Source organism: Acidovorax sp. SRB_24, assembly GCF_012931925.1.
This window is the reverse complement of the sequence record NZ_MWOM01000008.1, coordinates 42315-99583: the sequence shown is the minus strand read 5'-3', so window position 1 is coordinate 99583 and position 57269 is coordinate 42315. Positions and strand designations below refer to the sequence as shown.

The 57269-nt window shown below is 68.2% G+C and carries 48 protein-coding genes, 1 pseudogene and 1 riboswitch (1 of these 50 only partly in view); of the genes and pseudogenes, 15 read left to right on the top strand and 34 right to left on the bottom strand.

Annotated elements, in window-relative coordinates; genetic code table 11:
- From B2J89_RS04625 to B2J89_RS04605, 5 genes are all read left to right on the top strand, one after another.
- A protein-coding gene (locus tag B2J89_RS04625; RefSeq protein ID WP_169168055.1) for an ATP-binding protein crosses the window boundary here: on the top strand, positions 1-1321 show its 3' portion. Its footprint begins 395 nt before the window's first position; only the last 1321 of its 1716 coding nucleotides appear in the window; its start codon lies off the left edge, out of view; its stop codon occupies positions 1319-1321.
- Positions 1322-1335: 14 nt separating this feature from the next.
- Complete coding sequence (locus tag B2J89_RS04620) at positions 1336-2817, top strand: sigma-54 dependent transcriptional regulator (protein WP_169168054.1); 1482 nt, start codon at positions 1336-1338, stop codon at positions 2815-2817.
- A complete protein-coding gene (ampD, locus tag B2J89_RS04615; protein ID WP_169168053.1) occupies positions 2792-3409 on the top strand; it encodes a 1,6-anhydro-N-acetylmuramyl-L-alanine amidase AmpD in 618 nt (205 codons plus the stop codon). Before B2J89_RS04620 ends, ampD begins: the two co-directional genes overlap by 26 nt.
- A gap of 383 nt (positions 3410-3792) precedes the next feature.
- The gene (locus tag B2J89_RS04610) at positions 3793-6702 is read left to right on the top strand and encodes a ribonucleoside-diphosphate reductase subunit alpha (protein WP_169168052.1); all 2910 of its coding nucleotides are present in this window, start codon (positions 3793-3795) and stop codon (positions 6700-6702) included.
- Positions 6703-6830: 128 nt separating this feature from the next.
- Positions 6831-8030, top strand: a complete 1200-nt coding sequence (locus tag B2J89_RS04605) for a ribonucleotide-diphosphate reductase subunit beta (RefSeq protein ID WP_169168051.1) — start codon at positions 6831-6833, stop codon at positions 8028-8030.
- Between the two features lie 163 nt (positions 8031-8193).
- Here B2J89_RS04605 and B2J89_RS23190 read toward each other — a convergent pair whose 3' ends face one another.
- Positions 8194-8424 (bottom strand): hypothetical protein, encoded by a 231-nt coding sequence (locus tag B2J89_RS23190; RefSeq protein ID WP_371809033.1) that lies wholly within the window; start codon positions 8422-8424, stop codon positions 8194-8196.
- Here B2J89_RS23190 and B2J89_RS04600 point away from each other — a divergent pair.
- Positions 8330-8992: a histone gene (locus B2J89_RS04600; protein WP_371809032.1), complete on the top strand. Its 663-nt coding sequence runs from the start codon at positions 8330-8332 to the stop codon at positions 8990-8992. The two genes, B2J89_RS23190 and B2J89_RS04600, sit on opposite strands and share 95 nt — an antisense overlap.
- Positions 8993-9049: 57 nt before the next feature.
- On the opposite strand, the gene B2J89_RS04595 is transcribed toward B2J89_RS04600, so the two are convergent.
- From B2J89_RS04595 to B2J89_RS04565, 7 genes are all read right to left on the bottom strand, one after another.
- Positions 9050-9949, bottom strand: a complete 900-nt coding sequence (locus tag B2J89_RS04595) for a carbohydrate kinase family protein (protein WP_169168049.1) — start codon at positions 9947-9949, stop codon at positions 9050-9052.
- A gap of 30 nt (positions 9950-9979) precedes the next feature.
- Entirely contained in the window at positions 9980-11218 is a 1239-nt protein-coding gene (locus B2J89_RS04590; protein ID WP_169168048.1) for a zinc-ribbon and DUF3426 domain-containing protein, read from the bottom strand.
- A gap of 46 nt (positions 11219-11264) precedes the next feature.
- The gene (prmA, locus tag B2J89_RS04585; protein WP_169168047.1) at positions 11265-12155 is read right to left on the bottom strand and encodes a 50S ribosomal protein L11 methyltransferase; all 891 of its coding nucleotides are present in this window, start codon (positions 12153-12155) and stop codon (positions 11265-11267) included.
- A gap of 85 nt (positions 12156-12240) precedes the next feature.
- On the bottom strand, positions 12241-13590 hold the full coding sequence (accC, locus tag B2J89_RS04580; RefSeq protein WP_169168046.1) for an acetyl-CoA carboxylase biotin carboxylase subunit: 1350 nt from the start codon (positions 13588-13590) through the stop codon (positions 12241-12243).
- Between the two features lie 116 nt (positions 13591-13706).
- A complete protein-coding gene (gene accB, locus B2J89_RS04575; RefSeq protein WP_169168045.1) occupies positions 13707-14156 on the bottom strand; it encodes an acetyl-CoA carboxylase biotin carboxyl carrier protein in 450 nt (149 codons plus the stop codon).
- Positions 14157-14291: 135 nt separating this feature from the next.
- Entirely contained in the window at positions 14292-14813 is a 522-nt protein-coding gene (locus tag B2J89_RS04570) for a TlpA disulfide reductase family protein (RefSeq protein WP_169168066.1), read from the bottom strand.
- 56 nt (positions 14814-14869) lie between these two features.
- Entirely contained in the window at positions 14870-15466 is a 597-nt protein-coding gene (locus B2J89_RS04565; protein ID WP_169168044.1) for a hypothetical protein, read from the bottom strand.
- Positions 15467-15656: 190 nt separating this feature from the next.
- Between B2J89_RS04565 and mpl the strand changes: the two genes are divergently transcribed.
- Positions 15657-17081, top strand: coding sequence for a UDP-N-acetylmuramate:L-alanyl-gamma-D-glutamyl-meso-diaminopimelate ligase (gene mpl, locus B2J89_RS04560; protein ID WP_169168043.1), 1425 nt, complete (start codon positions 15657-15659; stop codon positions 17079-17081).
- 124 nt (positions 17082-17205) lie between these two features.
- Here the strand turns inward: mpl and B2J89_RS04555 are convergent, their stop codons facing one another.
- The 6 genes from B2J89_RS04555 to rodA all read right to left on the bottom strand — a co-directional run bounded on the left by B2J89_RS04555 (position 17206) and on the right by rodA (position 22686).
- Entirely contained in the window at positions 17206-17517 is a 312-nt protein-coding gene (locus B2J89_RS04555) for a hypothetical protein (RefSeq protein WP_169168042.1), read from the bottom strand.
- Between the two features lie 38 nt (positions 17518-17555).
- Positions 17556-18692: a 3-deoxy-7-phosphoheptulonate synthase gene (locus B2J89_RS04550; RefSeq protein WP_169168041.1), complete on the bottom strand. Its 1137-nt coding sequence runs from the start codon at positions 18690-18692 to the stop codon at positions 17556-17558.
- 249 nt (positions 18693-18941) lie between these two features.
- Entirely contained in the window at positions 18942-19484 is a 543-nt protein-coding gene (locus B2J89_RS04545) for a hypothetical protein (protein ID WP_169168040.1), read from the bottom strand.
- Positions 19485-19523: 39 nt separating this feature from the next.
- Positions 19524-21008 carry a metalloprotease TldD gene (gene tldD / locus B2J89_RS04540; RefSeq protein WP_169168039.1) on the bottom strand — a complete coding sequence of 495 codons (1485 nt, stop codon included), beginning with the start codon at positions 21006-21008 and terminating at the stop codon, positions 19524-19526.
- 81 nt (positions 21009-21089) lie between these two features.
- Positions 21090-21425: a YegP family protein gene (locus B2J89_RS04535; protein WP_169168038.1), complete on the bottom strand. Its 336-nt coding sequence runs from the start codon at positions 21423-21425 to the stop codon at positions 21090-21092.
- A gap of 88 nt (positions 21426-21513) precedes the next feature.
- Complete coding sequence (gene rodA / locus B2J89_RS04530; RefSeq protein WP_169168037.1) at positions 21514-22686, bottom strand: rod shape-determining protein RodA; 1173 nt, start codon at positions 22684-22686, stop codon at positions 21514-21516.
- Positions 22687-22721: 35 nt separating this feature from the next.
- Between rodA and B2J89_RS04525 the strand changes: the two genes are divergently transcribed.
- Positions 22722-23318, top strand: a complete 597-nt coding sequence (locus B2J89_RS04525; RefSeq protein ID WP_169168036.1) for a YqiA/YcfP family alpha/beta fold hydrolase — start codon at positions 22722-22724, stop codon at positions 23316-23318.
- Between the two features lie 49 nt (positions 23319-23367).
- Here B2J89_RS04525 and B2J89_RS04520 read toward each other — a convergent pair whose 3' ends face one another.
- Complete coding sequence (locus B2J89_RS04520; protein WP_169168035.1) at positions 23368-24654, bottom strand: c-type cytochrome; 1287 nt, start codon at positions 24652-24654, stop codon at positions 23368-23370.
- 184 nt (positions 24655-24838) lie between these two features.
- Here B2J89_RS04520 and B2J89_RS04515 point away from each other — a divergent pair, with 184 nt between their 5' ends.
- The 6 genes from B2J89_RS04515 to ruvC all read left to right on the top strand — a co-directional run bounded on the left by B2J89_RS04515 (position 24839) and on the right by ruvC (position 30941).
- Positions 24839-26914 carry a ribonuclease catalytic domain-containing protein gene (locus tag B2J89_RS04515; protein ID WP_169168034.1) on the top strand — a complete coding sequence of 692 codons (2076 nt, stop codon included), beginning with the start codon at positions 24839-24841 and terminating at the stop codon, positions 26912-26914.
- Entirely contained in the window at positions 26911-27771 is an 861-nt protein-coding gene (locus B2J89_RS04510; protein ID WP_169168033.1) for a TonB family protein, read from the top strand. Before B2J89_RS04515 ends, B2J89_RS04510 begins: the two co-directional genes overlap by 4 nt.
- Positions 27768-28667 (top strand): shikimate dehydrogenase, encoded by a 900-nt coding sequence (aroE, locus tag B2J89_RS04505; RefSeq protein WP_169168032.1) that lies wholly within the window; start codon positions 27768-27770, stop codon positions 28665-28667. Before B2J89_RS04510 ends, aroE begins: the two co-directional genes overlap by 4 nt.
- Before the next feature lie 14 nt (positions 28668-28681).
- Entirely contained in the window at positions 28682-29443 is a 762-nt protein-coding gene (locus B2J89_RS04500; RefSeq protein WP_169168031.1) for a transglycosylase domain-containing protein, read from the top strand.
- Positions 29444-29628: 185 nt separating this feature from the next.
- Positions 29629-30183: a PEP-CTERM sorting domain-containing protein gene (locus tag B2J89_RS04495; protein ID WP_205763696.1), complete on the top strand. Its 555-nt coding sequence runs from the start codon at positions 29629-29631 to the stop codon at positions 30181-30183.
- A gap of 209 nt (positions 30184-30392) precedes the next feature.
- Positions 30393-30941 carry a crossover junction endodeoxyribonuclease RuvC gene (gene ruvC / locus B2J89_RS04490; protein ID WP_169168029.1) on the top strand — a complete coding sequence of 183 codons (549 nt, stop codon included), beginning with the start codon at positions 30393-30395 and terminating at the stop codon, positions 30939-30941.
- Between the two features lie 639 nt (positions 30942-31580).
- Here ruvC and B2J89_RS23185 read toward each other — a convergent pair.
- A pseudogene (locus B2J89_RS23185) lies at positions 31581-32654 on the bottom strand (methyl-accepting chemotaxis protein); the annotation flags it as partial.
- A gap of 226 nt (positions 32655-32880) precedes the next feature.
- Between B2J89_RS23185 and B2J89_RS04480 the strand changes: the two are divergent.
- Positions 32881-34560, top strand: a complete 1680-nt coding sequence (locus tag B2J89_RS04480) for a methyl-accepting chemotaxis protein (RefSeq protein WP_169168028.1) — start codon at positions 32881-32883, stop codon at positions 34558-34560.
- A 2-nt stretch (positions 34561-34562) separates the two neighbouring features.
- On the opposite strand, the gene thiC is transcribed toward B2J89_RS04480, so the two are convergent.
- From thiC to hslU, 18 genes are all read right to left on the bottom strand, one after another.
- Positions 34563-36425 (bottom strand): phosphomethylpyrimidine synthase ThiC, encoded by a 1863-nt coding sequence (thiC, locus tag B2J89_RS04475; RefSeq protein WP_169168027.1) that lies wholly within the window; start codon positions 36423-36425, stop codon positions 34563-34565.
- Between the two features lie 105 nt (positions 36426-36530).
- Positions 36531-36651: riboswitch (TPP riboswitch) on the bottom strand.
- A 30-nt stretch (positions 36652-36681) separates the two neighbouring features.
- On the bottom strand, positions 36682-36858 hold the full coding sequence (locus tag B2J89_RS04470) for a hypothetical protein (protein ID WP_169168026.1): 177 nt from the start codon (positions 36856-36858) through the stop codon (positions 36682-36684).
- Positions 36859-36877: 19 nt separating this feature from the next.
- Entirely contained in the window at positions 36878-37801 is a 924-nt protein-coding gene (lpxC, locus tag B2J89_RS04465) for a UDP-3-O-acyl-N-acetylglucosamine deacetylase (RefSeq protein WP_169168025.1), read from the bottom strand.
- Between the two features lie 116 nt (positions 37802-37917).
- Positions 37918-39150: a cell division protein FtsZ gene (gene ftsZ, locus B2J89_RS04460; protein WP_169168024.1), complete on the bottom strand. Its 1233-nt coding sequence runs from the start codon at positions 39148-39150 to the stop codon at positions 37918-37920.
- Between the two features lie 145 nt (positions 39151-39295).
- Positions 39296-40525 (bottom strand): cell division protein FtsA, encoded by a 1230-nt coding sequence (ftsA, locus tag B2J89_RS04455; protein WP_169168023.1) that lies wholly within the window; start codon positions 40523-40525, stop codon positions 39296-39298.
- A 33-nt stretch (positions 40526-40558) separates the two neighbouring features.
- Complete coding sequence (locus B2J89_RS04450) at positions 40559-41350, bottom strand: cell division protein FtsQ/DivIB (protein ID WP_169168022.1); 792 nt, start codon at positions 41348-41350, stop codon at positions 40559-40561.
- Positions 41347-42345 carry a D-alanine--D-alanine ligase gene (locus B2J89_RS04445; RefSeq protein ID WP_169168021.1) on the bottom strand — a complete coding sequence of 333 codons (999 nt, stop codon included), beginning with the start codon at positions 42343-42345 and terminating at the stop codon, positions 41347-41349. The genes B2J89_RS04450 and B2J89_RS04445 overlap by 4 nt, the downstream gene beginning before the upstream one ends.
- Entirely contained in the window at positions 42342-43775 is a 1434-nt protein-coding gene (gene murC / locus B2J89_RS04440) for a UDP-N-acetylmuramate--L-alanine ligase (RefSeq protein ID WP_169168020.1), read from the bottom strand. Before murC ends, B2J89_RS04445 begins: the two co-directional genes overlap by 4 nt.
- Positions 43776-43854: 79 nt before the next feature.
- On the bottom strand, positions 43855-44919 hold the full coding sequence (murG, locus tag B2J89_RS04435) for an undecaprenyldiphospho-muramoylpentapeptide beta-N-acetylglucosaminyltransferase (RefSeq protein ID WP_169168019.1): 1065 nt from the start codon (positions 44917-44919) through the stop codon (positions 43855-43857).
- Entirely contained in the window at positions 44916-46151 is a 1236-nt protein-coding gene (gene ftsW, locus B2J89_RS04430) for a putative lipid II flippase FtsW (RefSeq protein ID WP_169168064.1), read from the bottom strand. The genes murG and ftsW overlap by 4 nt, the downstream gene beginning before the upstream one ends.
- 26 nt (positions 46152-46177) lie before the next feature.
- Positions 46178-48040 carry a UDP-N-acetylmuramoyl-L-alanine--D-glutamate ligase gene (gene murD / locus B2J89_RS04425; RefSeq protein ID WP_169168018.1) on the bottom strand — a complete coding sequence of 621 codons (1863 nt, stop codon included), beginning with the start codon at positions 48038-48040 and terminating at the stop codon, positions 46178-46180.
- Positions 48037-49215, bottom strand: coding sequence for a phospho-N-acetylmuramoyl-pentapeptide-transferase (gene mraY, locus B2J89_RS04420; RefSeq protein ID WP_169168017.1), 1179 nt, complete (start codon positions 49213-49215; stop codon positions 48037-48039). The genes murD and mraY overlap by 4 nt, the downstream gene beginning before the upstream one ends.
- A gap of 30 nt (positions 49216-49245) precedes the next feature.
- Positions 49246-52170, bottom strand: a complete 2925-nt coding sequence (gene murF, locus B2J89_RS04415) for a bifunctional UDP-N-acetylmuramoyl-L-alanyl-D-glutamate--2,6-diaminopimelate ligase MurE/UDP-N-acetylmuramoyl-tripeptide--D-alanyl-D-alanine ligase MurF (protein WP_169168016.1) — start codon at positions 52168-52170, stop codon at positions 49246-49248.
- A complete protein-coding gene (locus B2J89_RS04410) occupies positions 52170-53915 on the bottom strand; it encodes a penicillin-binding protein 2 (protein ID WP_169168015.1) in 1746 nt (581 codons plus the stop codon). The genes murF and B2J89_RS04410 overlap by 1 nt, the downstream gene beginning before the upstream one ends.
- Positions 53912-54223 (bottom strand): cell division protein FtsL, encoded by a 312-nt coding sequence (gene ftsL, locus B2J89_RS04405; protein WP_169168014.1) that lies wholly within the window; start codon positions 54221-54223, stop codon positions 53912-53914. The genes B2J89_RS04410 and ftsL overlap by 4 nt, the downstream gene beginning before the upstream one ends.
- 82 nt (positions 54224-54305) lie before the next feature.
- The gene (gene rsmH, locus B2J89_RS04400; RefSeq protein WP_169168013.1) at positions 54306-55235 is read right to left on the bottom strand and encodes a 16S rRNA (cytosine(1402)-N(4))-methyltransferase RsmH; all 930 of its coding nucleotides are present in this window, start codon (positions 55233-55235) and stop codon (positions 54306-54308) included.
- Between the two features lie 8 nt (positions 55236-55243).
- Entirely contained in the window at positions 55244-55672 is a 429-nt protein-coding gene (gene mraZ, locus B2J89_RS04395) for a division/cell wall cluster transcriptional repressor MraZ (RefSeq protein WP_169168012.1), read from the bottom strand.
- A gap of 331 nt (positions 55673-56003) precedes the next feature.
- A partial coding sequence (hslU, locus tag B2J89_RS04390; RefSeq protein ID WP_205763695.1) for an ATP-dependent protease ATPase subunit HslU occupies positions 56004-57269 on the bottom strand: 1266 nt, incomplete at its 5' end.

Sequence of the window (57269 nt, the reverse complement as noted above, 5' to 3'; positions counted from 1 at the left end):
GGCACTGGGCACCACGGCGGCTGCCACGCTGCTGCTGTTGGCCTGGGCCTGGTGGCTGGGTGACCATGGCGGCGGCGATGCCGCGCAGCGCTACCTGCAGGCGGCCCTGACCGGCACCGGCTATTTCATCGTCGCCTTTCTCGTGCACCAGCTGTCCGTGCGCCTCGTGCGCGCGCAGCAGGCGGCCCAGCACAGCCAGCTGGCCGCGCGCGTGCAAAGCCAGGTGAGCGCCCTGGTCATCCAACACCTGGCCGATGGCGTGCTGGTGGTCGACGCGGAGCACACGGTGCGCATTGCCAACCCGGCGGGCCTGCACCTGCTGGGCGATCCGGCGGCAGTGGCTCCGTTCACGCTCGCGCGCGACGCGCTCTGGCGCCCCCTGCTCGAGCTGGCGCGCCGCAGTTTTCTCCAGGAGGCACCGCAAGTCGCCGACGTCACCTTGCTCGCGCCGGGCCAAAGCCCCATCGGCCTGCATGTGCGCACCTGGCTGACGGCACCGCGCGAGGCCGCGGGCGAAGCGGCCGGTGAGCGCTTGTGCGTGATGTTCCTGCACGATCTGCGCGAGCTGGAGGCGCGGCTGCGCACCGAAAAACTCGCCGCCATGGGGCGCATGTCGGCCGCGGTGGCCCACGAGATCCGCAACCCGCTGGCCGCCATCGTCCAGGCCAACGCCTTGCTCGACGAAGACCTGCACGATCCCGCACACAAGCGCCTGGCGAACATGGTGCAGCAGAACGCCGACCGGCTGGCCCGCATTGCCGAGGAAATCCTCGACATTGCGCGCGTGCAGCACCAGATCGGCCACAGCCCGCCGAGCGTGCTCGCACTGGACGCGGTGGTGGCCGGTATCTGGCGCGAGTGGCGCGAGCACGAGCCGGTGCGCCGCCATGGCTCGGTGACTTTGGGCGCAGACCAGGCCCACGTCGAATTCGATGCCGAACACCTGCGTCGGGTGCTGTTCAACCTGCTGGACAACGCACTGCGCTTCATGGGCCACGAAGCAGACTCGCTGCAGCTGCACACACTCGTCAGCCCCCTGGGCCACGCCAGCGTGCAGGTCTGGAGCGACGGCGAACCGATGGACCGGTCGGTGGAGCGCCACCTGTTCGAGCCCTTCTTTTCGTCCGCCAGCCGCTCCAGCGGCCTGGGCCTGTACATCTGCCGGGAGCTGTGCGAGCGCCACGGCGCCTCGATCGGCTACCAGCGCCTGGCGCGGCATACGCAGCGCGGCGACGTGGGCGGCAACGCTTTCACGGTGCACTTCCGCAAGGCAGGCCGCCTGCAGAAAGCGACCTCCCTGTTTGACACAATCGTGGTTTGACTGCCCGCACCGCCATGCACGCACCTGCTGCCTCCATCCTGGTCGTTGACGACGAGCCCGACCTGCGCACGCTGTACGAACTGACGTTGCTGCGCGAAGGCTACCGTGTGGAAACCGCCGCGACGCTGGGCGAAGCACGCGACCAGCTGCAGGCGCAGCGTTTTGATGTGGTCATCAGCGACATGCGCCTGCCTGACGGGTTTGGCATGGAGCTGCTGCAGGAGCTGCGCACGGCGCAGCGGCGTGAACGCTGCGTGGTCATGACCGCCTATGGCTCGGCCGAAAACGCCGTCGAGGCACTGCGCTCGGGCGCTTTCGACTACCTGACCAAACCGGTCGACCTCAAGCAGTTCCGCTCGGTCGTGGCCTCGGCCGTGCAGGGCACGGACGGTGTGCCTGCGCCGCGCAGCGGCACCCGCACGCCGCCAGCGCGCCCCGCGGCAGCGGGCGACTTCGGCGACAGCGACAGCACCGCGCTCGACCGGCTGGTGGGCGATTCCGAGCCGATGCGCAACGTCAAGCAGCGCGTGGCCAAGGTGGCGCGCAGCATGGCCCCGGTGCTCGTGCGTGGCGAGTCGGGCACGGGCAAGGAGCTGGTGGCGCAAGCCCTGCACGCCAGCAGCCACCGCGCCGCCGGGCCCATGGTGGCCGTCAACTGCGGCGCCATCCCCGAAAACCTGCTCGAAGCCGAGTTCTTCGGTGCGCGCAAGGGCTCGTACACCGGCGCGGTGCAAGACCGCCAGGGCTACTTTCAGGCGGCCCAGGGCGGCACGCTGTTCCTCGATGAAATCGGCGACCTGCCACTGGCCATGCAATCCAAGCTGCTGCGCGCCATCCAGGAGCGCGGCGTGCGCCCGCTGGGATCGACCCAGGAAGAGGCGGTGGACGTGCGCATCGTCAGCGCCACGCACCGCGACCTGGCGGGCGACGTGCAGGCAGGCCGTTTCCGGCAAGACCTGTACTACCGGCTGAACGTCATCGAAATCACCATCCCGCCGCTGCGCGAGCGCCGCGAGGACCTGCCTGCGCTATGCCGGGCCCTCTTGGCCCGCATCGCACAGGAGTCGGGCGTGGCCTCTCCGCCCCTCAGCGATGCAGCCCTGGCCGCCATTGCCCGCCACCCCCTCAAGGGCAACGTGCGCGAGCTGGAGAACCTGCTGCACCGCGCCGTGGCGTTGAGCGACGGCGACAGCCTGCATGTGGAAGAAAGCGCCCCCGGCATGCAGCCCGACCTGCCTCCCCGCCAGCAGACCCTGCCCGCCCCTGGCACCGCGGCGCCCAACGCCGGCGACCTGCCCAGCGACCTGCAGGCCTGGCTGGACCAGCAAGAGCGCGACATTCTGGTGCGCGCCCTGCGCGAAGCCGGGTTCAACCGCACGGCCACCGCAGCGCGGCTGGGCATCAGCCTGCGGCAGATCCGCTACCGGATCGCCCGCCTGAACATCGCTGCGCCGCACGACCCCGAGCCCCATGCCGACGCCGACGCCGAAAGCTGAAGCGCACAGCGCCGCACCCGACACCGCCTCGCCCTGGTCGGGCGGCTGGCACAGCGGCGCCGTGCACCTGCCCTCGCCCAACTTCGGACCACGCCCCGCGGGCGCGGTCACAGACCTCGTGGTGGTGCACTCGATCAGCCTGCCCCCGGGCGCATACGGCGGCACAGCGGTGCAGGAGCTGTTCACCAACGCCCTCGACTGGGATGCGCACCCTTACTACCAGAGCATTCGCGGCCTGCAGGTCTCGGCCCATTTCTTTGTGCGGCGCGATGGCACGGTCTGGCAGTTCGTCGACTGCGACCAGCGCGCCTGGCATGCCGGGGCATCGTGGTACCGGGGCCGCCCGCAGTGCAATGACGACTCGATCGGCATCGAGCTGGAAGGACTGGAAGGCGGAACTTTCGAGCCTGCGCAGTACGCCGCCCTGGCCAGGCTGTGCACCGACCTGGCAAAGCGCTACCCCCTGGCCCACGTGGCCGGCCACGAGCACATCGCCCCCGATCGCAAGGCAGATCCGGGCTGCGGCTTTGACTGGGTGCGGCTGCAAAAAATACTGGGTTGGGATGCCAGCCGCTTCCCGCCCATCCCCTAGAATGGCGCCCCTTCCCGCGGAATTTTTCAGTCTCTGTGCGGGCAAGGGTTTTCGATAGGCACTGCGTCCACAGACCCGCACCGCCAGGCACCACGCCGCTCCCGACGCCAAAGTGGCCGCCGGAGCGCGCCGACAGACCTTCCTGCCCCCACAAGCTCCGCCAGCCGGGGCTGTGCGCCGTCCGAAGACGGACGCCAGGCGGCTTTGCCATGACCCCATGCACCACGAAAGCCCGGGGCGCTATACACTACCGGTAGTGTATTGAAGCCACCCCACACACCACCTATAGTGTGATCGGGGTGTGCACCCGGCACATTACGTTTTGCGCGGCGCAGACCCATCCGCCGCGCCACTTCACCCTGCCAGCCCAACGAGAGGACGCCATGCAAGCTGCTACGAACCATTTCCCCCTGCCCCCTGCGGACGCTGCTGTGGCCGCTCCAGCCTCTGCTGCTGCGCCGGGCGCCGGCGCCACGCTGCCCCACTACCAGATCCTGCGCCGCAACGGCGCCGTCGTGCATTTCGAGCCTCCAAAGATCGCCATCGCCATGATGAAGGCTTTCCTGGCGGTGCACGGCTCCCAGGGTGCAGCGTCTGCCAGCGTGCGCGAAGTGGTCGATCACCTGACGCAGAACGTCGTGCGCGCACTCATGCGCTCGCGCCCGGGCGGCGGCACCTTCCACATCGAGGACGTGCAGGACCAGGTGGAGCTGGGCCTGATGCGCGGGGGCCACCACGAGGTGGCGCGCGCCTATGTGCTCTACCGCGAAAGCCATGCGCAAGACCGCGCGCGCCAGCAGGTGCAGGCAGCGCCGGCCACGCCGGTGCTGAACGTGGTCGATGGCGACCGCCGCTACGCGCTCGACCTGCCGCGCCTGCGCTCGCTGATCGAAGACGCCTGCTCGGGCCTGGGCGCCGACGTGAAGGCCGAACCCATCGTCACCGAGACCATGCGCAACCTGTACGACGGCGTGCCCGTCGACGAGGTGTACAAGGCATCCATCCTGGCGGCGCGCACGCTGATTGAAAAAGACCCGGACTACACCTACGCCACGGCCCGCCTGCTGCTGCACACCATCGCCAAGGAAGTCCTGGGCAAGGACGTGACCCAAGCCGAACTGGCCACCGAGTACGCCAGCTACTTCCCGGCCTTCATCCAGAAGGGTGTGGACGCCGAGCTGCTCGACCCCCAGCTGCTGACCTACGACCTGCCGCGCCTGGCCGCTGCCCTGCAGCCTTCGCGCGACCTGCAATTCGACTACCTGGGCCTGCAGACCCTGTTCGATCGCTATTTCCTGCATGTGCAGAAGTCCCGCATCGAATTGCCACAGGCCTTCTTCATGCGCGTGGCCATGGGCCTGGCGCTGAAGGAATCGGACCGCGAGGCACGCGCCATCGAGTTCTACGAGGTGCTGTCCTCGTTCGACTTCATGTCCAGCACGCCCACGCTGTTCAACAGCGGCACGCTGCGCTCGCAGCTGTCGTCTTGCTATCTGACCACGGTGCCCGACGATCTGGATGGCATCTATGAGTCGATCAAGGAAAACGCCCTGCTGTCGAAGTTTGCCGGTGGCCTGGGCAACGACTGGACGCGCGTGCGCGCCCTGGGCTCGCACATCAAGGGCACCAATGGCGAATCGCAAGGCGTGGTGCCTTTCCTCAAGGTGGTCAACGACACCGCCGTGGCGGTGAACCAGGGCGGCAAGCGCAAGGGCGCGGTCTGCACCTACCTCGAAACCTGGCACCTCGACATCGAAGAGTTCCTGGAGCTGCGCAAGAACACCGGCGACGACCGCCGCCGCACGCACGACATGAACACGGCCAACTGGATCCCCGACCTGTTCATGCGCCGCGTCATGGAAAAGGGCTCGTGGACGCTGTTCTCGCCCAACAACGTGCCCGACCTGCACGACCTCTTCGGCGCCGATTTTGAGAAGGCCTACGTGGCCTATGAAGCCAAGGCCGCTCGCGGGGAGATCAAGCCGGCACGCACCATCCAGGCCACCGACCTGTGGCGCAAGATGTTGACCATGCTGTTCGAGACCGGCCACCCCTGGATCACGTTCAAGGACGCCTGCAACGTGCGCTCGCCCCAGCAGCACGCCGGCGTGGTGCACTCCAGCAACCTGTGCACCGAGATCACGCTCAACACCAGCGACACCGAAACGGCCGTCTGCAACCTCGGCTCCGTCAACCTGCTGCAGCACCTCAAGGATGGCGCCATCGACCACGCCAAGCTGCAAAAGACCATCAAGACGGCGATGCGCATGCTCGACAACGTGATCGACATCAACTACTACGCCGTGCAAAAAGCCAAGGACTCGAACCTGCGCCACCGCCCGGTGGGCCTGGGCCTGATGGGCTTCCAGGACAGCCTGTACGAACTGCGCATCCCCTACGCATCGCAGCAGGCCGTCGAGTTTGCCGACACATCGATGGAAGCCATCTGCTACTACGCCTACTGGGCCTCGTCGGAACTGGCACGTGAACGCGGCCAGTACCAGACCTACCAGGGCTCGCTGTGGAGCCAGGGCATCCTGCCTTACGACACCATCGACATGCTCCAAAAAGCGCGTGGCGGCTACGTCGAAGTGGACCGGTCGTCCACGCTGGACTGGGAAGCGCTGCGCAAGAAGATCGCCCAGGACGGAATGCGCAACTCCAACTGCACGGCCATTGCACCCACGGCCACCATCTCCAACATCGTGGGCGTGGACGCATCGATCGAGCCCTGCTTTGGCAACCTGTCGGTCAAGTCTAACCTCTCGGGGGAGTTCACCATCATCAACGGCTACCTGGTGCGCGACCTGAAGCGCCTCGGTCTGTGGGACGACGTGATGGTCATGGACCTCAAGCATTTCGACGGATCCCTGCGCCCCATCGACCGTGTGCCGCACAACATCAAGTCGCTCTATGCGACCGCATTTGAAGTCGAGACCACCTGGCTGGTGGAGGCTGCGGCACGGCGCCAGAAGTGGATCGACCAGGCCCAGTCGCTGAACATCTACATGGCGGGCGCATCGGGCAAAAAGCTCGACGAGACCTACAAGCTGGCATGGCTGCGCGGCCTCAAGACCACCTACTACCTGCGCACCACCAGCGCCACCCAGGCCGAGAAGTCCACGGTGCAAAGCGGTCGGCTCAACGCCGTGTCGTCGGGCAGCGAAGCCGCTGGCAACGCCGGCGCACTCGAAGCCGCAGCCGCCACAGCACAAGCGCACATGGGCGCGGCGCCAGCGACCGATGTGAAGTTCTGCGCCATCGACGACCCGACCTGCGAAGCCTGCCAATAAATCCACGTGCGAAGCCGCGAAAAAGCTCGGCTTCGCATGTGCTACCAAGCAACAAAACAGCGCCGCGCCATGCACCAACGCTTTGCATTTCGCGGCGCTGCTTTCATAATCCGAGCACTGGAAAATCTATGCTGACCTGGGACGAAGAAGTCACTCCCTCATTGCCAACACAACTGGACAGCGGTCTCCCCACAAACCGCCTGGTGGATCAACCGCCCGCGCCATTCCAGACATCCACCTTGCAAACCATCCCGGCCACAGCGCCCGCCGCCATTGCGCCAGCAGCTCCCGCATCTGTAGCGCCGCAAAGCCGCCGCGTGAACGCCGCCGACAAGCGCATCATCAATGGCCAGACCGACGTCAACCAGCTGGTGCCTTTCAAATACAAATGGGCCTGGGAAAAATACCTGGCCACCTGCGCCAACCACTGGATGCCGCAAGAGGTGAACATGACGCGCGACATCGCGTTGTGGAAAGACCCCAACGGCCTGACCGAAGACGAGCGCCGCATCATCAAGCGCAACCTCGGTTTTTTCGTGACCGCCGACTCGCTGGCCGCCAACAACATCGTGCTGGGCACCTACCGCCACATCACCGCGCCCGAGTGCCGACAGTTCCTGCTGCGCCAGGCCTTTGAAGAGGCCATCCACACCCACGCCTACCAGTACATCGTCGAGTCGCTGGGCCTGGACGAGGGCGAGATCTTCAACGCCTACAACGAAGTGCAGTCGATCCGCGACAAGGACGAATTCCTGATCCCGTTCATCGAGGCCATCAGCGATCCGCACTTCCACACCGGCACGCATGAAAACGACCAGACCCTGCTCAAGTCGCTGATCGTTTTCGCCTGCCTCATGGAAGGCCTGTTCTTCTATGTCGGCTTCACGCAGATCCTCGCGCTGGGCCGGCAGAACAAGATGACGGGCGCCGCCGAGCAGTACCAGTACATCCTGCGCGACGAGTCCATGCACTGCAACTTCGGCATCGACCTGATCAACCAGCTCAAGCTCGAAAATCCGCACCTCTGGACCGCCGAGTTCAAGGACGAGATCAAGGCCTTGTTCATGAAGGCCGTGGAGCTGGAATACCGATACGCGGAAGACACCATGCCCCGCGGCGTGCTGGGCATGAACGCCTCGATGTTCAAGGGCTACCTGCGCTACATCGCCAACCGCCGAGCCACGCAGATTGGCCTGGAAACCCTCTTCCCCAACGAAGAAAACCCGTTCCCCTGGATGAGCGAGATGATCGACCTGAAGAAGGAACGCAACTTCTTCGAAACCCGCGTCATCGAGTACCAGACGGGCGGCGCCCTGTCCTGGGACTGAGTGCAGCGCACCGCATACCGCCCATGGCTTTCCTTTTTACGCCCCGCACCCGCCACAGCACTCCGTGCTGGCGCGCGCGGCGTCCCCGTGTTCATGGCGATGGACGCTTGCTCCATCGCCATGGATCGCTTCGTGCCCACAGCAGGCAGGAAGTGCTCTTTGCTCATTGACCGAAGGAGAACATGATGGCAACTGCAAAAAAACCGGCCGCCAAGAAGGCCGCACCCGCAAAGAAAACCGCATCCGCCACCAAGGCCACGGCATCCGCCACCAAGACTGCAGCCGCCAAGTCCGCCGCAGTGAAAACGGCCACGCCGTCAGCCAAGACAGCCGCGAAAAAGACGGCTCCAGCCAAGAGCGCAACCCCCGCCAAGAAGGCAGCGGCTCCGGCCAAGGCTGCACCTGCCAAGAAGGCCGCTGCGGCCCAAAAGTCCGTGGCCGCCAAGAAGTCAGCACCGGCGAAAAAGGCGACAAGCCCTGCGAAGAAGGCTGCGGCTCCTGCCAAGAAGGCTGCGGCTCCTGCGAAGAAGACTGCGGCTCCTGCCAAAAAGGCCGCGGCTCCTGCCAAAAAGGCCGCGGCTCCTGCCAAGAAGGCCGCTGCGCCGGCGAAAAAGACCGCCACCGCGAAGAAGGCTGCAGCGCCCGGTAAGGCAGCACCCGCTGCCAAGAAGGCCCCGGCCGCCAAGAAAGCTGCAGTGCCTGCCAAGAAGGCTGCTCCCGCCAAGAAAGTGACGGCAGCCAAGGCCGCGGCCCCGGCCAAAAAGGCAGCAGCCACCTCCTCCGCCGCGCCGGCCAAGAAGGCTGCAGCAGCGCCGAAGGCAGCAGCAGCGCAGGCGAAGCCTGCGATGAAAAAGGCGGTCGCAGCCAAGAAGCCGGCCAAGACCCCCGTCGCCGCTCCTGCGGCGCAGACCACGCTCAACCCCCAGGCAGCATGGCCCTTCCCTACGGGTACCAAACCCTGAGAGAGCGCGCTCCACGCAAAAACCCGGTGTTCTGGCACCGGGGTTTTTTGTGCCTGCTCACCACATCGCAGCGTTTAACACATAGTTTTGGGGACCGCGCCGGGCAATCTTGAGTGCGCCCAGGCGGTTGCCCAGCGCGGCACAGCGCGCCAAGGGCCAGCCTTGCTCCAGGCCAAACAGCAGCGCTCCCCGCCACGCATCGCCGCAGCCCGTGGGGTCGACGACGCGCTCGGGCACCGCCGCGGTGACATGCTCCTTTTCGCCATCGATCCACACGTCGCACCCCTCGCCTCCCAATGTGACGACCAGACCGCGGATCTTGCGCGAAATGTCCGCCAAGCTCCAGCCGGTGCGCTCGCACAGCATCTTGCCTTCGTAGTCGTTCACCGTCACCCAGCTGGCCTGCTCGACAAACCACGTCAGCTCCTCGGCATTGAACATGGGCAGGCCCTGGCCCGGGTCGAACACGAACGGGATGCCCGCGGCCACGAACTGCGCCGCATGTTGCAGCATGGCATCGCGCCCGTCGGGCGCGATGATGCCCAGGCGCACGCCGGTCAGGCCGGCATCGATGCGGTTGGCGTGGGCCTGCATCATCGCGCCGGGATGGAACGCGGTGATTTGGTTGTTGTCGCGGTCGGTCATGATCATCGCCTGCGCGGTATAGGTGTCTTCCACCTGCCGCACATGGGCTGTGCTGATGCCCAGGGATTGCAGGCGCTCCAGGTATTCCGCACCATCGCTGCCCAGCGCCGCCATCGGCAAGGGCTCTCCGCCCAGCAACTTGAGGCTGTAGGCAATGTTGCCCGCACAGCCGCCAAAGTCCCGCCGCAGCGACGGCACCAGAAACGACACGTTCAGGATGTGCAGCTGATCGGGCAGGATCTGCTCGGCAAAGCGCCCCTCGAAGGTCATGATGGTGTCAAACGCCAGGGAACCGCAAATCAGGACTGCCATATCAAAAGTTCTTTTCAGGCCAAAGCCGTTTCAGGGATAAAAAGCCAGCACCCGGTAGCCGGCGATGCGCGCATTGCCCAGGGCCACATGCACCTGCAGACTCGCACTCCAGTCGCCCAGGGCGAGCAATATGGGCGGCGCGCCCAAGTCCTGGGGCAGCAGCACCCGCCGCAGCACTGGCTGGTCTTGTGCATCGGTGAGCGTCAGCTCCACGGCCGGCATGGCGAGCACCAGATGGGAACGGTTCTTGAGCGCCAGCGAAAACTGGTAGCTTTCGCCGCGCAGTCTGTTGAAGGACGAGCTGTCGACCACCACGGACGCTATCTGCCGATGCGCCTCGACGCGGCACCGCAGTGGTGCGCACAAGCCCTGCAGGAACGGACGCCACTGGGGCCGGGCCGCAGCGATGGCATCGCGCTGCTGCACCACCACCTGCAGCACCAGCGCGCACAGCAGGGCCACGCCCGCCAGGCCCAGTGCCACACGCACAGCGGGCCGGCGCCAGAAGGCCTTGCGGCGCGCCATGCGCACAAAGGATGGCTCGGCGCTCGCGCTCGCGCCCTCGGTGGGCATGGGTTCGGCTGCGCCGGGCACCTCATCGCCAGCGGCCAGCGGTTCGTCCTCCGGCGCGTGCAGGGCCTGTGGCGCATCGTGCAGGGCCGCCGGCTCCCGGAGCGAGTCCAGCCGCGTCTCCGCTTCCGGCAGCCCATCCCCAAGGCCTCCGACCTCTGGCTCTCGCTCTAAGACGGGTTCGGCATCGCCCCGCAGCGATGGGATATCGGGCTCCTCCAGCGGCGCCGTCGGAAGTTCGTACCCTGCCGGTGGCAAGGGCTCCGGTGCGCACTCCGCGCTGTCCTCCGGTCGCATGTCCCCTGCCCCGGCTGCCGGGAGAGGCAAGGCGCTGGCCGGCGCCGGCGGCATGGTCCACGCAAACGGGGTGGCCCATGCCGCCGGCGCATTCCCTCCCGGGGGTACAGCGGCAGCGGCAGGAGCGGCCGCGAAAGCAGGCACCTCGGGCCCAGGCCCCCGTGCAGAACCCCACACGCGTGGCGGCTCGACGGAGGGCGCCGCGGGCTGCGGCGGCGGTGGCTGGCGGTCCAGTGGCACATCGGGCATCAGTGCCGGGGCAGGCACCGGCTGCAGATGCTCAGACGCATCGAACACCTGCTGGCAATGCCCACAGCGCACCCACCCGTCGGAAATGCGGAGCTGGTCCGCGACGACCTTGAAAAGGGTCGCGCAGGACGGACAACGGGTGATCTGGCTCATCGGCTGGGGATTGTAGGGGGCCGCGGTGCACGCCCCTCGCTGCGCATCAGCGCGAAGCCACCATGAGGATCCAGCCGTCCTCGCTGTCTGCCACGGAGAGCGCGAGCCAAGGGGCATAGGCATCTTGGAGTTCCTGTGCCTGTCGCTCCAGAATGCCGGCCAGCACCAGACTGCCGCCCGGTGCGACATGGGCACACAGCAGCGGCGCCAACACCTTGAGCGGTGTCGCCAGGATGTTGGCCAGCACGGTCTGGTAGGTGCCGGAGGCCTGGTCCGGCAGGCCCGCACGCAACTGGACGCCATTGGCCTGTGCGTTGTAGGCGGTGGACTCGACGGCCGCAGGATCGATATCGACGGCATCGATGTCGGTGGCGCCAAACTTGGCAGCGCCAATGGCCAAAATGCCCGAGCCGCAGCCGTAGTCAAGCACGCGGCCCAGTCCTGGCGTCGCCACCCCCTGGCGCGCGATCCAACGCAGGCACATGCGTGTCGTCGGGTGCGTCCCGGTCCCAAACGCCAGTCCCGGGTCCAACCGGATCGTGCGTGTGGCCTGCGCGGGCGGCTCATGCCAGGTTGGCACAATCCAGAAATCGGGCGTGATGTCCACGGGCGCGAACTGCGACTGCGTCAGCCGCACCCAGTCCTGGTCGGGCACCGCCGCCACGCCCAGCGCATGGCAGCCGGCAAAAAAATCCTGCGCCACCAACAATGCCAGCGCCTCGCGCGCCGCCGCCTCCTGCGCGAACAGGGCCACCACGCGGCTGCGCTGCCATCCATCCTTGGGCGGCGGCATGCCGGGCTCGCCAAACAGCGCTTGCTCGGCGTCGGTCTGCGCATCGGCATCTTCCACTGAAACGCTCAGGGCATCGAGGGCGTCGAGCGCCTCGCTCACCGTTTCGACCCGGTCTTCCGGGCACATCAGGCTCAATTCATACATGGCATCGCGCCTCCTCTGCGGCAAAGAAAAAGCGGACCCGCACCGCTGAAGAGGGCGTGGGTCCGCGGGCAAGAGCTGGCGGAAATCAGCGCTGGCGCTGCGACAGCCACTCTTCCAGGTAGTGGATGTTGGTGCCACCGGCCATGAACTTGGCGTCCACCATCAGCTCGCGGTGCAGCGGCACGTTGGTGTTGATGCCTTCGATCACGGTCTCGGACAGCGCGGTGCGCATGCGCGCAAGGGCCTGCTCGCGCGTGTCGCCGTGCACGATGAGCTTACCGATCATGGAGTCGTAGTTCGGCGGCACGTAGTAGTTCGTGTAGACATGCGAGTCCACGCGCACACCGGGCCCGCCGGGCGCGTGCCAGGCGGTGATGCGCCCTGGCGAAGGAATGAACTTGTAGGGGTCTTCGGCGTTGATGCGGCACTCGATGGCATGGCCGCGCACCTCGATCTGGCGCTGCGTGAAAGGCAGCTTCTCACCAGCGGCCACCATGATCTGCGTGCGCACCACGTCCACGCCCGTGATCCACTCGGTCACCGGGTGCTCGACCTGCACGCGCGTGTTCATCTCGATGAAATAGAACTCGCCGTTCTCGTAGAGGAACTCGAAGGTGCCCGCACCGCGGTAGCCGATCTTCTTGCAGGCCGTGACGCAGCGCTCGCCGATGCGCTCGATGAGCTTGCGCGGAATGCCGGGCGCCGGCGCTTCCTCGATCACCTTCTGGTGGCGCCGCTGCATGGAGCAGTCGCGCTCGCCGAGGTAGACCGCGTTGCGGTGCTTGTCGGCCAGGATCTGGATTTCAATGTGGCGCGGGTTCTGCAGGAATTTTTCCATGTAGACCGCCGGATTGCCAAACGCGGCACCGGCCTCGGCCTTGGTCATCTGCACGGCATTGACCAGGGCGGCCTCGGTGTGCACCACGCGCATACCACGGCCGCCACCGCCGCCGGCCGCCTTGATGATGACCGGGTAGCCCACGGCTTTGGCGATGCGGCGGATCTGCACCGGATCGTCTGGCAGTTCGCCGTCCGACCCCGGCACGCAGGGCACGCCCGCGCGGATCATGGCCTGCTTGGCCGACACCTTGTCGCCCATCATGCGGATGTTTTCGGGCGTGGGGCCGATAAACTGGAAGCCGCTCTTTTCCACCCGCTCGGCAAAGTCCGCGTTCTCGCTCAAGAAGCCGTATCCAGGGTGGATGGCCTCGGCATCGGTCACCTCGGCGGCCGAGATGATGGCCGGCATGTTGAGGTACGACAGCGGCGACGGCGCAGGACCGATGCACACGGCTTCTTCAGCCAGCTTGATGTATTTGGCATCGCGGTCCGCCTCGGAATAGACCATCACCGCCTTGATTCCCAGTTCATGGCAGGCGCGCTGGATCCGCAGGGCGATTTCGCCGCGGTTGGCAACAAGTATCTTTTTAAACATGGGCTGTCCCGCGGCTCATCGCCCGCACGCTGGCACGTGCCAGTGCAATCTGCTTCGCCTTGCCTGCGGCAAGAACACCGCGGTTCGCAACAAGAATCTTCGTGAACATACCGTGCTTACTCGATCACAAACAGCGGCTGGCCGTATTCGACGGCTTGGCCGTTTTCGCCGAGGATGCGCGTGATGGTGCCCGACTTGTCGGCCTCGATCTCGTTGAGGATCTTCATCGCCTCGATGATGCAGATGGTCTCGCCTTCCTTGACCACACTGCCCACTTCCACGAACGATTTAGCGCCTGGGCTCGACGCACGGTAGAACGTGCCCACCATGGGCGACTTGACCACATGGCCTGTGGGCGCAGCGGCCGCGGGGGCGGGCAATTCGGCGACTGGCGCGGCGGCGGGCGCGGAAGCTGGTGCCACCACAGGTGCGGGCACATACTGCTGCACCACCGTGCCGCCGCTCTTGACAATGCGCACCTTGCCCTCTGCCTCGGTGATTTCGAGTTCGGACACATTCGACTCGGATACGAGGTCAATGAGGGTTTTGAGTTTTCGCAAATCCATGGGGACTCCAACGGCTAAAAATCTGAACAGGGCGCGAATTTACTCCAAATTCGCCCTATTACAGCCTTCTCAACACATTTTTGATTAAAAGAGGCGATTGCCCAATCGCATTCGGACTCGGCAGATGGCACAGCCTCAACGCACGGCAGCCCACTGCTTCAGGTCTTGCGGCGTTACCTGGCCCATTTTACGGTGCAGCACCTGCCCGCCAGCGCTGAACACGACGGTGAATGGCAGGCCGCCCGTCAGGTTGCCCAGCGCGCGCGACAGGTCGGTGCCGCCCAGGCCCGCCATTCCTACCGGAAAATCGAGCGGCAAGCGGCCCAGAAACGTGCGCACCGCCGAAGGCTGGTCCACGGCCAGCCCGAGCACCTGCCAGCCGCGGACGGCGTTGTCCCGGAAAAATGCGTTCAGCATCGGCAGCTCGGCAATGCACGGCGGGCACCAGGTGGCCCAGAAGTTCAGCAGCAAAGGCTTGCCGCGGAACGACTGCATAGCCAGTGCTGCACCATCGGGGGTGGTGAAAGCCTCGCCCCACAGCGCCTGCTGCGCACCGGGGTCGACCGCATGGGGCTGGAATTTCCACCACGCCCCACCGGCGCCCCCCAGGCCTGCGGCGGCGGCCACACCGGCATACAGCAGCCGGCGACGCCGCACGCCGACCACATCTTGGTCGGACGGAGGTCCGGAAAGGGAGGGAAAAGGGGTTTCGCTCACAAGTTGGGCTCCAATAAAAGCCGGCGCACCGCGGCCAGGTCGCCGCGCGGCGTGCGCCCGCGCGCGTCGGGCCGCAAGGCCCCGCGCAGGTCGTCCAGGTCGTAGATGAGCAGGTGCACCCCGACCACCGTTTTCAGTTCGGGAACGGGGCAGCCCACACTCAATGCTTCCACGGATTTGCCGTGCAAGCCGGACAGGGTTTGCGGCTCGTAGTCGATGCCGTGGTCAATCAGCGCAATCTCGGCCGATTTGCAGTCATCGCAGAACAACTGCAGATAAATATCTGACAAACGCGTGGCGGTGCCGTACCAGACCGCCCCGCCCAGGTGCGGGCGAAACGCAGCCATGCGCTCCATCCAGACCAGCGCCAGGCGCCGCAGCGCGAGCAGCTCGCTGGGCTGGGTGTCGGCACAGAACAGCGCGATGTGCTCGCGCACCGCATCTTCCACCTGCTCGTTGTCGGGCAGCGCCGTGCGGGCGGGCAGCGCGAGCTGCTTGAGGGCGCGCCGCTTGGCGGGGCCGTATTCGAGGCCCTCCTCGACCACCAGGCTGGCGGCCGCACGGGCGATTTCGGAGGCGATGGACGTGTTCATGGCAAGGCTTTCAGCACCGCATTGTGCCGCCCAGCCTCCCCACATCCTGCCCCAAGCGCCCAACGGCCCTGCGCCGTGCAGGCCCTTGGCCCGACGGGCGGCGGCGGCATTACTCCCGTTTTCATAGCTGCCAACGCTGGCCAGAAGAGCGCTGGAGGCCATTTTTGCCAAAACCTTAGAATCGGCACCCATGCATATACACATCCTGGGCATTTGCGGTACGTTCATGGGGGGCTTGGCGGCGCTGGCGCGCGAGGCTGGGCACAAGGTCACGGGCTGCGACGCCGGGGTGTACCCGCCGATGAGCGACCAGCTGCGCGCCCTCGGCATCGACCTGGTCGAGGGCTTTGGCGCCGAACAGATGGCGCTGGCCCCCGACATGTTCGTCATTGGCAACGTCGTCAGCCGCGCGCGCCTGCCCGATGGCAGCGCCAAATTCCCGCTCATGGATGCCATCCTCGACGCGGGCGTCCCCTACACCAGCGGACCGCAGTGGCTGGCCGAACACGTGCTGCAGGGTCGCCATGTGCTGGCCGTGGCCGGCACGCACGGCAAGACCACGACGACCTCCATGCTGGCCTGGATCCTCGAATCCGCCGGACTGCAGCCGGGCTTCCTGGTGGGCGGCGTGCCGCTGAACTTCGGCCTGTCGGCGCGCCTGGGTGCGCCAGTGCGCCCGGTGGCGGGCGCCGGGCCGGACGCCACGGCCCCGCTGTTCGTGATCGAGGCCGACGAATACGACACGGCGTTTTTCGACAAGCGCAGCAAGTTCGTGCACTACCGCCCGCGCACCGCGGTGTTGAACAACCTCGAGTTCGACCACGCCGACATCTTTGACGATCTTGCCGCCATCGAGCGCCAATTTCACCATTTGGTGCGCACCGTGCCGCCCACGGGCTGCGTCGTGGTCAATGGCCACGAAGAGAGCCTGGCGCGCGTGCTGCACGCGGGCTGCTGGAGCAGCGTGCGCAGTTTTGGCGCGGCGGTGAGCGACTTCAGCGCGCAAGGCGAACCCCACGCCTTCGATGTGCTGCTGCGTGGCGAGCGCGTGGCACACGTCGAGTGGGCGCTGACCGGCGTGCACAACCAGCTCAACGCGCTGGCGGCCATCGCCGCGGCCCACCATGTGGGCGTGGCGCCGGCCCAGGCGGCAGCTGCGCTGGCCACGTTCCAGAACGTGCGCCGGCGCATGGAGCTGCGCGGCACGGTGCAGGGCACCACGGTCTACGACGATTTCGCGCACCACCCCACGGCCATCCGCACCACACTCGACGGCCTGCGCCGCAGCCTGGGCCCCGCGGCGCGCATCCTCGCGGTGTTCGAACCGCGCAGCAACACCATGAAGCTGGGCGCGGTGAAGGCGCAGCTGCCCTGGGCCCTGGAGGCGGCGGACCTGGCGTTCTGCCACACGGCGGGCCTGGACTGGGACGCGGGCGAAGCGCTGCAAGCGCTGGGCGTGGGCCCCGGCCAGCGCGCCCAGGTCGCGCCCGACATGGACCAGCTGCTGCGCCAGGTCCTCGCGGCGGCGCAGCCGGGCGACCACATCGTGTGCATGAGCAATGGCGCGTTTGGCGGCATCCATGCGCGCCTGCTGGACGCACTGCAGTCGCGCTGAAGCGTGCTGTGCGGCGCGGCGGAAGCGCCCCAGGCGGCGCTGCCCCGCTTCCCGGCAGCCTCTTTGCTGCTATGGAAAATAGAGCTGTCAGCGCAATCAGGGAAAGCCCCAGAGCCCTATTCGATCAATAACTGATGGCCATGGACGGCACGTCCACCCGCACGATGGGTTTGGCCAGGGCGGCCGTGGTGGCGCGCGCGAAGTCGGCCGACCACACCGGATCGGCCAGCAAGGGCGCACCGGCAGCGCGCGCCACGGTGAGCACCTTGTCGGCCAGCAGCACCTTGCCGCTGGCGCGCAGCGGCTCGCAATCGAGGCGCATGAACTGCTCGTCGAGCCAGCGGCGCCCTTCTTCGTTGGCCATGGGGGCCTTGCCCGACAGGTCGACCCGGAACTCTTCGCGGGGCGACAGGGTGACAGAGACTTCGCTGTGCATGGTGCATCCTTGTTGGTGGGTGGGCTGGGTTTTTGAGCTTACACCGGCGCCGCGGCGCCCTCGCGCCGCGCCTGCACGGCGGCGGAGAGTTCGCCGAGCGTGTGCAGCGAATCCTCCCAGCCCAGGCAGGCGTCGGTGATGCTTTTGCCATAGGCCAGGGTGGCGGGCAGGTCCTTGCCGGGGGTGAACTTCTGCGCGCCTGCTCTCAGGTGGCTTTCGATCATCACGCCGAACACGCTGCGCGAACCGCCGGCGATCTGTGCAGCGATGTCGCGCGCCACCTCCTGCTGCTTTTCGTGCTGCTTGCTGCTGTTGGCGTGGCTGCAGTCGACCATCAGCGTGGCCGGCAGGTGGGCGGCGCCCAGGTCCTGGCAGGCAGCGGCGACACTGGCGGCGTCGTAGTTGGGCGCCTTGCCGCCGCGCAGGATGACGTGGCAGTCGGGGTTGCCATTGGTGTCCACGATGGCGACCTGGCCGTTCTTGTGCACCGACAGAAAGTGGTGGCTGCGGCTGGCCGACTGGATGGCATCGGTGGCGATGCGGATGTTGCCATCGGTGCCGTTCTTGAAGCCGATCGGCGCCGACAGGCCCGAGGCCAGTTCGCGGTGCACCTGGCTTTCGGTGGTGCGCGCGCCGATGGCGCCCCAGCTGATGAGGTCGCCGATGTACTGGGGCGAGATCACGTCGAGGAACTCGCTGCCCGCGGGCACGCCCAGGCGGTTGATGTCGATGAGCAGCTGGCGCGCGATGCGCAGCCCCTCGTCGATGCGGTAGCTCTCGTCGAGGTAGGGGTCGTTGATGAGGCCCTTCCAGCCCACCGTCGTGCGGGGCTTCTCGAAGTACACGCGCATCACGATTTCCAGCGTGTCGGCATATTGCGCACGCGCGGCCTGCAGGCGGCGCGCATAGTCCAGCGCGGCGGCAGGGTCGTGGATGGAGCAGGGGCCGATAACGACGAGCAGGCGGTCGTCGCTGCCCGCCATGATGTCGTGGATGCTCTTGCGGGTCTGGGTGATCAGCGTTTCCACCGGGGTCCCGCAGATGGGGAAAAAGCGGATCAGATGCTCGGGAGGAGGCAACACAGTGATGTCCTTGATACGTTCGTCGTCGGTCTGGCTGGTTTTTTCGACGCTGCGGTACCAGGCATCGCTGGCGGGGGTGGCTTGGGTCGTCATGACACGCTTCCTCTCGAGGGGGTAAAAAAAACAGAAGGTAAAAACAGAGGGTGAAAAACAAAAAAACCGCCGGGCTTTGCAGCGTCGGCGGTTTATGGGAAGGGTTCAGGTGCTTGCGCGCTGTGGCCTCTCATCCGCCAGGGACCGAGAAGTAAAACCAAAAATAAAAAGCGCTGTGCAGTGGCATGGCGGTCAATGTAGCACAGTCTTGCCGCAGTGCAGGAGCTGCAAATTGGCCGCGTCAGGTGTTCAGCGGCGCGGGCGCTGGCCCCGCCTCCACCACCCACGCAGCCGCGTCCAGGCCGACGGCGTGCGCACCGGTGACGCTGCGGGCACCTCGCTCACGGGCCCCGCGCCCTGCCCGTACATGTCGATCAGCAGCAAGCCCTCGCCCAGCGTGCGCCAGGCCAGCAGTTCCATGCGATCGAACCGCGCGCCCTCGCGGCGGCTGCGGCGGTCCAACGCCTGTTGCCAGGCCTGGACCGCATCCAGCAGTTCGCGCAGCGCGCTTTGGTAGGCGCCCAGTGCGTGCATCGCGTGCCAGGCCGACCCCAGCCCCGTGAGAAACAGCTGGTGCTGCTGCACACCCTGGGCGAGCGCCAGGGCGGCGCGGCTGATGGCGGCGGGGTCGCGGCGCGCACGGCGCGCCCGCACGGCCGCATCGACGCGCTCGGCCAGCGCGCCCACGCTCTCACGCAGCGGATGCGTCTCCTCATCCGCGGGGCCATGGCGCAGCCATTGGCTGATGCCGTCCCACGACTGCAGGCTGGGGCCGGAACGCAACACGGTCATGGCCGCAACGCAGCGCCGCAGGCCCGCAGCGCCCTGCGCTCAGGCGGTGCCGCCCACGGTCAGGGCGTCGATGCGCAGCGTGGGCTGGCCCACGCCCACGGGCACGCTCTGGCCTTCCTTGCCGCAGGTGCCGACACCGCTGTCCAGGCGCATGTCGTTGCCGATCATGCTGATCTTCTTGAGCGACTCCGGGCCGCTGCCGACGATGGTGGCGCCCTTGACCGGGTAGAGGATCTTGCCGTTTTCGACCCAGTACGCTTCGCTGGCCGAGAACACGAACTTGCCCGAGGTGATGTCGACCTGGCCGCCGCCGAAATTGGTGGCGTACAGGCCCTTCTTGATGCTGGCGATGATCTCCTGCGGGTCCTTGTCGCCACCCAGCATGTAGGTGTTGGTCATGCGCGGCATGGGGATGTGCGCATAGCTCTCGCGCCGGCCGTTGCCGGTGGGCGCCACGCCCATCAGGCGGGCGTTCATCGAGTCCTGGATGTAGCCCTTCAAGATCCCGTCCTCGATCAGCACATTGCGCTGGCTGGCATGGCCCTCGTCGTCCACGTTGAGCGAGCCGCGCCGATCGGCGATGGTGCCGTCGTCGAGCACCGTCACCCCCTTGGCCGCCACGCGCTGGCCGATGCGGCCGCTGAACGCGCTCGAACCCTTGCGGTTGAAGTCGCCCTCCAGCCCATGGCCCACGGCCTCGTGCAGCAGCACGCCGGGCCAGCCCGGGCCCAGCACCACGGTCATCTCGCCGGCCGGTGCCGGGCGCGATTCGAGGTTGACCAGGGCGGCATTGACGGCCTCATCGACGTACTGCGCGATCTGCGCGTCGTCAAAATACGCCAGTCCAAAGCGTCCGCCACCGCCGGCCGAGCCGACCTCGCGGCGCCCGCCCTGCTCGGCGATCACCGTGACCGACAGGCGCACCAGCGGGCGCACATCGGCCGCCAGCGTGCCGTCGGCACGCGCCACCAGCACCACGTCGTATTCGCTGGCCAGGCCGGCCATGACCTGCGCCACGCGCGGGTCCTTCGCGCGGGCGAGCTGCTCCACCCTCCCCAACAGCGCCACCTTGGCCGTGCTGTCGAGCGTGGAGATCGGGTCCACGCCGGGGTAGAGGCTGCGGCTGGGCGCTACCTTTTTGCCCGCTACCCGTACCCGCCCTTTCTGCGCTGTGGCCGAAATCGAGCGCACCGTGCGGGCCGCATCGAGCAGCGAGGCCTCGGAGATGTCGTCGGAATAGGCAAAAGCCGTCTTCTCGCCGCTCACGGCGCGCACGCCCACGCCCTGGTCGATGGAAAACGAGCCGGTCTTGACGATGCCCTCTTCGAGGCTCCAGCCTTCGCTGCGCGTGTACTGGAAGTAAAGGTCGGCGTCGTCCACCTGGTGGGCGCGGATGTCTGTCAGCGCACGCGCCAGGTGGCTTTCGTCCAGCCCGAACGGCGTCAGCAGCAACTGGCGGGCGATGTCGATGCGCTGGGTGGTGGGTGCGCGCTGCGGCGCGCCAGAGGAAGAGCGGGAGGTCATCGGGCCATTTTAGGGGCGCACTGAAATCCCGCGCGGCACGCAGGCCGCCCCGGCTGCCCGGCCGAGGACGGTTCCACGATCTCAGGCGGTGGTGTCGTTGAGCACCGCAGCGGGCGCATGGTGCTTGACCGATTCGATGCCCGCATCGCGCGCCCTCTCGCCCGAATACATCTGGCTCTGGCCGACCACCTGCCCGTTGGCGGCCTTGAGAGTGAAATAGGGCGAGCCATCCTTCGCACTCAGGCGGCCATAGCGCGCATCGTCGGGCGCGTTCTTGCGGACCGACTCCACGCCCCCCAGGGCCCTTGCCCGGGACTCGTACATCTCGCTCGTCAGGATGACCTGGCCATTGGTGGCCAGGAGGTTGAAGACAAACTTGTCGTTCTTGGACTTCTTGAGCTCGAACTTTGCCGCCATGGGTAACCTCCAGGTGATGCCAAAGCACGGTTGGCCCGTGCTTTGTACCCGCAAGGGCCTCCGACGTCCAACCGCGGCGCCTGGCCGGTCACAGCACCGGCGGCGGCGGCTGGGCGGGCTGGCGCTGCGTGCGCGCAATCGACATCAGCACGCCCAGCGCCAGCCCCAGCGTGACCATGGCCGTGCCGCCATAGCTGATGAAGGGCAGCGGCACGCCCACCACCGGCAGCATGCCGCTGACCATGCCCATGTTCACAAAGGCATAGGTGAAGAAGATCATGGACACAGCGCCCGCCATGAGGCGGCTGAACAGCGTGGTCGCCCCGGCCGCGATCGCCAGGCCGCGCCAGACCAGGAGCACGAAGCACACGATCAAAAACAGGTTGCCGGCCAGGCCGAACTCTTCCGAAAATGCGGCAAAGATGAAGTCGGTGGTGCGCTCGGGGATGAACTCCAGGTGGGTTTGCGTGCCGGCCATGAAGCCCTTGCCAAACACGCCGCCCGAGCCGATGGCGATCATGCCCTGGATGATATGAAAGCCCTTGCCCAGCGGATCGCGCGTGGGATCGAGCAGGGTGCAGATGCGCTGCTGCTGGTAGTCGCGCAGCACCGACCAGCGCACCCCGTCGGCACACAGCTGCGGTTCGAACATCACCACCAGCACCACGGCCACGGCGCCCAGCACCACCGGCGGCACCACCAGCTTCCACGGCAGGCCGGCAAAAAAGATCACCGACAGCCCCGCCGCCAGCACCAGCAGCGAGGTGCCCAGGTCGGGCTGCTTCATGATCAGCCCCACCGGCACCACCAGCAGCGCCACAGCCACGGCAAAGTCGAACGGGCGCAGGTGCCCCTCGCGCTTCTGGAACCACCAGGCCAGCATCAGCGGCATGGAGATCTTGAGCAGCTCGCTGGGCTGGACCACCACGCCGACGTCGATCCAGCGCTGCGCGCCCTTCTTGGTGATGCCAAACAGTGCCACCGCCGCCAGCAGCGCCAAGCCCGCGACATACAAAGGCACGGCCATGGCCATGATGCGCTGGGGCGGCACCTGCGCCACGGCAAACATCAGCGCCGCGGCAATCAGCATGTTGCGGCCATGGTCGACAAAGCGCGTGCCATGGTCAAAGCCCGACGAGTACATGGCCAGCAGGCCCGCGGCCGCCAAGGCCAGCACCACGGCCAGCAGCGGCCCATCGAACCAGCGGAACAGGGGCAGGATGCGCTGGAGCGCGGAAGGCTTGGCAAAAGCGTCGGACATGGCAGCGATTATCGGGCCGCCTATGATTCCCGGCCATGGCCACCACCCATCTGCTCTACCTCCACGGCTTTCGCTCCTCCCCCCAATCGGCCAAGGCCCGGCTGATGGCCGCGCATGTGGCCCGGCACCACCCGGGCGTGCAGTTCTGGTGCCCGCATCTGCCGCCCTCGCCGCGTGCGGCCATGGACCTCGTGAGCGCGGGCATCGCTGGCTGGCCGCACGCCCACATGGCCGTGGTCGGCTCGTCCCTGGGCGGTTTCTACGCCAGCTGGGTGGCACAGCAAACGGGCTGCCCTTCGGTGCTGCTGAACCCCGCGGTGGACCCCGCGCGCGACCTCGCGCGCCACATCGGCGACCAGACGGCCTGGCACGACCCGGCCGAGCGCTTCTACTTCGACCCGGCCTTCATCGGCGAGCTGCGTGCCCTCGACGTGCGCGACCAGGCCGCCACCGGGCCGCAACTGGCGGTGGTGGCCAAGGGCGACGAACTGCTGGACTGGCGCGAGATGGTCGCGCGCTACCCGCAGGCGCAGTTGCTGCTGCTCGAAGGCGGGGACCATGCGCTGAGCGACTTTGCCGAACACATCGCGCGGGTGGCGCAGTTCCTGCAGCTGGCTCCGGCCAGCGCTTGAGCGCCGCCGTCCCGCCCGCGCCACGGCGTGCCGGTCCCGCGGCGCCCGGCTACAGCGACTTCAGGTACTGCGCCAGGTCGGCCACATCCTGGGCGCTGAGACCGAGGGCCTGCCGGGTGTTGTAGGTCTGCGCCACCTCCTCGAGCGTGGCGGCCGAGCCGTCGTGGAAATAGGGGGCGTGCTGCCAGACGCCTTTGAGCGGCGACGTGCGGTACATCTTGGTCGCCGAACGGGAGACGTAGCTCGGGCTTTCGGGCTCCGCCATCGAATCGCCCGGCGGGTGCAGCCGGGCATTGGCGTCCGTGAAGCTGCCCCCGCTGTGGCAGGCCACGCACTTGCCTGCGCCTTCGAACACCATGCGACCGCGCGCCGCGGCGGCCGGGTCGAAACTCCCCGCCGGCGCGGGCGGCGCGCCCAGCGACAGCTGGTACGCCTGCAGGGCGGGCAGCTGGGCCGAGACCCGGTCCTCGGTGCCGTGGGTGATGCGCAGGTTCAGGCGCGGCTCGACCACCGTGCCCAGCCCGCCCATCTCGGCCACGGCCACGTAGCGGTTCCAGTAGGCGATGTCCTCGCCGTCGCCCGTGAAAGTGATGCGGTGGATGCCGGCCAGCCCATAGGCGGGCGGAATCACGACCGGCTTGCTCAGGCCGTCCACGTTGTTGCGGGGGTCGAACTTGCCAGGCCCCCAGCTGTTGAGGGTGGCCTTCACCGCCGCGTCCAGCGCCGGCGACAGGGCGATGATCGCTCCCGGGTTGAGGTCGCGGTTGGGCCAGCCGTCCAGGCGCTTGCCGATGCCTTTCGCGAACGAGTTGTCGACCGTCGAATGGCACAGCGCGCAGGTGATGCCCACCCGCATGAGCCGGTCCACGCCGTTGACCGTTTCCACCACGCCCTGGACGCCGACGACCGCGTTGAGCTTGAGCAGCGCCACGGTGGTGGCCGGGCTCTTGAGGTCGACGCTGCCGTCCTGGATGCCCGCCACCACGGCCGCCGGCAGCGCCTCGGCATCGACCTTGAGCCCCACGGACAGTGCCGTCACCGGGTCGACCGCAGCGCTGATGACCTCGTGCATCTTCAGGGTGTCGGTCCATTGCACCTCGTCGCCAAAGGTGTCGAAGCGGAAGATCTGTTTTCCCTGCTCGACCAGCGCCGCCTGGGCCGGGTCCGGGACACCGGAAGACGAATCACCGCCACTGCCACCGCCACCGCCACTGCCACCGCCACTGCCACCGCCGCCGCCACAGGCCACGGCCACTGCCGCTACCAAGCCCAGGGGCGCGGCCAGGCGCAGGGTGCGCACGGCCTGGGAAGGGACGAAAAATGGAGGGAGCGTCATGGTTTTCTCCTGCACAAGGGCACACAAGGGATTCGGCACAGCGCATCCGGGGCGGCGCCTGTGCCGCGTTGGGGTGCGGCGTGCCGGCTTCTTCCGGCCTTTTTCCGTTAGATGCGGGCTGGCGTGAAAACGTGACAACCGCCGGCGGCTTTCGCGCCCCAGCGGCCATGGGACAATCTTGTCCATGCACGCATTGTTTGAAGAATCCGGCAAGTTCCTGGCCGGCCGCATCCTCTCGGAGGCCGACACTTCGGCCCAGATCGAGCTCGATTCGGGCAAACGGGTCAAGGTCAAGTCCGCCCACATCCTGCTGAAATTCGAAAAACCCGCGCCCGCCGAACTCGTGGCGCAGGCGCAGGCCGTGGCGCAGACCATCGAACTCGACCTGGCCTGGGAATTCGCCTCCGAGGACGAGTTCGGCTTTGCCGACCTGGCGCGCGACTATTTCTCGGACCACGCCACGCTGGCCCAGCAGGCGGGCGCGCTGTTCGCGCTCTACGAGGCGCCGCACTACTTCCGCCGCGCCGGCAAGGGCCGCTTCAAGAAGGCCCCGGCCGAGATCCTGCAGCAGGCGCTGGCCGCCATCGAGAAGAAAAAGCGCGTGCTGGCCCAGATCGCCGAGTGGGCCCAGTCCCTGGCCCAGGGCGACTGTCCGCAGCCGATCCGCGAGCAGCTCTACAAGATTCTGTTCCGCCCCGACAAGAACGCGCCCGAGTACAAGGCCGTGGTCGAGGCCAGCCGCGCCACGCACACCGCGCCGCTCCCGCTGCTGCAAAAGGCCGGCGCCATCGATTCGAGCTACCAGTTCCACTGGAAGCGCTTCTTGTTCGACAACTTCCCCAAGGGCACGGACTTCCCGCCGCTGGCCGCGCCCCAGCCGCCCGCCGACCTGCCGCTGGCGCCGGTGCAGGCGTACTCCATCGATGACTCGGCCACCACCGAGATCGACGACGCGCTGTCGCTGCAAGGCCTGGGCAGCGGCACCGTGGTGCTGGGCATCCACATCGCCGCGCCGGGCCTGGCAATGGCACCGGGCGACGCGCTCGACCAGCTCGGGCGCCAGCGCCTGTCCACGGTCTACATGCCCGGCTACAAGATCACCATGCTGCCCGACGAGGTGGTGCAGATCTACACGCTCGACGCAGGCCGCGCCAACCCGGCCGTGTCGCTGTACGTGACCATCGACGAGGCCACGCTGGCCGTCACCGGCACCGAAACCAAGCTCGAGCGCGTGCCCGTCAGCGTCAACCTGCGCCACGACCAGCTCGACCACATCGTCACCGAAGAATGGCTGGTCGACCCCTCGATTCACACTGAAAATACGCCCCAGCCCTTGCTGGAACTGCGCGAGCAGCTCTCATTTTTGCACCGCTTTGCCAAGAGCTTGAAGGCCCAGCGCGAGGTGGTGCGCGGCAAGCCCGAAGCCTTCAACCGCCCCGACTACAGCTTCCGCCTGGTCGGCAACGACGGCGCCGAGCCCGATGGCACGGAGCAGGTGCAGATCGGCACGCGCAAGCGCGGCGCGCCGCTCGACCTGATCGTGGCCGAAGCCGCCATCGTCGCCAACAGCACCTGGGGCAGCTGGATGGCCGATCTCGGCGTGCCCGGCATCTACCGCAGCCAGGCGAGCCTGGCGCCGGGCGTGAAGGTGCGCATGGGCACCAAGGCGCTGCCGCACGCCGGCATCGGCGTCAAGAGCTACGCCTGGGCGACCTCGCCGCTGCGCCGCTACACCGACCTGGTCAACCAGTGGCAGATCATTGCCTGCGCGCGCCACGGCAAGACCGCCGCGCTGGCCGCGCCGTTCAAGCCCAAGGACGCCGACCTGTTCTCGATCATCAGCAGCTTTGACGCCGCCTACAGCGCCTACAACGGCTACCAGGCCGGCATGGAGCGCTTCTGGACGCTCCAGTACCTGGCGCAAAACCGCATCACCGAACTCACGGCGACGGTGTTCAAGGAAGGCCCGGGCGGCAGCTTCCTGGTGCGCGCCGACGAGCTGCCGCTGGTGTTCCCGGTGCTGGGCGCGCAGCACCTGCCGCGCGGTGCGCGCCTGCGCGTGCGGCTCGGCGAGATCGACGACATCACGCTCGACCTGCACGGCACCGTCCTGGAACGCCTGGACGACCCCGCCGACGCCAGCGACGATGGCCCGGTGGACGATGCCGACGACGAAGAGGCCGTGGCCGGCCCGATCGCCATTGCCGTCGATGTGAGCGAAAGCGACGCCGCGGCGAGCGCCGATCCCCCTGCGCCGTGACACGGGCCGCCTTCCTTCGCAAGCTCAGCACGCTGCAGCTGACCCTGCTGGTGTCGGCGCTGCTGCACGCCGCCGTGCTGTCGGTGCGCTTCGTCGATCCGGAGGGCTTCAACCGCGTGTTCCAGGACACGCCGCTCGAAGTGATCCTGGTCAACGCCAAGTCCAGCGAGCGCCCCGACAAGGCGCAGGCCATCGCGCAGGCGGCGCTGGCCGGCGGCGGCGACGCTGCCCAGGGCCGCGCCACCAGCCCGCTGCCCTATTCGGCCCTCACCCACATCGGCAACGATTTCGAGGAGGCCCAGCGCAAGCTCGACACACTGCAGGAACAGCAAACCCAGCTGCTCGCCCAGTTGCGCAAGCAGATTGCCGCCCTGCCCGCCCCCGACCCGCGCAAGCCCAGCCCCGACCCCGCCAAGGCCGCCCAGGAAGAAAAGCGCCGCCAGCTCGTCAAGCTGCTGGCCGAGATCGAACGCCGCATCCACGAAGAGAACGCGCGCCCCAAGAAGCGCTATATCAGCCCCGCCACGCGCGAGGAGGTGTACGCGGTTTACTACGACGCGCTGCGACGCAAGGTCGAAGACAAGGGCACCGAGAACTTCCCCGAGCTGGGGGGCAGAAAGCTATACGGCGAGCTGACCATGATCGTCACCGTCAACCACGATGGGCGCGTGCTCGCCACCGAAATCGTGCAGGGCTCGGGCACGCCCCTGCTCGACAGCCGTGCCGAGGCCATTGCGCGCGCGGCGGGCCCGTTCGGCGCCTTCAATGCCGAGATGCGCCGCAAGGCCGACCAGATTGCCGTGGTCTCGCGCTTCAAGTTCACGCGCGAGCAAACCCTGGAGACCAGCGTGCGATGAACGCCAGCGCCCCCCCGCCCGATCTTTACTGCGTCATGGGCCATCCGGTCGAACACAGCCGCTCGCCCTGGATCCACGCGCGCTTTGCCGCACTCACGGGCCAGGCGCTGCGCTACGAGCGCCGCCTGGTGCCGCTGGACGGCTTTGCGCAGGCGCTGGCCGAATTCGCCGCCGCCGGAGGGCGCGGCTGCAACATCACGGTGCCGTTCAAGCTCGAAGCCGCTCAGTTGGCCACCCAGCGCAGCGAGCGCGTGCAGCTGGCCGGCGCCGCCAACACCCTGCGCTTTGCCGACGGCGAAATCTACGCCGACAACACCGATGGCCTGGGCCTGGTGGCCGACGTCGCGCACAACGCCGGCTTTGCCTTGGCCGGGCGCGACGTGCTGCTGGTCGGCGCGGGCGGTGCGGCCGCAGGTGCGCTCGGGCCGCTGCTGGCCGCCGGGCCGCGCCGCGTCGCCGTGGCGAACCGCACCCTGGCGCGCGCGCAGGCGCTGGTGCAGTCGCACGCGCCCCTGGCTGCGCTACACAAAACAGAGCTGTCAGCGCATACCCCGCAAGCGTTAGAGGGCAATTTGACCCCAAACGGGACCTTTGACATCGTCATCAACGCCAGCGCCAGCAGCCTCGCAGGCGATGCGGTCCCCGTCCCCGCCAGCGTGCTGCGCCCGGGCGCCCTGGCCTACGACATGATGTACGGCCCGGCCGCCCAGGGCTTCCTGGACTGGGCCCGCGCGCACGGCGCCCAGCCGCGCGACGGCCTGGGCATGCTGGTGGAACAGGCCGCCGAGGCCTTTGCGATCTGGCGCGGCGTGCGCCCGCCCAGCGCCGCGGTACTCGCTGAACTGCGCGCGCTGATGGCGCAGCCCGCCCTCGCCTCCGGCACCCACGCGCACTGAAGCGCCACTGCCCCATGAAGCCGCTGCTGCGCTGGATAGGCCTGGTGTTGCTGGCGCTGCTGGCGCTGCAGTTGTTCTTCGCCCTGCGCATCGCCGCCATGGCCGCGATCGCCCCCGAATCCACCGGCTTCCAGCGCTCCGAGGCCTGGGTGCAATGGGCCGACACAGGCACGGTGCGCTGGCGCCAGCAGTGGGTGCCGTATACGCAGATCTCCGACCACCTCAAGCGCGCCGTCATCACCGCGGAAGACGACAGCTTCGTCAACCACGACGGCGTGGACTGGAACGCCATCGAAAAGGCCTGGGAGCGCAACGCCCTTGCCGAGGCCCAGGCCGCGCGCCAGGAAGCCGCGCGCCCCGCCAAGCCGCGCGCCCCGGCCGCCGCCGCGCGGCCCGTGCGCGCGCCCAAGATCCGGGGCGGCTCCACCATCACGCAGCAGCTGGCCAAGAACCTGCTGCTGTCGGGCGAGCGCACGCTGCTGCGCAAGGGCCAGGAGTTCGTGCTCACGCTGCTGCTGGAGCAATTCCTCACCAAGCAGCGCATCCTGGAGATCTACCTCAACAACGTCGAATGGGGCGCCGGCGTGTTCGGCGCCGAGGCTGCCGCGCAGCACTACTTCCGCAAAAGCGCCGCCCGCCTGGCCCCTGCCGAGGCCGCCCGCCTGGCCGTGATGCTGCCCGCGCCCAAGCGCTTCGAAAAGATGCCCGGCTCCGCCTACCTGAGCGGCCGCACCCGGGCCATCCTGCGGCGCATGGGCGGGGCGGAGCTGCCGTGACTGCCACGGCCAACGGCGCAGCAAAGCGGTAGTGCACGCGCGATGGCATGGCGCGAAAGAACGCCCCGCAGGTTCTATAAGCGTCGATATTTTTGACACTTCGTGACGTATAGTTACGTAAGCCATTGATTTGTAACCTTGGCACACAAAATGCTTCTTTTTGAGACCTCAACTAGGAGATGTCAATGCACCGTTTTCTCTCGCCCTTGGTTCTTGGTTTTTCGCTGCTCGCCGTGGGGGCTCAAGCGGCCCCGGTGGTCGGTAACACTTACCTGGATTCGGACAATGTCGGTTGGACCTACATCGGCAGCTACGACGTGGGGTCCGGACCTTTCTGGAAGAACACCCCTCTCAACTACACGGCTTTGCAAGCCGCCGAATTGGTCTTCGGCTCCCTCGCAAATGGATACCAATACGCCATTTCAACCGTTGATTCCTTCGTGAATCACCTGGCCTGGTACGACGGATTCGGAGACACTTCCCATCTGCCGACCACCAACAAGTTTGGTGGCGGCAACGCGTTGGCCGAGAATTTCTTCATCGATGTGGGCAAGAGCGGCTACAACCAGGGCGGAGATCTTTCCGCCTATGTGGGCGGCGACAAGGCCACACAGGGCGGCGGCGCGTTCAACTATGTGTTCACCGCCGCCGCGCCCAACCCGGTGCCTGAACCGGGCGCGCTGGCATTGCTGGGACTGGGGCTCGCTGGCATTGCCGCATTGCGCCAGCGCAAGGCTTAAGCCCAGCGCTGCAACAAGGACCCGCTTCGGCGGGTTTTTTCTTGTGCCCGCTGCAAATCCCCGCGGCGTGCGGTCTCAGCGCACGCCTGGTTCGTTCAGGCCTGTGCGGAAGCGCAAGCCCGCCTCCAGTGCGCTGGTGCGCTGGTCCATAATCAAAAAGGCGCTCAGCGCTTACCAGACAAGCACTGACAGCTCCATTTTTCACAGTTATGCGAATCCTTGGCATCGACCCCGGCCTGCAAACGACCGGCTTTGGCGTGATAGACGTAGAGGGGCACGCGCTCAGCTATGTGGCCAGCGGCACCATCCGCACCACGCAGCTCGCGCTGGGCGACCTGCCGGGGCGGCTGAAGGTGCTGTTCGACGGCATCAGCGAGGTGGCGGCACGCTACCAGCCGACCGTGGCCACGGTCGAGATCATTTTCGTCAACGTCAACCCACAGTCGACGCTGCTGCTGGGCCAGGCGCGCGGCGCCTGCATCACGGCGCTGGTGGCCAGCGACCTGCCGGTGGCCGAATACACGGCCTTGCAGATGAAGAAGGCGGTCGTCGGCCACGGGCGTGCGGCCAAGAGCCAGGTGCAGGAGATGGTGCGCCGCCTGCTGCAGCTGCCCGGCCTGCCGGGCACCGACGCGGCCGACGCGCTGGGCATGGCCATCACCCACGCGCACGCGGGCGCCGCCATGGCGCGGCTGGCCGAGGCGGGAACGCTGCAGCGGCGCCAGCACGCGATGTACAAGGGCGGGCGCAGTTACTGACGGCGCGCGCGCTGCGCGCGCAAAGGGGCCAGCGCACCGGCCCGCTTGTTCCTAGAATGGCCTGCCATGGCCCACCCTCCCCCTGCCGCCCCTCCGCCCAGCGCAGCGCCGGGATTCGTGTTCGTCAAAATCCCGGTGGGACGGCACGAGGCCGACCCTCTGCACCTGCGCGAGGAGCAGATGGACGAGGCCTTGCGCGCGCAGGGCCTGGGCCTGGTGGTGGGCTGGGGCGATTCGCTGGGCGAGCGCCACTTGGACGGCTCGCGCGACGTGGTGTACCTGCGCATCGACATCCTTGTGCACGACCTGGCGGCTGCGCTCTCGGTGCTGCGAGCGCTGCTGCCCGCACTGGATGCGCCGCAGGGCACCGAGATCCACTACACGCTGGACGGACGCAACCTGCACGACACGGCGGAGGCGGCCGGGTGGCGGCTGCAACAGCCCCTGGCCACTGCGCCGCGCGGCCTGCCGCCGGCCTGGCGCTGACACGCTTTGCTTTGCGGTGTCCCGCCCGGGGCCTGCGCTGTGCGCGGCCCGCTCATTCGCTACGAAATCAAGAGCTACCAGCGCTTGATGGGCAAGCGCTGGAGCCTTAAAACGCTCGAAATCAACGCAGCGCGGCGGCGGCCACGCCCAGGCGCGTAGCCCGGCGGCGACAGGCGCCGCGCGTGGGCCGCCCTGCGGCGCGGCGGCGCTGCCGCCATCGAGCTTGAACTGGCCCACGGCCCGTGTGAGCTGGCCGGCCTGCTCGCGCAGCGATGCGGAGGCGGCGGTGGACTCTTCGACGAGCGCGGCATTTTGCTGCGTCATCTGGTCGAGCTGGCGCACCGACTGGCCGATCTGGTCGATGCTCTCGCTCTGCTCGGCCGCCGAGGCGGTGATCTCGCCGATGATGCCCGAGACGCGGCGCACGCTGCTCACGATCTCGCCCATGGTCTGCCCGGCCTCGCCCACCAAGCGGGCGCCGTCTTTCACCCGGCCGACCGAGGTGCCGATCAGTGCCTTGATCTCCCGCGCGGCCTCGGCCGAGCGCTGCGCGAGGCTGCGCACTTCGCTGGCCACCACGGCGAAGCCGCGGCCCTGTTCGCCCGCGCGCGCGGCCTCGACGGCCGCGTTGAGCGCCAGGATGTTGGTCTGGAAGGCGATCGAGTCGATCACGCCCGTGATGTCGCCGATGTGGCGCGAGCTGGCAGTGATCTGCTCCATGGTCGTCACCACCTGGGCGACCACGCTGCCGCCGCGCTCGGCCACGGTGGCGGCCGAGGTGGCGAAGTCGCGCGCATGGTGCGATGACTCGGCGTTGTGGCGCACGGTGCCGGTGAGCAGCTCCATCGACGAGGCGGCCTCCTGCAGGTTGGCGGCGGTCTGCTCGGTGCGCTGGCCCAGGTCCTGGTTGCCGGTGGCAACCTGGCCGCTGGACGCGGCAATGTTGCCCGCGGCGTCCTGCACCTGGCGCACCAGCGTGCGCAGCGCGTCCTGCATGCGCTCCATGGCCATCACCAGCTGGCCAACCTCGTCGTGGTTCGTCGCCCGCACCTCTTGGGACAGGTCGCCGCCGGCAATGCGCTCGGCCAGGTCGCGCGCCTGCGACAGCGAACGCGTGATGGAGCGCACGCTGAACAAGGTGAGTGCAACCAGCACCGCCAGCGCCAGCAGCAGCGCGCCGCCGATCAGCGCCGACATGCGGGAAGCGCGCGCATCCATGTCCTGGCGCCCCACGGCGCGAACGAAAAGTAACTGTATGCGTCTTCCGCTTGAGCAGCCGCAGGGTATTCACCGGCATGGAGTCAGTGTTCACGGCACGCGCATTGCCCAGGGATTGACAGCAAATTGTCACAAACAACCGGCACAGTCCACAGGGCTCGGGGCCGCTGGCCCCAGGTACATGTCTTGCGCGCGGCACTGGCCGCTCGCGCGGGCAGCACCCCTTCCTTCTCCTATGCTTTCGTCCACCCCCTCCGTTCCCTCCCCTGCCACCGCTTCGCGCGGCTCGCTGGCCAGCAGATTGCTGGCCGTCTTCTTCGCGACCATGGCGCTCGCGCTGCTGGGCTCGGCCTTTGGCATCTGGTCGCTGCAGCGCATCCAGCGCTCCACGCAGCACATGGTGGAGCACAGCGTCGCGGCCGAGCGGCTGGTGGCCGATGCCTACCGCTACCAGGCCATCAATTCGGAGCGCTACAAGGCCATCGCCTTGAGTTCAGAGCCCGAGGTGGGCGATACCCTGGGCGCGGACATTGCCGCGACGCAGCAGCTCTATGACGGGCGGCTCAGCGCCTTGGCCGACAGGCTGCAGGCGGCCGAGCACCAGCAGCTCCTCGCAGGCATCCGCACCGCCGGCAAGGATTTCGCGGTGGCCCGCTCCGCGCTGGTGGCGGCGCGCGACTCGGGCCTGACCGAGCGCATCCGCAAGGTCTATGCCGAACATTTCCTGCCGTCGTCGAACGCGCTGCTGTCGGCGCTGGGCACGCTGACGCAGGCACAGCGCGATGCCATCGATGCGCGTGCGCGCGAGGTCGCCAGGCTGGGCGAAGTGGCCCGGCTGGTGCTGATCGCCTTCAGCGCCCTGGCGCTGGCGCTGGGCACGCTGCTCGCGCTGTGGCTAGTGCGCAGCATCACCCGCCCGATCGCTCTGGCTGGCACCACCGCCGACCGCGTGGCCAGCCTGGACCTGCGCCACGACATTGCAGGCCATGGGCGCGACGAGGCCGGCCGCATGCTGGGGTCTCTGGAGGTGATGCAGCACGCCTTGCGTGCGCTGGTGCGGCAGGTGCGGGGCTCGGCGCAGAACATCAGTGCGGCCGCCTCGGACATCGCCAGCGGCAACAGCGAACTGTCGGGCCGCACCGAAGAGACAGCCACCAGCCTGCAGCAGACCGCTGCCGCGCTGGAGCAGCTGACCCACCATGTCGTGCAGTCGGCCGAATCGGCCCACCATGCGCAGGCCATGGCCAACGCCGCGACCGTGGTGGCGCAAGAGGGCGGCAGCGTGGTGGCCCAGGTGGTGGGCACCATGGAAGGCATCCACCAGTCCTCGCGCAAGATCGTGGACATCATCGGCGTGATCGACTCCATCGCCTTTCAGACCAACATCCTGGCGCTCAATGCCGCGGTCGAGGCCGCGCGCGCCGGCGTACAGGGGCGGGGCTTCGCCGTGGTCGCGGCCGAGGTGCGCAGCCTGGCCACGCGCTCGGCGGCGGCGGCGCAAGAAATCAAGGCACTGATCACCGCATCGGTCGAACGCGCCGAGGCCGGCGCCAGCCTGGCGGGCGTGGCGGGCAGCACCATGGAGCGCATCGTCGGTGCCGTGCAGGACGCGGCACGCCGCATGGGCGAAATCACCTCGGCCACCGCCGTGCAGAACCACGAGATCGCGCAGATCAACACTGCCGTATCCCGGCTCGACCAGATGACGCAGGAGAACGCGTCACTGGTCGAGGAATCGGCCGCCGCATCCGCCAGCCTGCGCAGCCAGGCCCAGGAGTTGGCGGCCCTGATCAGCCGGTTCGTGCTGCCGGGCCAGGATGCGCCCGGCCCGGTGGACCAAACCGCACCCGGCACGGCGCCACAGACGGCAGCCCCGCGCGCGCCGCTGCGGCTGGCGCAGCGGCACGCGGCCTGACATCAGGCCACGGGCTGGATCGGCACGTACAACTCACCGCCCGTGCCGCGGAATTCCACCGCTTTTTCCTGCAGGCCCCGTGCGGCGAATTCGCGCACCTCCTGCGTGATCTTCATGGAGCAGAACTTGGGGCCGCACATCGAACAGAAGTGCGCCACCTTCGAGGCATCCTTGGGCAGGGTCTCGTCGTGGAATGCGCGGGCGGTGTCGGGGTCCAGGCCCAGGTTGAACTGGTCTTCCCAGCGGAAGTCGAAGCGCGCCTGGCTGAGCGCATCGTCGCGCGCGCGCGCGCCAGGGTGGCCCTTGGCCACGTCGGCCGCGTGCGCGGCGATCTTGTAGGCAATGATGCCCTGCTTGACGTCGTCGCGGTCGGGCAGGCCCAGGTGCTCTTTGGGAGTCACGTAGCACAGCATGGCCGTACCCATCCAGCCGATCATGGCCGCGCCGATGGCGCTGGCGATGTGGTCGTAGCCGGGGGCGATGTCGATGGTCAGCGGGCCCAGGGTGTAGAACGGCGCCCCGTGGCAGGTGTTGAGCTGCTCGGTCATGTTGGCCTGGATCATGTGCATGGGCACGTGTCCCGGGCCTTCGATCATGGTCTGCACGTCGTGCTTCCAGGCGGTCTGCGTGAGCTCGCCCAGCGTGTGCAGTTCGGCAAACTGCGCCGCGTCGTTGGCGTCGCTCGCGCAGCCCGGCCGCAGTCCGTCGCCCAGCGAGAAGCTCACGTCGTACGCCTTCATGATGTCGCAGATGTCCTCAAAATGCTCGTACAGAAAGCTCTCGCGGTGGTGCGCCATGCACCACTTGGCCATGATCGAGCCGCCGCGCGAGACGATGCCGGTGCGCCGCTGCGCCGTGAGCTGGATGTAAGCCAGGCGCACGCCGGCGTGGATGGTGAAGTAGTCCACGCCCTGCTCCGCCTGCTCGACCAGCGTGTCTCGGAAGATGGCCCAGGTCAGGTCCTCGGCCACGCCGCCCACCTTTTCGAGCGCCTGGTAGATCGGCACGGTGCCGATCGGCACGGGCGCATTGCGCACGATCCAGTCGCGCGTGGTGTGGATGGCCTTGCCGGTGGACAGGTCCATCACGTTGTCTGCGCCCCAGCGGATCGCCCAGACCAGCTTCTCGACCTCTTCCTCGATGCTGGACGTGACGGCCGAATTGCCGATGTTGGCGTTGATCTTGACCTTGAAGTTGCGCCCGATGGCCATGGGCTCGACCTCGGGGTGGTTGATGTTGGCTGGAATGATGGCGCGCCCGCGCGCCACTTCGTCGCGCACGAATTCGGGCGTGATGATCTGGGGGATGCTCGCGCCCATCGGGTTGCCCATCAGGCGCTGCTCGCGGCCGGCGTCCGCCATGTACTGCGCCATCCACTCGCGCTTGCCGTTCTCGCGGATCGCCACGTATTCCATCTCGGGCGTGACGATGCCTTTCTTCGCGTAGTGCATCTGCGTGACGTTGGCGCCGCTGCGCGCGCGCAGGGGCTGGCGCTGCAGTGCGGCGGCCTCGGCGCGCAGCTGCGCCAGGCGCGCGGCGTCCTCGCTCCTTTGGCCATCATCGATCGCCGCGGGCGCGCGGCCTGCGTAGCGCTCGACGTCGCCCCGCGCTGCGATCCAGGCGCCGCGCACGCTGGCCAGGCCGCGCCGCACGTCGATGGCGACATCGGGGTCGGTGTAAGGGCCCGACGTGTCGTAGACGCTGACCTGCTCGCCGTTGGTCAGCAGGATGTCGCGCACGGGAACGCGCAGGTCGGCGTGCAGCTGGCCGGGCACGTAGGCCTTGCGCGAGGCCGGAAAGGGCGCACGGGCATCCTCCAGCAAGCGGGCGAATGTCTCGAGGGCAAGGGGGTCGGTGGCGTTCATGGTCGGTCTCCGGTGGATGGCAGGGATGTGCTCCGGAGTGGACCTGTGCTCGCCCCCCCGGTGGCAGCGCCAGGGGCAAGGTCCGCCTGCCGTCAAAAGTAGCAGGACAGAAAGATCGGCTCTTCTTACGCCGGTATCAACCGGATCAAGTTCGTCGGGTTCGCGGGCCAGTCTGGACTTCAGACCGCCCCCATCTCAGTGCGTCAGCACACCCCGGAGCAGCCGCGAGTATAGGGCTATGCAGAGCGCGCCCGCGTCAGAGAACGCGCTCGGCGATCAGCACCGCAAAGAAGACAAAGGCGGCGATCAGCGTCCACTTGAGGACGACAAAACCCAGGCGCTTGTAGCGCGGCTGGCCGGTGCCGGCATAGAACGCAAAGCACACCGCCGCCGCGAGCAACAGCAGCAGGACGGCCCAGCGGAACAGCAGCATGGCAGCGGGCCCTGTGCGCTTACCAGGCGCGCGCCGGCTGGGCAAAGCCCGGGGGGGCCAGGCGCTCGTTGTCGAAGCTCACCAGTTCCCAGGCGTCGGGCTGGGCGAGCAGCTCGCGCAGCAGCAGGTTGTTGAGCGCATGACCCGAACGAAACGCGCTGTAGGCGGCCAACAGCGGCTTGCCGATGAGGTAGAGATCGCCCATCGCGTCGAGGATCTTGTGCTTGACGAATTCGTCGTCATAGCGCAAGCCGTCGGCATTGAGCACCTTGTAGTCGTCCATGACGATGGCGTTGTCGAGGCCACCGCCCAGGGCGAGCCCGCTGGCGCGCATCATCTCGACGTCGCGCGTGAAGCCGAAGGTGCGCGCGCGCGCGATGTCGCGGCTGTAGTTGCCCTGCCCCAGGTCAAACTCGACGCACTGGCCGGTCGAGTCCACCGCGGGGTGGGAAAAGTCGATCTCGAAGCGCAGCTTGAAGCCGTGGTAAGGGTCGAGCCGCGCCCATTTCGCGGATGCCCCCTCGCCCTGGCGGATCTGCACCGGGCGCTTGACCCGGATAAATTTCTTGGGGGCGTTCTGCAGCGCGATGCCGGCGCTTTGCAGCAGGAAGACGAACGACGCCGACGAGCCATCGAGGATGGGAACCTCTTCGGCGGTGATGTCCACGTACAGGTTGTCCAGGCCCAGGCCCGCGCAGGCCGACATCAGGTGCTCGACGGTGTGCACCTTGGCGCCGCCCGCAGAGATCGTCGAGGCCATGCGCGTGTCGGTGACGGCCAGGGCCGAGATCGGAATGTCCACCGGTTCGGGCAGGTCCACACGGCGGAACACGATGCCGGTGTCAGGCTGCGCGGGGCGCAGGGTGAGCTCCACGCGTTGGCCGCTGTGCAGGCCCACGCCCACCGCACGGGTGAGCGCCTTGAGAGTACGTTGCTGAAGCATGCAGGGATTTTAGGTGCGAAGGCGGCACTTTGCTGCAGTGCACGCACGCCCTGGATTTATCGCCGCGATGGAGGATGGGGCGCGGTGCCAGCGCGGGCCGCGCCGCGGCTTCCCGCTCAATCGGCCTGCTTGCGCAGGAACGCTGGAATCTCCAGGTCGTCCATGCCGCCCGACGACAGGGCGTCCACGCGCGCCGCAGCCTGCGTGCGGTTGGTGCGCCAGACGCTGGGCACGGCCATGCTGCCGTAATCGGTCTGGCTCGTGCCGCCCGCAGAACCCAGCACCGTCGTGCCCATGGCCGCGCCCGCCACCGGCACCTGGTAGGCCAGGTTGTCGGTGCCGGTGCGCAGGCTGCCCTGCACCACCTGCATCGACTGGCGGCGCGCATTGTGGCGCGAGAGGCCGGTGGCCACCACGGTGACGCGGATCTCCTCGCCCAGGCTGTCGTCGTAGGCGGCGCCGTAGATGACATGCGCGTCGGGCGAGGCGTAGGCGTTGATGGTGCTCATGGCCAGGCGCGATTCGCTCAGTTTCAGGTTGCCCTTGGCGGCGGTCACCAATACCAGCACGCCCTTGGCACCCGACAGGTCGATGCCTTCGAGCAGCGGGCAGGCTACGGCCTGTTCGGCGGCAATGCGCGCGCGGTCGGGGCCGCTGGCGGTGGCCGTTCCCATCATGGCCTTGCCGGGCTCGCCCATCACGGTGCGCACGTCTTCGAAGTCGACGTTCACATGGCCGTACTCGTTGATGATTTCGGCGATGCCGCCCACGGCGTTCTTGAGCACGTCGTTGGCGTGCGCAAAGGCTTCGTCCTGGGTGATGTCGTCGCCCAGCACATCGAGCAGCTTCTCGTTGAGCACCACGATCAGCGAGTCAACATTGGCCTCGAGCTCGGCCAGGCCGTTGTCGGCGTTGGTCATGCGGCGCCCGCCCTCCCAGTCGAAGGGCTTGGTGACCACGCCGACGGTGAGGATGCCCATCTCCTTGGCCACGCGCGCAATCACCGGCGCGGCGCCGGTGCCGGTGCCGCCGCCCATGCCGGCGGTGATGAACAGCATGTGGGCGCCCTGGATGGCGCTGCGGATGTCTTCGACGGCCGCTTCCGCGGCTTCGCGGCCTTTTTCGGGCTTGCTGCCCGCGCCCAGGCCGCTCTGGCCCAGCTGGATGACGCGGTGCGCGGAGCTGCGCGTGAGCGCCTGGGCGTCGGTGTTGGCACTGACGAACTCCACACCCTGCACGGCGCGCGCAATCATGTGCTCGACGGCGTTGCTGCCGCCCCCGCCCACACCGATCACCTTGATCTGGGTGCCCTGGTTGAATTCTTCGGCTTCGATCATTTCGATGGACATGTTGGAGCTCCTGTTACTGACGGAAAAGCAATGGTGAATTGGGAAACAATCAAACAACTTCGGTGCACGCGCGGCGGACCGGCGCCGCGCCAGCGCACGCGCGGCGGAGGGTGGGGACGCACGACCCAGATCGGTTTGGGCATGGTCAGAAGTTCCCCACGATGAAGTCCTTGAACCGGCCAAAAGCGGTTTTCACGGAGCCGCTTTTTTGCGCCACCTTGAATCCGCGCATGCGCGCCAGGCGCGCCTCTTCGAGTTGCCCCATCACCGTGGCGGCCCGCGGCTGGGCCACCATGTCGGACAGGGCGCTCGAATACTTGGGGATGCCGCGGCGCACGGGCTTGAGGAAAATGTCCTCGCCCAGTTCCACCATGCCCGGCATGACCACGCTGCCGCCCGTGAGCACGATGCCCGACGACAGCACTTCCTCGTAACCCGACTCGCGGATGACCTGCTGCACCAGCGAGAAGATCTCTTCGACGCGCGGCTCGATCACGCCCGCGAGCGCCTGCTTGCTGAGCATGCGCGGGCCGCGGTCGCCCAGGCCCGGCACTTCGACCTGCGCCTCGGGGTCGGCCAGCAACTGCTTGGCATAGCCGCTCTCGACCTTGATGTCTTCGGCGTCCTTGGTGGGCGTGCGCAGCGCCATCGCGATGTCGCTGGTGATGAGGTCGCCTGCGATCGGGATCACCGCCGTGTGGCGGATCGCGCCGCCCGTGAAGATCGCCACATCGGTGGTTCCGGCGCCAATGTCGACCAGGGCCACGCCGAGCTCGCGCTCGTCGTCGGTCAGCACGGCCTGGCTCGATGCGAGCGGATTGAGCAGCAGCTGCTCGACCTCCAGTCCGCAGCGGCGTACGCATTTGATGATGTTCTCGGCCGCGCTCTGCGCGCCGGTGACGATGTGGATCTTGGCTTCCAGGCGGATGCCGCTCATGCCGATGGGCTCTTTGACATCCTGCCCGTCGATCACGAACTCCTGCGGCTCGACCAGCAGCAGGCGCTGGTCGCTGGAGATGTTGATGGCCTTGGCGGTCTCGACCACGCGCGCCACGTCGGCAGCGGTGACCTCCTTGTCCTTCACGGCCACCATGCCGCTCGAATTGAGGCCGCGGATGTGGCTGCCGGTGATGCCGGTGTAGACGCGCTGGATCTTGCAGTCGGCCATGAGCTCGGCCTCTTTCAGCGCCTGCTGGATGCTCTGCACGGTGGCGTCGATGTTCACGACCACGCCGCGCTTGAGGCCATTGCTGGGCGCCACCCCCAGGCCGGCGAGCTTGAGCTCGCCGTTGGGCAGAACCTCGGCGACGACGGCCATGATCTTGGCCGTGCCGATGTCCAGCCCCACCACCACATCTTTGTATTCTCTTGCCATATGCGTGTCTGCCCTTCGTTTTTCTGTGCCGCTCTACCGGCGTTTTGCCGGCGTGGCGCCCTGCACCACCGTGGTCACGCCGCGCAAGCGCAGGGCGTAACCTCCGGTGTGGCGCAGGTCGGCCGACTCCAGGGCATCCGCGCGGCGCTTGTACTGCGCCGCCACCTGCGTGAGCGTGCGCACAAAACGTTGCGTGCGCTGCGCCACTTCCTCGGGGGTGCCCCCTCCCAATTCCACCACCGCGCCGCTGTCGAGCGTCGCGCGCCAGCCGCCCCGGCTGGACATCTCCAGCCCCTCCAACTCGAGTCCCAGTGGCCCGAACGCGGGCAGCAGCTGCTGGTACATGGCCAGCACCTGGGTGGAATGGTCGGCCGGGCCATTGAGCCGCGGCAGATCGTCCTGGTCCGCGTCGCCGCCGGCATCGAACACCTCGCCCTGGCTGTTGAGCAGGGTCGAGCCCGACTCCGGGCCCCAGTGCGCCACGGCGTGGTGCTCCTGCAGCACCACGCGCAGCGTGCGCGGAAACTCGCGCCGCACCTGGGCACTGCGCACCCAGGGCACCTGCTCAAAAACCTCGCGCGCAGCGCCCAGGTGGATGGTGAAGAAGTTGCCGACGAGTTGCGGCGTCACATTGGCGCGCAGCGTCACGGCGTTGTTGTGCACCAGCTCGCCCTGCACGACGATGCGCCCGATCGAAAACGCCGGGTGGCGCAGCAGCCACCACGCGCTGGCTGCCAGCGCCAGGCCCGCGCAAGCCACGAACAGGACCGATGCGGTCAGGTTCATGAGCTTGACGTCCAGCGGCGCGGGCAGCGAGTCGGTCATGCAGGCGTTCCTTGCGTGGCCACGGGGCATGCGCCCTGCGGGTTGTCGAGCGTGGCGCCGGCCAGCAGCTGCAGGCACAGGTCTTCGTAGCTGATGCCCGCGGCACGCGCGGACATCGGCACGAGCGAGTGCCCGGTCATGCCGGGCGAGGTGTTGATCTCCAGCAGGAAGGGCTGGCGGTCGCTGGCCCGGACCATGATGTCGGCCCGTGCCCAACCGCGGCAGCCCAGCGAGCGGAATGCCTGCACCACGATGCGCTGGATCTCGCGCTCCTCGGCATCGGGCAGGCCGCTCGGGCAGTGGTACTGCGTGTCGTCGGTGAAATACTTGTTCTGGTAGTCGTAGTTGCCCTGCGGCGCCACGATGCGGATCACGGGCAGCGCGTGCGCGCTGGCACCGACGCCCAGCACCGGGCAGGTGGTCTCGTCGCCCTCGATGAACTGCTCGCACAGCACCTCGGGGTCGTAACGCGAGGCAAGCAGGTAGGCCTGCGCGCATTCCTCGGGCGTGGTGACCTTCGTCAGGCCCAGGGTCGAGCCCTCGCGCGAGGGCTTGACGATCATCGGTGCACCCAGCGCCTGCAGCGCCTGCAGCGTCTCTTCGCTGCTGGCCACCAGGCGCCAGTCGGGCGTAGGTAGTCCGTCGGCGCGCCACAGGCGCTTGGTCATGATCTTGTCCATGGCAATGCTCGACGCCAGCACGCCGGGGCCGGTGTACGGAATGCCCATGAGTTCGAGCGCGCCCTGCACCGTGCCGTCTTCGCCGTGGCGGCCGTGCAGCGCAATGAAGCAGCGCGCATACCCGTCGCGCTGCAGCGCGCCGAGCCCGGCGTGCGCCGGATCGAACGCATGTGCGTCCACGCCGCGCGCGCGCAGCGCCTGCAGCACGCCGGCACCCGACATCAGCGACACCTCGCGCTCGGCCGAGGCTCCCCCCATCAGCACGGCAACCTTGCCCAGCGCGGCAGCCTCCACTTTTTTATTCCATGCACTCACAACCTGCTCCCGTCCAACACCACAAGCTCACTATTTTGTAGCAAATCGACCACCTTGGCGGCCACGGTGCCGATGGAGCCCGCGCCCATGCACAGCACCACGTCGCCGGCGCGCGCGCCGTCGGCAATGGTCTGGGGCAGATCGGCCACGTTTTCGACAAAATGCGGCTCCACGCGGCCGGCCACCCGCAGGGCCCGTGCCAGCGCACGGCCATCGGCGGCCACCACCGGCGCCTCGCCCGCGGCATAGACCTCGGTGAGCAGCACGGCATCGGCGCTGCCGATCACCTTGATGAAATCCTCGAAGCAATCGCGCGTTCGGGTGTAGCGGTGCGGCTGGAAGGCCAGCACCAGGCGCTGGCCCGGAAAGGCGCCGCGCGCCGCCGCCAGCGTGGCCGCCATCTCTACCGGGTGGTGGCCGTAGTCGTCGATCACCGTGAAATGGCCACCGCCCTTGGCGGGCACCTCGCCATAGCGCTGGAAGCGCCGGCCCACGCCCTTGAAGCTGGCGAGCGCGCGCAGCACGGCATCGTCGGAAATGCCCAGCTCCACCGCGACGGCGATCGCCGCCAGCGCGTTGAGCACGTTGTGCTCGCCCGCCAGGTTCAGCACCACCTCGAGGTCGGGCAGCGTGACGCCGTTGCTGCGCTGCACCGTGAAGCGCATCTGGCCGGCCTGCGCGCGCACGTTGATGGCGCGCACCTGCGCGTCTTCGGCAAAGCCGTAGCTGGTGATCGGACAGGTGACCTGGGGCACGATCTCGCGCACGGCCGGGTTGTCGGTGCACAGAATGGCCGTGCCATAGAACGGCATGCGGTGCAGGAAGTCGACAAAGGCCTTCTTGAGCCGGCCAAAGTCGTGGCCATAGGTCTCCATGTGGTCGGCGTCGATGTTGGTGACGACGGCCATCACGGGCAGCAGGTTCAGGAACGAGGCATCGGACTCGTCGGCCTCGACCACGATGTAGTCGCCTTGCCCCAGGCGCGCATTGGCCCCGGCGCTGTTCAGGCGCCCGCCGATCACGAAGGTCGGGTCGAGCCCCGCCTCGGCCAGCACGCTGGTGACCAGGCTGGTGGTCGTGGTCTTGCCATGCGCGCCGGCAATCGCGATGCCGCGCTTGAGGCGCATGAGCTCGGCCAGCATCAGCGCGCGCGGCACCACGGGGATCTTCTTGGCCCGCGCGGCGACCACCTCGGGGTTGTCGGCCTGCACCGCCGTCGAGGTGACCACGGCGTCGGCGCCGGCAATGTGCGCGGCCGCGTGGCCCAGGTGCGTGGCGATGCCCAGCGCCTGCAGGCGGCGCAGCGTGGCGCTGTCAGCCAGGTCCGAGCCCGAGACGCCATAGCCGAGGTTGAAAAGCACCTCGGCAATGCCGCTCATGCCCGAGCCGCCCACGCCGACGAAATGGATGTGGCGAATGGCGTGCTTCATCGCATTGCCTCCATGAAAGACGGCTCGTCGGCGTGTCCTATGTTCGCGACGAAATGGGCGATGGGGCGAATGGCGTGCTTCATGCTGCCAGCTCCTCGCACGCGGTGACCACTTCCCGGGTCGCATTGATTTTTTGCATGTTTTTGGCCTTTAGCGCCCGCTCTACAAGCGCGGGACGCTCCATATTTTGTAGCATTTGTGCCAGCCCCTGCGGCGACAGGTCGCGCTGCTGGACGAGCCAGCCGCCGCCGGCCTGCACCAGGAACTGGGCGTTGGTAGTCTGGTGGTCGTCCACCGCCGATGGAAACGGCACGAACACGGCGGCCGCGCCGATGGCAGCGATCTCGGTGACGGTGCTGGCGCCCGCGCGGCAGACGATGATGTCGGCCGCGGCGAACGCGCTGGCGGTGTCGTCGATGAACGGCGTGAGCTCGGCCTCGACCCCGGCGGCGGCGTAACGGGCGCGCAGCGCGTCGATCTGCGCCGCGCCGCTTTGGTGCGTGACCACAGGGCGCCGGTCCGCGGGCATCAGCGCCAGCGCCAGCGGCACGATCTCGTTGAGCGCGCGCGCGCCCAGGCTGCCGCCCACCACCAGCAGGCGCAGCGGCCCGCTGCGGCCGGCAAAGCGCTCGGCCGGCCCCGGCTGCTGCGTGAACGCCGCGCGCAGCGGGTTGCCGACCCACTGCGCCTTTTTGAAGACGTTGGGGAAGGCGGTGAACACCCGGTCGGCGACGCCGGCCAGCACGCGGTTGGCCAGGCCGGCCACCGAGTTCTGTTCGTGGAGCACCAGCGGCTTGCCGGCGAGCACGGCCATCATGCCGCCCGGGAAGCTGATGTAGCCACCCAGGCCGACGACCACGTCGGGCCGCACGCGCCGCACCACGGCCAGCGCCTGCGAGAAGGCGCGCAGCAGGCGCAGCGGCAGCAGCGCGAGCGTCAGCACGCCCTTGCCGCGCACGCCGCCGAAGTCGATAGTCTCGAGCGCAAAGCCCTGGGCCGGCACGATGCGCGACTCCATGCTGCCCGGCGCGCCCAGCCAGTGCACGCGCCAGCCGCGCGCACGCAGCTCCTGCGCCACGGCCAGGCCCGGGAAGATGTGGCCGCCCGTGCCGCCGGCCATGATGAGCGCCGTTTTCTGACTCATACACGCCCCCCTCTCATGAGGAGTTTGTTCTCGTAGTCGACGCGCAAGACCACCGCCAGCGCCACCAGGTTCATCAGAATGGCCGAGCCGCCAAAGCTCATCAGCGGCAGCGTCAGCCCCTTGGTCGGCAGCGCGCCCAGGTTCACGCCCATGTTGATGAAGGCCTGAAAGCCCATCCAGATCGCCACCCCCTGCGCCACGAGGCCCGAGAACACGCGGTCGAGCGCGATCGCCTGGCGGCCGATGTGCATGATGCGGCGCGTCATCCACAGGAACATCACGATCAGCGTGAGCACGCCGACCAGGCCGAACTCCTCGCCGATCACGGCGAGCAGGAAGTCGGTGTGCGCCTCGGGCAGCCAGTGGAGTTTTTCGACGCTGCCCCCCAGCCCGACGCCGAAGATCTCGCCCCGGCCAATGGCGATCAGCGAGTGCGAGAGCTGGTAGCCCTTGCCCAGCGCGTGCTTGGCGCTCCAGGGGTCGAGGTAGGCGAAGATGCGCTCGCGCCGCCAGTCGCTCATCATCACCATCATCGCAAAGGCCGCCACCAGCACGGCAGCGATCAGGAAGAACATGCGCGCGTTCACGCCACCCAGGAACAGGATGCCCATGGCGATCACGGCAATCACCATGAAGGCGCCCATGTCGGGCTCGGCGAGCAGCAGCCCGCCCACCACCGCCACGGCAGCGCCCATGGGCAGCACGGCGCGGAAGAACCGCTCCTTCACGTCCATCTTGCGGCACATGTAGTCGGCGGCGTAGACCAGCACGGCAAACTTCGCCAGCTCGGACGGCTGAAAGTTCATGACGCCCAGCGACAGCCAGCGGCGTGCGCCGTTGACCACCGTGCCGACGTGCGGGATCAGCACCGCCACCAGCAGGGCCAGCGAGAACAGGAACAGCACACGCGCCGAGCGCTCCCAGGTGGCCATGGGGATCTGGAACGCCAGCAGCGCCGCGACAAAGGCCATCACCAGCGCAAAGACATGGCGCAGTAGAAAGTGCGTGGGCGCGATCTTGCCAAAGCGCGGGTTGTCGGGCATGGCGATCGAGGCCGAATACACCATCACCAGCCCCCAGGCCAGCAGCGCCACCACGACCCACAGCAGCGCCTGGTCGAAGCCCAGCACGCGCGCAGGCGTGGCCGTGGTCCTGCGGTACTCGGTGCCGCCGATGCGCACGGGCAGCACGTCGGCGGCCTTGCCCGGGAGGCCGCCAAACCAGCCGGCCATGCGCTGCCAGGCGCTGGCGGGGGCGCTCACGACAAACCCTCCAGCGGCTGGCCGGCGTCGTCGGCCAGGGCCTGCAGCGCGGCGCGGAACACCTGCGCGCGGTGTTCATAGTCCTGGAACATGTCAAAACTGGCGCAGGCCGGCGACAGCAGCACGGCGTCGCCAGCGTGGGCGCGCTCGCTGGCCAGCTGCACGGCCTGCGCCAGATCGGACGCACCGAGCAGGGCGACGCCCGCGCCTTCGAGCGCCTGGCGGATGCGCGGCGCATCGCGGCCGATTAGCACCACGGCGCGCGCATAGCGTGCCACGGGCGCGGCCAGCGGCGCAAAGTCCTGGCCCTTGCCGTCGCCGCCCAGGATCACGACCAGCCGGCGGTCCGCGCCCAGGCCGGTGAGCGCCGCGACCGTGGCGCCGACGTTCGTGCCCTTGCTGTCGTCAAAGTATTCGATGCCGTCCAGGATGCCCACAGGCTCGACCCGGTGCGGCTCACCGCGGTATTCGCGCAGGCCGTAGAGCATGGGCGCGAGCGCGCACCCGGCCGCCTGCGCCAGCGCCAGCGCGGCCAGCGCATTGGTGGCGTTGTGGCGCCCGCGGATGCGCAGCGCATCGGCGGGCATCAGGCGCTGGATGTGCAGCGCCTCGGCTTCGGCGCCGCGCGCGCGCTTGCGCGTTTCGTCGGCCTCCAGCGCGCGCACCAGCCAGGGCATGCCGCCCACGGTCTCGATGCCGAAGTCACCGGGGCGCTGGGGCATGTCGCCGCCAAAGGTGACGTGGGCGCGCAGCTGCGGCTTCTGCAATTTCACGCGCTCGGGGGCCGGCAGCATGGCCATCACCAACGCGTCTTCGCGGTTGAGCACCATCAGGGCGCCGGCGCCAAAGATGCGCGCCTTGGCCGCCGCGTAGGCGGCCATGTCGCCATGCCAGTCCAGGTGGTCCTGCGTGAGATTGAGCACCGCGGCTGCCGTGGGCTCGAAGCCGACCGCGCTGTCGAGCTGGAAGCTCGACAGCTCCAGCACCCAGACCTCGGGCAGCGTGCCCGCATCGATGTGCGCGGCCAGGGTGTCGAGCAGCGTCGGGCCGATGTTGCCGGCCGCCGCGACCGTGCGGCCCGCGTGCGCGACGAGCTGCGCCGTCAGCGCGGTGACGGTGGTCTTGCCGTTGGTGCCCGTGATGGCCAGCACCGCGGGCGCATAGCCGTGCGCCGCGCGCAGCGCCTGCAGCGCCATGGAATACAGGTCTAATTCGCCTCCAACGCTTACCCCATCTGCGCAAGCAGCTACCAATACAGGAGCAACCGCATCGGGACTCAGGCCGGGCGAGCGGTACACGGCCGCCAGCGCCTGGCCTTCGACCAGGTGCGCGCCGAACGCGCCGGCCACAAAGCGCACCTGCGGCAGCTCTTGCTGCAGCGTGGCCAGTTGCGGCGGCGCCGCGCGCGAGTCGGCCACGGTCACGCGCGCGCCGCAGCGCACACCCCAGCGCGCCATGGCCAGGCCCGAGGCGCCCAGGCCCAGGATGAGGATGTGCTGGTCCTGCAGGGGTTTGGCGCCCTCGCCGGGCCAGCCGGCGGCCACCGGCGGCAGCACTGGCGCAGTCTCTGCGACCCCAGCGGCCAGCGGCGCGGGAATGTCGGCCGCGGGCTCGGGCGCGGCGGCCTCCGCAAAGATCCGGGCCACGAACGCGGCGGCGTCCTGCGCCGCGGACAGCGCGGGCGCGGAGCCGGGCGCCAGGGGGTCCGTGCCCACCATGGCGGGCGTGGTCTCGTGCATGGCAGCGCCCGCACCGGCCTCGGGCGACGGCCCGGCCCCCGGCAGGTCCGCCACGGACACGGCCGCCTCCGGCGCCGCGTCTGCGCCGCCGGGGGAGAGATCGTCGAGGTCCGTGTTCATCGCAGTTTCAGGGTCGACAGGCCCACCAGGCACAGCAGCATGGTGATGATCCAGAAGCGCACCACCACCTGCGTCTCCTTCCAGCCGCTCTTTTCAAAATGGTGGTGCAGCGGCGCCATGCGCAACAGGCGCCGGCCTTCGCCGAAGCGGCGCTTGGTGAACTTGAACCACGTGACCTGCAGCATCACCGAGAGGGCCTCGACCACGAAGATGCCGCCCATGATGGCGAGCACGATTTCCTGGCGCACGATCACGGCAATAGTGCCCAGCGCCGCACCCAGCGCGAGCGCGCCCACGTCGCCCATGAAGACCTGCGCCGGGTGGGTGTTGAACCACAGGAAGGCCAGTCCCGCGCCGGCCATGGCCGAGCAGAAGACCAGCAGTTCGCCCGAACCCGGAATGTGCGGGAACAGCAGGTATTTGGAATAGACCGCGCTGCCCGTCACATAGGCGAACACACCCAGCGCCGAGCCGACCATGACGACCGGCATGATGGCCAGGCCGTCGAGACCATCGGTCAGGTTGACGGCGTTGCTGGAGCCGACGATGACCAAATAGGTCAGCAGCACGAAGCCCAGCACCCCGAGCGGGTAGCTGATCTCCTTGAAGAACGGCAGCAGCAGGCCGGCCTTGGGCGGCAGGTCGAGCGCGAAGCCCGATCGCACCCAGGTCACGAACAGCTCGAACACGCGCGCGTTGGAGTTCTCGGAAATGCTGAACACGAGGTAGAGCGCAGCCAGCATGCCGATGGCGGATTGCCACAGGTACTTCTCACGCGAGCGCATGCCGTTGGGGTCTTTGTAGACCACCTTGCGCCAGTCGTCGGCCCAGCCGATGGCGCCAAAGCCGATCATGACGGCCAGCACGATCCAGACAAAGCGGTTGGAGAGGTCGGCCCACAGCAGGGTCGAGACCGTGATCGCCAGCAGGATCAGCACGCCGCCCATGGTGGGCGTGCCGCTCTTGACGTGGTGCGTCTCCATGCCGTTGGTGCGGATGGGCTGGCCGATTTTCAGTTCGGTCAGGTGCCGGATCACACGCGGCCCGGCGAACAGGCCGATCAGCAGCGCCGTCATGGCCGCCATCAGGGCACGCAGGGTCAGGTACTGGAAGACGCGGAAAAAGCCGAACTCGGGCGACAGGCCTTGCAGCCATTGGGCGAGCCATATCAGCATGCGGCACCTGTGACAAACGCCGAAAAGGGGTCAGCGCGTTTCGCCATGGGGGGCCTCCTGCGCGGCGTTGTCTGTGGGGGTGGCGGGCTCGATCGCCGCCAGCACCTGCTCCATCTTCATGAACCTTGATCCCTTCACCAGTACGCTGCCCACCGTGGGCAGCGCTTCGCGCACGGCTGTCTGCAGCCGTGCCATGTTGTCAAAATGCCGCCCGCCGCCAAAGGCGGCGGCGGCGTGCGCAGCCTGCACGCCCAGCGTGAACAGCTGCTCGATGCCGCGCGCCTGTGCGTGCGCGCCGGCCTCGGCGTGGAACTGCGGCCCCTGGTCGCCGACCTCGCCCATGTCGCCCATCACCAGCAGGCGCGGCGCCGGCAGCTCGGCCAGCACGTCGATGGCGGCGCGCATGGAGTCGGGGTTGGCGTTGTAGCTGTCGTCCACCACGGTGAGGGCGCGCGCTCCGCGGTCCACGCTGAACGCGCGCGAGCGCCCCTGGACGGGCGTGAATGCCGCCAGGCCCTGGGCGATGGCGGACAGCGGCACGCCGGCCGCCAGCGCGCAGGCCGTGGCCGCCAGCGCGTTGGTCACGTTGTGGCGGCCGGCAATGTGCAGCGCACACTGCAGCGGGCCCTGGGGCGTGGCGATCTGCACCTGCCACGCGCCGTGCGCCCACTGGGCGTGCGTGCAGCGCACATCGGCGTCGCTGGCATCGCCAAAGGTGAGGCAGCGGCGTGCGCCGGCCAGGCGGCGCCACAGCGCGGTATAGGCATCGCCGGCCGGGAACACGGCCACGCCATGGGCGGGCAGCGCTGCCAGCACCGAGCCGTTCTCCTCGGCCACCGCCTGCACGGTGTGCATGAATTCGAGGTGCTCGCGCTGCGCGTTGTTGACCAGCGCCACGGTGGGCCGCACCAGATCGGCCAAATAGGCGATTTCGCCCGGGTGGTTCATGCCCAGCTCGACCACGCCCAAGCGATGCTGCGCACCCAGCCGCAGCAGGGTCTGCGGCACGCCGATGGCGTTGTTGAAGTTGCCGCGCGTGGCAAACGCCGCCTCGCCCGCCTGCGCGGCCAGGGTGCATGCCACCATCTGCGTCACCGTGGTCTTGCCGTTGCTGCCCGCGACGGCCACCAGCGGCAGCGCAAACTGCGCGCGCCAGCCGGCGGCCAGCGCGCCGAGCGCCTGCAGGGTGTCGGGCACTTCGATGCCGGGCAGGCCCGCTGCGTCCAGGCCGCCGTGCGCGATGGCGGCCGTGGCCCCCATGGCGCGCGCCTGTGGCAAGAAGGCGTTGGCGTCAAAGCGCTCGCCGCGCAGGGCCACGAACAGGTCGCCCGGCTGCAGCGTGCGGCTGTCGGTGTGCACGCGCTGCAGCGTCTGCGCCCCATCGCCCACCAGGCGTGCTTGCGGCACGCGCTGGCGCACCCATTCAAAAGCCTGCTGCAGGTTCATCATTCCCCTAGTGGCTGTAGCTTTGCGGGCCTGCAGCGCGGCACGCGCCTGGCCCATGTCGGAAAAAGGCCGGCGCACGCCCGCCGTCTCCTGGGTGTCTTCGTGGCCCTTGCCGGCGATCAGCACCACGTCGCGGGCATCGGCCTCGGCCAGGGCCAGCGCAATGGCGGCGGCGCGGTCGGGCTCGGCGCGCACGGTTTCGCCGGCGATCGTGCCCTGCAGCACCTGGTGGATGATGTGCGCCGGGTCTTCGCTGCGCGGGTTGTCGCTCGTGACCACCACCCAGTCGGCCTGGCGCTGCGCGGCCGCACCCATCAGCGGGCGCTTGGTCGCATCGCGGTCGCCGCCGCAACCGAACACGCACCACAGCTGGCCGCCGCGCTCGGCCGCCAGGGGGCGCAGCGCGCGCAGCGCCTGATCGAGCGCGTCGGGCGTGTGGGCGTAGTCCACCGCGACCAGGGGCTGGCCTGCGGCGACGATGCGCTCCATGCGCCCGGGCACCGGCTGCAGCGCCGCGCAGGCCTGCACGGCGCGCGCCAGCGGCACGCCCAGCGCGCGCATCGCGGCCAGCACGCCCAGCAGGTTGGAGACGTTGTATTCGCCGATCACCGCGGTGTGGAGCACCTGGCGCTCCGCGCCTTCGACGACGGTGAAGCGCAGGCCGGCGTCGCCAAAGCGGATGCCCTCGGCATGCAGGCGCGCGCCGGGGCGCAGCGAGACGCTCCACAGGTCAAGCCCGCGCCCCGCCAGCGTCGCATGCAGCGCGGCGCCGTGCGCGTCGTCGGTGTTGACCACCACCGCCTGCAGGCCGGGCCAGTCGAACAGCGCCGCCTTGGCCTGCCAGTAGGATGCCATGCTGCCGTGGTAGTCGAGGTGGTCCTGCGTGAAATTGGTGAAAACGGCGACGCGGATGTGCGTGCCCGCGAGCCGGTGCTCGGCCAGCCCGATGGAGGAGGCCTCGATGGCGCAGGTGCGCGCGCCGGCGTCGGCAAACCCGCGGAAGGCGCGCTGCAAGCGCACCGGGTCGGGCGTGGTCATGCCCGTGGTTTCGAGCTGCGGCGCGGCGCCCGCCACCACAGCCATGCCCAAAGTGCCCACCAGCGCACACGGGGCAAGCGCTGGCAGCTCGCTTTTCGATAGCGCTCCGGCCAGCCACCAGGCGCTGCTGGTCTTGCCGTTGGTGCCGGTGAAGGCCACCACGGCGAGCGCCTGCGAGGGCCTGCCGAACCACTGCGCCGCGATCTCGCCAGTGGCGGCCTTCAGCCCCAGCAGCGCCGCCATGTGTTCGCCGCGCAAGCCAAAGGGCTCGGCACCGGCCTGCTCGACCAGGCAGGCCGCGGCGCCGCGCGCCAGGGCATCGGCCACGTGGGCGCGGCCATCGGTCGCGGCGCCGGGCCAGGCGATGAAGCCATCGCCGGGGGCGACCTGGCGGCTGTCGGTCTGCAGCGTGCCCGTGACGCGCGCGCGCAGCCACTCAACGGCCTGGGTGGCGTTGTCGAGCCGGTGCATCACAGCGTCTCCTCGACCACGTCGGCGACGATCTGCGGCTTGACTTCCATGTCGGGCTGCACGCCCATCATGCGCAATGTCTGCTGCACCACTTCGCTGAACACCGGGGCGGCCACGGTGCCGCCGTAGTAGGTGCCGTTGTTGGGTTCGTCGACCATCACGGCGACGATGATGCGCGGCTTGTCGATGGGGGCCATGCCGGTGAACCAGGCGCGGTACTTGCCCGACGCATAGGTCTTGCCGACCTGCTTGCGCGCCGTGCCCGATTTGCCGCCCACCGAATACCCCTGGGTCTGTGCGCGCTGGCCGGTGCCGCCCGGGCCGGCTGCCATGTGCAGCATCTTGCGCACTTCGGCCGCGGTGCGCGCAGAAAACACCGGCACGCCGGCGGCCGGCTGGTCGCTTTTGAGCATGGTGGCTGGAATGATCTGGCCGTCGTGCGCAAACACCGTGTACGAACGCGCCATCTGAAACATGCTGGCCGAGAGGCCATAGCCGTACGACATCGTGGCCTGCTCGATCGGGCGCCAGGTCTTGTAGGGCCGTAGCTTGCCGCTCACGGCGCCCGGGAAGGCGATCTGCGGCTTCTGCCCAAAGCCGGCGGCCGAGAACGTCTCCCACATCTCGCGCGCCGGCATCTGCATGGCCAGCTTGGTCGTGCCGACGTTGCTCGAGGTCTGGATCACGCCTTCCACCGTCAGCACGCCATGGTTGCGCGTGTCGGAGATGGTGGAGCCGGTGATGGTGATGCGCCCCGGGCTGGTGTCGACGATGGTGCCGGGGCGCACGCGCCCGCTCTCGAGCGCCAGGCCAATGGTGAACGGCTTGATGGTCGATCCCGGCTCGAAGGTGTCGGTGAGCGCGCGGTTGCGCAGCTGTTCGCCGGTCAGGTTGCTGCGCTTGTCGGGCACGTAGCTCGGGTAGTTGGCCAGCGCGAGCACCTCGCCCGTGATGGCGTCGAGCACGACCACGGTGCCGGCCTTGGCCTTGTGCGCAATCACCTGGTCGCGCAGCTTCTGGTAGGCAAAGAACTGCACCTTGCTGTCGATCGACAGCTGCATGTCGCGCCCGTCCATGGGCGGCACCGTTTCGCCCACGCCTTCGACGACACGGCCCAGGCGGTCCTTGATGACGCGGCGCGAGCCGGCCTTGCCCGCCAGCTGGTCGTTGAAGGCCAGCTCCATGCCTTCCTGGCCCTTGTCTTCGACGTTGGTGAAACCGACCACGTGCGCCGCCGATTCGCCTTCGGGGTACTGGCGCTTGTATTCCTTGCGCTGGTAGATGCCCTTGATGCCGAGCGCGGCAATCTGCTGGCCTACGTCCCAGTCGAGCTGGCGCTTGACCCAGACGAAGCTCTTGTCCTCATCGGCCAGCTTGGCGTTCAAAGCGGCCAGTGGCATGTCCATGAGCCTGGCCAACTGCGGAAGCTTGGCGCGCACCTCGGCGTCCTGCAGGTCCACGTCTTCGGGAATGGCCCAGATGCTCGCGGCCGGCACGCTGGACGCCAGGATCAGGCCGTTGCGGTCGAGGATCTTGCCGCGGTTGGCCGGCAGCTCCAGCGTGCGTGCAAAGCGCACCTCGCCCTGGCGCTGGAAGAAGTCGTTGCCCACCACCTGCACGTAGGCGGCACGCGCGCCCAGGCCGGCAAAGCCCAGCGCGATCAGCGCCACGATGAGCTTGCTGCGCCACACGGGCGTCTTGCTCGCCAGCAGCGGGCTGGACGTATAGAGCACGCTGCGGCTCATGGGCGCGCCCCCGGCGCTGGAGCACCCGGCGGCGCTGCGGCGGGCGCGGGATCGGAGACGTACTGCGTGATCGCGGGCGTGGCGGTGCGCATCTGCAGTTGCGCCCGCGCCAGTGCCTCCACGCGCAGCGGCGTGGCCTGCGCGCGCTTTTCGACGCGCAGGCGCTCGTGCTCGGTCTCCAGGCGCCGCGCCTCGCCCACCGCACGGTCGAGCTCGGTGTACAGCAGGCGCGACTCGTACTGCGTGCGCACCAGGTACAGGCTGCTGGCCAACACCGCCAGCAACAGCACGACGTTGAGCCGCATCATGTGCGCCCCTTGCTGCGGCGGCGCGTGCGCGGCGCTGCCGCCAGGAGCGGACCGGACACAAAGCAGCGCGGCACGCCTGGCCTCATGCCGGCACCTCGGTGCGCTCGGCCACGCGCATCACGGCGCTGCGCGCGCGCGGGTTGGCGGCCACTTCCGCAGCGCTCGGCTTGATGCGCGCCAGCGCCCTCAGGCGCATGGCCTTGGGCGGCGCAAACGGCGCGCGCCGGTCGTACACCTCTTTCGAGTGCTCGGCGATGAACTGCTTGACGATGCGGTCTTCGAGCGAATGGAAGCTGATCACCACCAGGCGCCCGCCCGGCTGCAGCACCGAAAGGCTGGCCTCTAACGCCTGCTGCAGCTCTTCGAGCTCGGCGTTGATGAAAATCCGAAAAGCCTGAAAGGTGCGCGTGGCCGGGTTCTGGCCCGCTTCGCGGGTCTTGACCGCGCCAGCCACGAGATCGGCCAGCTCGGCGGTGGTCGCGAGGGGGCCGCGCTCTTGCCGGCGCGCAACAATCGCCTTTGCAATGGGGCCAGCAAACCGTTCTTCACCGTATTCACGTATCACCTCCGCAATCTGCCCCACTTCGGCGCTGGCGAGCCACTGGGCCACGCTTTCGCCGCGCGTGGTGTCCATGCGCATGTCCAGCGGACCGTCGAACCGGAAACTGAATCCGCGCCCCGGGCTGTCGATCTGCGGCGAGCTCACACCCAGGTCGAGCAGCACCCCGGCGGCGCTGGCAGGCGGCAGGTCGGCGAGCTGGCGAAAGCCCTGGTGGCGAATCGAAAAACGCGCATCGGGGATGCGCGCTGCTTCGGCGATGGCCTCGGGGTCCTTGTCAAAGGCCACGAGGCGCCCCTGCGCGCCAAGCCGTGAGAGGATGCGCCGCGAATGGCCGCCCCGCCCAAACGTGGCATCGATCCAGGTTCCTGCGGGCGCTGCATCGGCGCCGCCGAGCAAGGCATCGACCGCTTCATCGAGCAGCACGGTGGTGTGTCGTAGTTCTGCGTTCACGTGCGCCTTCAGAAAGAAAAGTCCTTGAAGACGTCGGGCATCTCGCCTTGCATGGCCTGGGCCTCTTGCGCGTCGTAGGTGCCCTTGTCCCAAAGCTCGAAATGGTTGCCCATGCCCAGCAGCATGGTCTCGCGGCTGATGCCCGCGGCCTGGCGCAGTTCGGGGGACACCAGCACCCGGGCGGTGGCATCCATCTCCACATCCATCGCATTGCCCAGGAAGATGCGCTTCCACCACTGGGCAGACATGGGCAGCTGGGCCACGCGCTCACGGAATTTCTCCCACTCGGGGCGCGGAAAAATCATGAGGCAGCCGTGCGGGTGCTTGGTGATCGTCAGCTGGCCCGCGGCGGTCGCGCTCAAGACGTCACGGTGCCGGGTCGGCACAGACAGCCGCCCCTTGGCATCCAGACTCAGCGATGAAGCCCCTTGGAACACAGACAGACACCCCAGCTTGTTTGTTGATGCGACGGACGCCAGACAGCGCAACAACGGGCGTTTCACCACTTAATTGCACTTTTTTGCACTGTAGCAGGAAAAGCGCCCCACGCGGCAGGGCGCCAACATCTTCTTGCAATGAAATCAACAACTTAGCCAGGAAATGGCAGGCGCCACAAAGGCAAGGAAAGGCAAAATCCTTTACAGGATGGGCAGTTAGCGGCGGCTGTGCAAGTAAGTCCTTAAGCCTGGGGGTCAGCCTGCAGGCCGCCGCGTGTTACTAGCTGTACCCGACGCACACCCTGCCCAACGCGGCAGCGCCCGTCGGCGCTCAAAGGATGTAGCGCGACAGGTCCTCGTCCTGGCTCAACGCCCGCAGCCGCTCGTCGACGTAGGCGCTGTCCACGCGCAGCGTCTGGCCGGCGCGGTGGGCCGCGTCGAAGCTGACCTCGTCGAGCAGGCGCTCCATCACGGTGGAGAGGCGGCGCGCGCCGATGTTCTCCGTGCGCTCGTTGACCTCGAAGGCGATCTGCGCCAGGCGCGTGATGCCCTCGGGCAGGAATTCCAGCGCCACGCCCTCGGTGGCCAGCAGCGCCTGGTACTGCTTGACGAGCGAGGCGTGCGTCTGCGTGAGGATGGCCTCGAAGTCCTGCACCGACAGCGACTCGAGCTCGACGCGGATCGGGAAACGCCCCTGCAGCTCGGGAATCAGGTCGCTGGGCTTGGCCAGGTGGAACGCCCCCGAAGCGATGAACAGGATGTGGTCGGTGCGCACCATGCCGTACTTGGTCGACACGGCTGTGCCCTCGACCAGCGGCAGCAGGTCGCGCTGCACCCCCTGGCGCGACACGTCCGCGCCGCTGCTCTCCTGGCGGGTGGCCACCTTGTCGATCTCGTCGATGAAGACGATGCCGTTCTGTTCGGCGCTGGCGATGGCGCGGACCTTGATTTCTTCCTCGTTGACCAGCTTGCCGGCCTCTTCATCGATGAGCAGTTTGCGCGCCTCTGCGATCTTGAGCTTGCGTGTGCGGCGCTTCTCCTGCCCCATCTGGCTGAAGACGCCGCGCAACTGCTCGGCCATCTCCTCCATGCCTTGCGGGCCCATGATCTCGAGCTGCGGCCGGGCGTCGGCCACGTCGATCTCGACCTCCTTGTCGTCGAGCTGGCCTTCGCACAGTTTCTTGCGGAACACCTGGCGTGCCGCGCTCTCGGCCGGGGGCTCGGCGTCGGCCGTGCGCGCGGCCGGAAGCAGCGCATCGAGGATGCGCTCCTCGGCCGCGTCTTCGGCGCGCGCGCGCACGCGCTGCACCTGGGCCTGGCGCTCCTGCTTGACGGCGATCTCGGCCAGGTCGCGGACGATGGCGTCCACATCCTTGCCCACGTAGCCCACTTCGGTGAACTTGGTGGCCTCGACCTTGATGAACGGGGCCTGCGCCAGGCGCGCCAGGCGCCGCGCGATCTCGGTTTTGCCCACCCCCGTGGGGCCGATCATGAGGATGTTCTTGGGCGTGATTTCCTGGCGCAGCCCCTCGGGCACCTGCTGGCGGCGCCAGCGGTTGCGCAGCGCAATGGCCACGGCGCGCTTGGCGCTGGCCTG

What these genes read in the sequence shown, in the direction of transcription:
- B2J89_RS04620 (WP_169168054.1), top strand. Translation starts at nt 1,336, where the DNA reads ATGCACGCACCTGCTGCCTCCATCCTGGTCGTTGACGACGAGCCCGAC.
- ampD (WP_169168053.1), top strand. Translation starts at nt 2,792, where the DNA reads ATGCCGACGCCGACGCCGAAAGCTGAAGCGCACAGCGCCGCACCCGAC.
- B2J89_RS04610 (WP_169168052.1), top strand. Translation starts at nt 3,793, where the DNA reads ATGCAAGCTGCTACGAACCATTTCCCCCTGCCCCCTGCGGACGCTGCT.
- B2J89_RS04605 (WP_169168051.1), top strand. Translation starts at nt 6,831, where the DNA reads ATGCTGACCTGGGACGAAGAAGTCACTCCCTCATTGCCAACACAACTG.
- B2J89_RS04595 (WP_169168049.1), bottom strand. Translation starts at nt 9,949, where the DNA reads ATGGCAGTCCTGATTTGCGGTTCCCTGGCGTTTGACACCATCATGACC.
- B2J89_RS04590 (WP_169168048.1), bottom strand. Translation starts at nt 11,218, where the DNA reads ATGAGCCAGATCACCCGTTGTCCGTCCTGCGCGACCCTTTTCAAGGTC.
- prmA (WP_169168047.1), bottom strand. Translation starts at nt 12,155, where the DNA reads ATGTATGAATTGAGCCTGATGTGCCCGGAAGACCGGGTCGAAACGGTG.
- accC (WP_169168046.1), bottom strand. Translation starts at nt 13,590, where the DNA reads ATGTTTAAAAAGATACTTGTTGCCAACCGCGGCGAAATCGCCCTGCGG.
- accB (WP_169168045.1), bottom strand. Translation starts at nt 14,156, where the DNA reads ATGGATTTGCGAAAACTCAAAACCCTCATTGACCTCGTATCCGAGTCG.
- B2J89_RS04565 (WP_169168044.1), bottom strand. Translation starts at nt 15,466, where the DNA reads ATGAACACGTCCATCGCCTCCGAAATCGCCCGTGCGGCCGCCAGCCTG.
- mpl (WP_169168043.1), top strand. Translation starts at nt 15,657, where the DNA reads ATGCATATACACATCCTGGGCATTTGCGGTACGTTCATGGGGGGCTTG.
- B2J89_RS04555 (WP_169168042.1), bottom strand. Translation starts at nt 17,517, where the DNA reads ATGCACAGCGAAGTCTCTGTCACCCTGTCGCCCCGCGAAGAGTTCCGG.
- B2J89_RS04550 (WP_169168041.1), bottom strand. Translation starts at nt 18,692, where the DNA reads ATGACGACCCAAGCCACCCCCGCCAGCGATGCCTGGTACCGCAGCGTC.
- B2J89_RS04545 (WP_169168040.1), bottom strand. Translation starts at nt 19,484, where the DNA reads ATGACCGTGTTGCGTTCCGGCCCCAGCCTGCAGTCGTGGGACGGCATC.
- tldD (WP_169168039.1), bottom strand. Translation starts at nt 21,008, where the DNA reads ATGACCTCCCGCTCTTCCTCTGGCGCGCCGCAGCGCGCACCCACCACC.
- B2J89_RS04535 (WP_169168038.1), bottom strand. Translation starts at nt 21,425, where the DNA reads ATGGCGGCAAAGTTCGAGCTCAAGAAGTCCAAGAACGACAAGTTTGTC.
- rodA (WP_169168037.1), bottom strand. Translation starts at nt 22,686, where the DNA reads ATGTCCGACGCTTTTGCCAAGCCTTCCGCGCTCCAGCGCATCCTGCCC.
- B2J89_RS04525 (WP_169168036.1), top strand. Translation starts at nt 22,722, where the DNA reads ATGGCCACCACCCATCTGCTCTACCTCCACGGCTTTCGCTCCTCCCCC.
- B2J89_RS04520 (WP_169168035.1), bottom strand. Translation starts at nt 24,654, where the DNA reads ATGACGCTCCCTCCATTTTTCGTCCCTTCCCAGGCCGTGCGCACCCTG.
- B2J89_RS04515 (WP_169168034.1), top strand. Translation starts at nt 24,839, where the DNA reads ATGCACGCATTGTTTGAAGAATCCGGCAAGTTCCTGGCCGGCCGCATC.
- aroE (WP_169168032.1), top strand. Translation starts at nt 27,768, where the DNA reads ATGAACGCCAGCGCCCCCCCGCCCGATCTTTACTGCGTCATGGGCCAT.
- B2J89_RS04500 (WP_169168031.1), top strand. Translation starts at nt 28,682, where the DNA reads ATGAAGCCGCTGCTGCGCTGGATAGGCCTGGTGTTGCTGGCGCTGCTG.
- B2J89_RS04495 (WP_205763696.1), top strand. Translation starts at nt 29,629, where the DNA reads ATGCACCGTTTTCTCTCGCCCTTGGTTCTTGGTTTTTCGCTGCTCGCC.
- ruvC (WP_169168029.1), top strand. Translation starts at nt 30,393, where the DNA reads ATGCGAATCCTTGGCATCGACCCCGGCCTGCAAACGACCGGCTTTGGC.
- B2J89_RS04480 (WP_169168028.1), top strand. Translation starts at nt 32,881, where the DNA reads ATGCTTTCGTCCACCCCCTCCGTTCCCTCCCCTGCCACCGCTTCGCGC.
- thiC (WP_169168027.1), bottom strand. Translation starts at nt 36,425, where the DNA reads ATGAACGCCACCGACCCCCTTGCCCTCGAGACATTCGCCCGCTTGCTG.
- B2J89_RS04470 (WP_169168026.1), bottom strand. Translation starts at nt 36,858, where the DNA reads ATGCTGCTGTTCCGCTGGGCCGTCCTGCTGCTGTTGCTCGCGGCGGCG.
- lpxC (WP_169168025.1), bottom strand. Translation starts at nt 37,801, where the DNA reads ATGCTTCAGCAACGTACTCTCAAGGCGCTCACCCGTGCGGTGGGCGTG.
- ftsZ (WP_169168024.1), bottom strand. Translation starts at nt 39,150, where the DNA reads ATGTCCATCGAAATGATCGAAGCCGAAGAATTCAACCAGGGCACCCAG.
- ftsA (WP_169168023.1), bottom strand. Translation starts at nt 40,525, where the DNA reads ATGGCAAGAGAATACAAAGATGTGGTGGTGGGGCTGGACATCGGCACG.
- B2J89_RS04450 (WP_169168022.1), bottom strand. Translation starts at nt 41,350, where the DNA reads ATGACCGACTCGCTGCCCGCGCCGCTGGACGTCAAGCTCATGAACCTG.
- murC (WP_169168020.1), bottom strand. Translation starts at nt 43,775, where the DNA reads ATGAAGCACGCCATTCGCCACATCCATTTCGTCGGCGTGGGCGGCTCG.
- murG (WP_169168019.1), bottom strand. Translation starts at nt 44,919, where the DNA reads ATGAGTCAGAAAACGGCGCTCATCATGGCCGGCGGCACGGGCGGCCAC.
- ftsW (WP_169168064.1), bottom strand. Translation starts at nt 46,151, where the DNA reads ATGGCCGGCTGGTTTGGCGGCCTCCCGGGCAAGGCCGCCGACGTGCTG.
- murD (WP_169168018.1), bottom strand. Translation starts at nt 48,040, where the DNA reads ATGAACACGGACCTCGACGATCTCTCCCCCGGCGGCGCAGACGCGGCG.
- mraY (WP_169168017.1), bottom strand. Translation starts at nt 49,215, where the DNA reads ATGCTGATATGGCTCGCCCAATGGCTGCAAGGCCTGTCGCCCGAGTTC.
- murF (WP_169168016.1), bottom strand. Translation starts at nt 52,170, where the DNA reads ATGCACCGGCTCGACAACGCCACCCAGGCCGTTGAGTGGCTGCGCGCG.
- B2J89_RS04410 (WP_169168015.1), bottom strand. Translation starts at nt 53,915, where the DNA reads ATGAGCCGCAGCGTGCTCTATACGTCCAGCCCGCTGCTGGCGAGCAAG.
- ftsL (WP_169168014.1), bottom strand. Translation starts at nt 54,223, where the DNA reads ATGATGCGGCTCAACGTCGTGCTGTTGCTGGCGGTGTTGGCCAGCAGC.